The 57,671-nt window shown below is 73.8% G+C and carries 32 protein-coding genes and 1 tRNA gene (2 of these 33 cut by a window edge); 15 read left to right on the top strand and 18 right to left on the bottom strand.

Annotation, left to right across the window (positions count from 1 at the left end; translation table 11 throughout):
* Positions 1-2,014 carry the 5' portion of a M28 family peptidase gene (locus ABTY15_RS08130; RefSeq protein WP_502893450.1) on the bottom strand. It extends 1,196 nt beyond the left edge of the window, so 2,014 of the gene's 3,210 nt are visible here — the first part of the coding sequence; the start codon lies at positions 2,012-2,014; its stop codon lies off the left edge, out of view.
* A 308-nt stretch (positions 2,015-2,322) separates the two neighbouring features.
* Between ABTY15_RS08130 and ABTY15_RS08125 the strand changes: the two genes are divergently transcribed.
* From ABTY15_RS08125 to ABTY15_RS08100, 6 genes are all read left to right on the top strand, one after another.
* Positions 2,323-3,732: a helix-turn-helix domain-containing protein gene (locus ABTY15_RS08125; RefSeq protein WP_350577978.1), complete on the top strand. Its 1,410-nt coding sequence runs from the start codon at positions 2,323-2,325 to the stop codon at positions 3,730-3,732.
* 245 nt (positions 3,733-3,977) lie between these two features.
* Complete coding sequence (locus tag ABTY15_RS08120; protein ID WP_502893449.1) at positions 3,978-4,835, top strand: sterol desaturase family protein; 858 nt, start codon at positions 3,978-3,980, stop codon at positions 4,833-4,835.
* Between the two features lie 67 nt (positions 4,836-4,902).
* Positions 4,903-14,193 (top strand): non-ribosomal peptide synthetase/type I polyketide synthase, encoded by a 9,291-nt coding sequence (locus tag ABTY15_RS08115; RefSeq protein ID WP_350577974.1) that lies wholly within the window; start codon positions 4,903-4,905, stop codon positions 14,191-14,193.
* Complete coding sequence (locus ABTY15_RS08110) at positions 14,180-15,859, top strand: phytoene desaturase family protein (RefSeq protein WP_350577969.1); 1,680 nt, start codon at positions 14,180-14,182, stop codon at positions 15,857-15,859. Before ABTY15_RS08115 ends, ABTY15_RS08110 begins: the two co-directional genes overlap by 14 nt.
* 11 nt (positions 15,860-15,870) lie before the next feature.
* On the top strand, positions 15,871-17,535 hold the full coding sequence (locus ABTY15_RS08105) for a phytoene desaturase family protein (RefSeq protein ID WP_350578217.1): 1,665 nt from the start codon (positions 15,871-15,873) through the stop codon (positions 17,533-17,535).
* 11 nt (positions 17,536-17,546) lie between these two features.
* Positions 17,547-18,602: an MDR family NADP-dependent oxidoreductase gene (locus ABTY15_RS08100; RefSeq protein ID WP_350577967.1), complete on the top strand. Its 1,056-nt coding sequence runs from the start codon at positions 17,547-17,549 to the stop codon at positions 18,600-18,602.
* On the opposite strand, the gene ABTY15_RS08095 is transcribed toward ABTY15_RS08100, so the two are convergent.
* From ABTY15_RS08095 to ABTY15_RS08080, 4 genes are all read right to left on the bottom strand, one after another.
* Complete coding sequence (locus ABTY15_RS08095; protein WP_350577965.1) at positions 18,603-24,071, bottom strand: hypothetical protein; 5,469 nt, start codon at positions 24,069-24,071, stop codon at positions 18,603-18,605. It lies immediately after the preceding gene.
* The gene (locus tag ABTY15_RS08090; protein ID WP_350577962.1) at positions 24,068-25,579 is read right to left on the bottom strand and encodes a PGAP1-like alpha/beta domain-containing protein; all 1,512 of its coding nucleotides are present in this window, start codon (positions 25,577-25,579) and stop codon (positions 24,068-24,070) included. The genes ABTY15_RS08095 and ABTY15_RS08090 overlap by 4 nt, the downstream gene beginning before the upstream one ends.
* Positions 25,580-25,712: 133 nt before the next feature.
* The gene (locus tag ABTY15_RS08085; protein WP_502893448.1) at positions 25,713-27,098 is read right to left on the bottom strand and encodes a hypothetical protein; all 1,386 of its coding nucleotides are present in this window, start codon (positions 27,096-27,098) and stop codon (positions 25,713-25,715) included.
* Between the two features lie 153 nt (positions 27,099-27,251).
* Positions 27,252-28,499, bottom strand: coding sequence for a threonine synthase (locus tag ABTY15_RS08080; protein ID WP_350577959.1), 1,248 nt, complete (start codon positions 28,497-28,499; stop codon positions 27,252-27,254).
* 106 nt (positions 28,500-28,605) lie between these two features.
* Here ABTY15_RS08080 and ABTY15_RS08075 point away from each other — a divergent pair, with 106 nt between their 5' ends.
* A complete protein-coding gene (locus tag ABTY15_RS08075) occupies positions 28,606-28,917 on the top strand; it encodes a hypothetical protein (RefSeq protein ID WP_350577956.1) in 312 nt (103 codons plus the stop codon).
* Between the two features lie 111 nt (positions 28,918-29,028).
* Here the strand turns inward: ABTY15_RS08075 and ABTY15_RS08070 are convergent, their stop codons facing one another.
* Positions 29,029-31,926 carry a penicillin acylase family protein gene (locus ABTY15_RS08070; protein ID WP_502893447.1) on the bottom strand — a complete coding sequence of 966 codons (2,898 nt, stop codon included), beginning with the start codon at positions 31,924-31,926 and terminating at the stop codon, positions 29,029-29,031.
* A gap of 244 nt (positions 31,927-32,170) precedes the next feature.
* Here ABTY15_RS08070 and ABTY15_RS08065 point away from each other — a divergent pair, with 244 nt between their 5' ends.
* Entirely contained in the window at positions 32,171-33,424 is a 1,254-nt protein-coding gene (locus ABTY15_RS08065; RefSeq protein WP_350577953.1) for an SUKH-4 family immunity protein, read from the top strand.
* A 97-nt stretch (positions 33,425-33,521) separates the two neighbouring features.
* Here the strand turns inward: ABTY15_RS08065 and ABTY15_RS08060 are convergent, their stop codons facing one another.
* Positions 33,522-35,243 carry an ADP-ribosyltransferase domain-containing protein gene (locus ABTY15_RS08060; RefSeq protein WP_350577950.1) on the bottom strand — a complete coding sequence of 574 codons (1,722 nt, stop codon included), beginning with the start codon at positions 35,241-35,243 and terminating at the stop codon, positions 33,522-33,524.
* A gap of 166 nt (positions 35,244-35,409) precedes the next feature.
* Between ABTY15_RS08060 and ABTY15_RS08055 the strand changes: the two genes are divergently transcribed.
* Positions 35,410-36,087: a macro domain-containing protein gene (locus tag ABTY15_RS08055; RefSeq protein WP_350577947.1), complete on the top strand. Its 678-nt coding sequence runs from the start codon at positions 35,410-35,412 to the stop codon at positions 36,085-36,087.
* A 38-nt stretch (positions 36,088-36,125) separates the two neighbouring features.
* Here ABTY15_RS08055 and ABTY15_RS08050 read toward each other — a convergent pair whose 3' ends face one another.
* Positions 36,126-36,896, bottom strand: a complete 771-nt coding sequence (locus tag ABTY15_RS08050) for a VOC family protein (protein WP_350577944.1) — start codon at positions 36,894-36,896, stop codon at positions 36,126-36,128.
* 375 nt (positions 36,897-37,271) lie between these two features.
* Here ABTY15_RS08050 and ABTY15_RS08045 point away from each other — a divergent pair.
* Positions 37,272-37,345: transfer RNA gene (locus ABTY15_RS08045), tRNA-Met, on the top strand.
* A gap of 161 nt (positions 37,346-37,506) precedes the next feature.
* Here ABTY15_RS08045 and ABTY15_RS08040 read toward each other — a convergent pair.
* On the bottom strand, positions 37,507-38,244 hold the full coding sequence (locus ABTY15_RS08040; RefSeq protein ID WP_350577941.1) for an SDR family oxidoreductase: 738 nt from the start codon (positions 38,242-38,244) through the stop codon (positions 37,507-37,509).
* A gap of 109 nt (positions 38,245-38,353) precedes the next feature.
* On the opposite strand from ABTY15_RS08040, the gene ABTY15_RS08035 reads away from it, so the two are divergent.
* Positions 38,354-38,917: a TetR/AcrR family transcriptional regulator gene (locus ABTY15_RS08035; RefSeq protein WP_350577939.1), complete on the top strand. Its 564-nt coding sequence runs from the start codon at positions 38,354-38,356 to the stop codon at positions 38,915-38,917.
* Positions 38,918-38,981: 64 nt separating this feature from the next.
* On the opposite strand, the gene ABTY15_RS08030 is transcribed toward ABTY15_RS08035, so the two are convergent.
* From ABTY15_RS08030 to ABTY15_RS08015, 4 genes are all read right to left on the bottom strand, one after another.
* Positions 38,982-39,494: a nuclear transport factor 2 family protein gene (locus ABTY15_RS08030; protein ID WP_350577936.1), complete on the bottom strand. Its 513-nt coding sequence runs from the start codon at positions 39,492-39,494 to the stop codon at positions 38,982-38,984.
* 55 nt (positions 39,495-39,549) lie between these two features.
* Complete coding sequence (locus tag ABTY15_RS08025; protein WP_350577933.1) at positions 39,550-40,914, bottom strand: carotenoid oxygenase family protein; 1,365 nt, start codon at positions 40,912-40,914, stop codon at positions 39,550-39,552.
* A gap of 48 nt (positions 40,915-40,962) precedes the next feature.
* Positions 40,963-42,498, bottom strand: coding sequence for an MFS transporter (locus tag ABTY15_RS08020; protein ID WP_350577931.1), 1,536 nt, complete (start codon positions 42,496-42,498; stop codon positions 40,963-40,965).
* Between the two features lie 124 nt (positions 42,499-42,622).
* Positions 42,623-44,623, bottom strand: a complete 2,001-nt coding sequence (locus ABTY15_RS08015; RefSeq protein WP_350577929.1) for an ATP-binding protein — start codon at positions 44,621-44,623, stop codon at positions 42,623-42,625.
* A gap of 247 nt (positions 44,624-44,870) precedes the next feature.
* Here ABTY15_RS08015 and ABTY15_RS08010 point away from each other — a divergent pair, with 247 nt between their 5' ends.
* Positions 44,871-46,100 carry an alpha/beta hydrolase family protein gene (locus ABTY15_RS08010; protein WP_350577926.1) on the top strand — a complete coding sequence of 410 codons (1,230 nt, stop codon included), beginning with the start codon at positions 44,871-44,873 and terminating at the stop codon, positions 46,098-46,100.
* Positions 46,101-46,210: 110 nt separating this feature from the next.
* Here the strand turns inward: ABTY15_RS08010 and ABTY15_RS08005 are convergent, their stop codons facing one another.
* From ABTY15_RS08005 to ABTY15_RS07990, 4 genes are all read right to left on the bottom strand, one after another.
* A complete protein-coding gene (locus tag ABTY15_RS08005; protein ID WP_350577920.1) occupies positions 46,211-47,017 on the bottom strand; it encodes a DeoR/GlpR family DNA-binding transcription regulator in 807 nt (268 codons plus the stop codon).
* A 259-nt stretch (positions 47,018-47,276) separates the two neighbouring features.
* Entirely contained in the window at positions 47,277-48,308 is a 1,032-nt protein-coding gene (locus tag ABTY15_RS08000; RefSeq protein WP_350577918.1) for an ABC transporter permease, read from the bottom strand.
* Positions 48,305-49,879 carry a sugar ABC transporter ATP-binding protein gene (locus tag ABTY15_RS07995; RefSeq protein ID WP_350577916.1) on the bottom strand — a complete coding sequence of 525 codons (1,575 nt, stop codon included), beginning with the start codon at positions 49,877-49,879 and terminating at the stop codon, positions 48,305-48,307. Before ABTY15_RS07995 ends, ABTY15_RS08000 begins: the two co-directional genes overlap by 4 nt.
* A gap of 147 nt (positions 49,880-50,026) precedes the next feature.
* Entirely contained in the window at positions 50,027-51,076 is a 1,050-nt protein-coding gene (locus tag ABTY15_RS07990) for a substrate-binding domain-containing protein (protein WP_350577913.1), read from the bottom strand.
* A gap of 399 nt (positions 51,077-51,475) precedes the next feature.
* Here ABTY15_RS07990 and ABTY15_RS07985 point away from each other — a divergent pair, with 399 nt between their 5' ends.
* The 3 genes from ABTY15_RS07985 (at position 51,476) to ABTY15_RS07975 (ending at position 56,964) form a co-directional block, all read left to right on the top strand.
* Positions 51,476-53,935, top strand: a complete 2,460-nt coding sequence (locus tag ABTY15_RS07985; RefSeq protein WP_350577910.1) for an RICIN domain-containing protein — start codon at positions 51,476-51,478, stop codon at positions 53,933-53,935.
* Positions 53,936-54,044: 109 nt separating this feature from the next.
* A complete protein-coding gene (locus ABTY15_RS07980; protein WP_350577907.1) occupies positions 54,045-56,474 on the top strand; it encodes a ricin-type beta-trefoil lectin domain protein in 2,430 nt (809 codons plus the stop codon).
* A gap of 220 nt (positions 56,475-56,694) precedes the next feature.
* Entirely contained in the window at positions 56,695-56,964 is a 270-nt protein-coding gene (locus tag ABTY15_RS07975; protein WP_350577905.1) for an Lrp/AsnC family transcriptional regulator, read from the top strand.
* 204 nt (positions 56,965-57,168) lie between these two features.
* Here the strand turns inward: ABTY15_RS07975 and ABTY15_RS07970 are convergent, their stop codons facing one another.
* On the bottom strand, positions 57,169-57,671 hold the 3' portion of the coding sequence (locus ABTY15_RS07970) for a DUF6544 family protein (protein ID WP_350577903.1). 298 nt of this gene lie beyond the right edge of the window; the window shows 503 of its 801 coding nt (coding positions 299-801); its start codon lies beyond the right edge, outside the window; the stop codon is at positions 57,169-57,171.

Raw genomic sequence — 57,671 nt, 5'->3', positions numbered from 1 at the left:
ACTGGCTGTGCCCGGCGGTGCCGGCCCGGCGGTTGCCGCCGTTCTGGTTGGCGATGCTGTTCAGCTGGCTGAGGTGGGCCTGCACCTTGGCGACGTCGATGTCGGGTGCGGGTCCGCCGGGGTTGCCGCCGCCACCGACGGTCAGGGTGTACGGGGCGGTGTGGGTGGCCGCGCCGGCGGTGCCGGTCACGGTGATCACGTAGGTGCCCGCGGCCGCCGAGGAGGAGGCCGAGAGGGTCAGCGTGGCGGAGGAACCGGCCTGCACCGACGAGGGGGTGATCGTCGCGGTGACCCCGGCCGGGGCGCCGGTGGCGGTCAGGTTGACGGTCTGCGCGGTGCCGGAGGTGACGGCGGTGCCGATCGTCGAGGTGGTCGAGGAGCCGGGCTGGACGGAGCCGGCGGCCGGGCCGAGGTTGAGCGAGAAGTCGTTGGTACCGGACGGCGTGCAGGTGGGGTCGCCGCTCTGCGCGCCCACGCTGACCGCGTCCCAGGCGGCCTTGGCCCGGGTGAAGAAGGCGCAGGAGGGGTCGAGGTTCTTGGCGGCGGTCAGAGTGGTGGTGCGGTAGCGCTTGTAGGTCATGCCGCTGGTCTTGAGCAGCATGCCGCCGTAGAAGACCCGCCCGGCGTCCTTGATCCCGATGCCAGTGACGGTGGAGTTGTTGCAGGTGGGGCTGGTGGGCTTGCCGCCGCCCGGGTTGGAGCCCTCGGCGAGCAGGTAGAACCAGTGGTTGAGCGGACCGGCGGCCGCGTGCACCTCGGTGCTGGGGATGGACGAGGAGTAGCAGTTGGGGTTGTTACCGACCAGCGAGGGGTTGTACATGTTCCGGATCGGCCCGTTGCCGACCAGGTTGATCATCTCGCCGACGGTGTAGTCCGGGTTGTCGTACGGCGAGGGCTCGTTGGCGTAGGCCTCGGTGAGCGCGCCGAAGATGTCGCCGGTGCCTTCGCCGAGCCCGTTCTCGTTGTCGGCGCCGCCCGGGGTGTACTGGTCGATGCCGTGGCCGAACTCGTGCCCGACGACGTCCATCGCGGCGATCCACTCGTTGGCCTGGCTGTGGCCGATCGATATGGAGCTGCCGTCCCAGTAGGCGTTCACGTCGTTCAGGCCGACCTTGACCGGCCAGCTGCCGCCGTTGCCGTCGTGCCCGTTGCGACCGAGCCAGTCGCGGAGCATGTCCCATTCCTTCTGGGCCGCGAACATGGCGTCGCCGCAGCCGGTCTCCTTGCTGGTGGGGCTGCCGTTGCCCCAGGAGTCGGAGGACTTGCTGAACACCTGGCCGGAGCTGTAGTCGGAGCAGCTCAGGCCGGGCCGGTTCGGGTCGCGCAGCGAGTAGGAGCCGCCCGAGCCGGTGGTGCTGATGGTGACCGGGGCGGGGCCGTTCCACTTGCTGTTGACGGTGCCGGCCTCGACCTCGTCGTGGCTGTCGACGACCTCGCCGGTCGCGGCGTCCACGAAGACGTGCAGCTTGCTGGGCGCGCTCTCGGTGCGGCCGGTCAGCACGGTCTCCCAGGCGAGCCGGCCGACGCCGCCCTTGACCCGGACCACCAGGCGGCGGGCGTCGACCGACTGCACGGAGGCGAGCTTCGCCCGGGCGGTCTTCTCGGCCTTGGCCGCGCTGATCTGGGGGGTGATGGAGCCACCGATCGGGCCGGGGGCGGCCGCCTGGAGGCCGCGGACCTTGCCCTGGCCGTCGGCGAGCACCACCGCGTCGCCGCCGACCACCGGCAGGCCGCGGTAACTGCGTTCGTACGAAACGGAGTAGAGGCCGCCGATCCAGGGCGTGACGGCCCGGCGCTCGTAGCTCTCGCCGGGGCCCTTGGCGAGGGCGTCCAGGCCGGCGGCCGCGGCCGCGTCGGCGGCGTTCACGGCGGCGGCCAGGGCGCTCGGCGGTGCGGGGGTGGGGCTGGGCGGTGCGGCGGTGGCCGGCCCGGCGGTGGCGGCGAGCATGCCCGCCAGCACGGTCAGGGTGGTGGCCACGGTCAGCAACCGCCCCGTGGACAGTCTGCGTTGCATCGAGGCTCCTCGGATGTGGGGGTCCTCGACCGCGGACGGCAGGGCTGGTGGCGCTCCGCAGGGCCGTGTCAGGGGGACGGCCGTGCGGGCCGTCCGCGCTCGGGTGCCGGAACCCTCACATGGCGTCATGCCCGGGTCAATGGCTGGTGCAGGCGGAGTATGGGGTTGGCAAATTCCGTCAAGCTGGGCGTTCACCACATTGGTTGAGACCACGTCATGTACGGATCGGGTGCCATCGAGTACCGTCCTGCTCGTCGGAGGGTCTCGGAGGGCCCGCGAGGAGCGGGGCCGAACCGCGGGAGGCAGCCGTGCAGACGACCACGGCCCACGAGCCCGGCCACTGGCGCGAGTTCGGCGCCCGGCTGCGGCACTGGCGGCGCCGGGCCGGCCTCACCCAGGCCCAACTCGGCGCCGGCATCGGCTACGACCACACCGCGGTCAGCAAGATCGAACACGGCACCCGCCGGGTCACCCCGCGGATCGCCGACCGGCTGGACGAACTCCTCGGCGCCGGCGGGGACCTACGCACCGCCTGCCACCGCGCCGAGACCGCCGAGCTGCCCGCCCTGGCGCCGTTCACCCCCGGCCTCACCCGCCCCCCGCTGCCCGGCGGACCGCCCGCCGGCCCAGCCTGGACGGCCCCGGCCCGCCCGCCCCTGCTGCTGCCCGACTACGGCCTGCTCTGCCCGCTGCACGGGGCCGCGGGCTGCGCCGTCCCCGAACCCCTCGAACTCGCCGCCCTGCACGCCCAGTTCTGCGCGGACGAACCGGCCGGGGCGCCACCCCTGGACGCCGCCACCGCGCACGCCCTGACCGGGCTGCTCGCCGCCCACCTGCGCTCCGGCGAGACCGGCAGCCACCCCGCCCTGGCCGCCGCCGTCGAACGCACCCTGCACGCCGTGCTCGCCCGGCTGGCCACCGCCACCGCCGCGCAACGCCGCCCGCTCGCCCGGCTCGCCGCCGAACACGCCCACGCCGCCGGGGTGTTGCGGATGCAGGGCGGGCGCAACGCCACCGCGATGGCCTGCTTCGACCGCGCGCTCACCTGGGCCGAACTCGCCGGCGACCAGGCCACCCAGGTCGCCGCGCTCAGCGACATGAGCACCCTGGCCCGGCTCGACGGGGACCCGGTCGCCGCGCTCGGCTACGCCCGGGAGACCGGCCGGGCCGCCCCCGGGCGGCACTGGTCCGGCGCGATGGGCCAGATCGGCCGGGCCCGGGCGTACGCGCTCACCGGTGAGGTCCGGGCGACCGTCCGGCACATCGGCCGGGCCCGGCTGCACCTGGACCACATCGGGGCCGGGGACGAGGCCGACGCGCCGTGGCTGTCCATCGCCTCGATGCGGCTGCGGGTGGAGTCCGGCGCGGCCGCCGCCCTGCGCGACCTCGCCGCCGCCGTCGACGACCCCCGGCTGGCCCGGCGCGCCCTGACCGCCGCCGAGACCGCGCTGCACCTGCTCGGACCGGCCCAACTACCCACCGCCCGGCTGCTGTTCACCGTCCGGGTGGCGGACTGCCACGCCTGCGCGCACGACCCGCAGACCGCCGTCGAGCTGCTCGGGCCCGCACTGGAGGCCTCCCCGGCCGAGGCCCTGCCGGCGCTGGTGGGGTACGAGCTGCGCGGCCTGCGCGAACGCCTGGCGGCGCACCGGCCGGAGGTCTCCCGGCGCCTGGTGGAGCTCGCGGAGTACTCCTCGCTCGCCTCCGGGCGCTCCTGACCGGCGCCGACGCCCGCCCTCCTGCCCACCCTCCGGCACTCGCTGCGCCGGGGCGGGATTCGTCGACCGTGGTGGGGGCAGCAGCTTCGACGGGGCGGGTGCGATCGATCCGACGAGACGTCAAGTAAGTGCCGCCATCGTCCGCCGTTCGGGTTATCGGCACGTCGAATGGACTTCGTAGCGGGTGCCTCGGGCTAGCATCACTGACGTTTCCGTTCGTTAGTCCTCGAATAACCAAGGAGCGCGTGCTGTCTGCCATCGCACGTCGGGTCGGTTATCCGCTGTTGCTCCTGGGAGTGCTGTCGACGGTCGTGGCGACGCTGCGTTTCCGCTGGGACCTCGATCGGGTCAGCGGGCTGACGCTGATCGGTACCATCGGGTACCTGGCGGTGCTGGAGCGGCTGATCCCGTACCGGGTGGACTGGTGGCCGACGCGGCGTGAACTCGGCTGGTACGCCGTGTACTTCGCGCTCAGCATGGTGGGCGGCGGGCTGGCCCAGACGCTGGTGACGGCGTTGGTCGGGCTGATCGCGCCGGCCCGGCCGGGCCTGCCGTTCGCGGTGCAGGTGCCGCTCGCCCTGCTGGTCGGTTCGCTCGGCGACCACCTCGTCCACCGGTGGTCGCACCACAACCGGTGGCTCTGGCGGTTGCACGGCGTCCACCACGTTCCGGCGAAGGTGAATGTCGCCAACAATGGCGTCAATCATTTCCTCGACGTTTTCCTGGCGCAGGCCGTCGTGCAGTGCGCGTTGGCGCTGATCGGATTTTCCAAGGAATCAGTGTTCGCGGTCGGAATATTTCTCATCGCCCAGGGATATTTCGTCCACGCCAACATCGACGTCAGTCTCGGCCGGCTGGGCCACGTCCTGGCCGGCCCGGAGCAGCACCGGCTGCACCACAGCACCGACCTGGCCGAGGCCGGCCACTACAGCTCCGACCTGTCGCTCTGGGACCACGTCTTCGGGAGCTTCACCTGGCGACCCGGCCGCACGCCGGCTGCCGTCGGCCTCGCCGACCCGGCCGCCTTCCCGGCCACCGGTGAGCTCGGCGCCACCCTGCTGCACCCCTGGCGCCGGGTGAAGGCCGCCGAACCGTCCGTCTGACCCGGCCCACGAGGCCGTCCCCTCCGCCCGTGTCCGCGTCGGCACGCCATCACCCTCGGATTGGATCATGACCACCTCGCCCACCGACGTGCCCTGCGACCGGATCGCGATCACCGGTATCGGCTGCCGCCTGCCCGGGCACGCCAACGACCACCGGAGCTACTGGCGCAATCTGATCGAGGGCCGCGACTGTCTCACCCCGACGCCCGCCGACCGGTACGACGTCGGCTCGCTGGGCAGCCGGGACCGGGCCAAGCCGGGGCGGCTGATCGGCGGCCGGGGCGGGTACATCGACGGCTTCGACACCTTCGACCCGGACTTCTTCGGCATCAGCCCGCGCGAGGCCGCGTACATGGACCCGCAGCAGCGCAAACTGCTGGAGGTCAGCTGGGAGGCGCTGGAGGACGGCGGCCACCGGCCGGCCGAACTCGCCGGCCGGGACGTCGGGGTGTACGTCGGCGCGTTCACGCTGGACTACAAGATCGTGCAGTTCGCCGACCTCGGCTTCGAGACGCTGGCGGCGCACACCGCGACCGGCACCATGATGACGATGGTGTCGAACCGGATCTCGCACGCCTTCGACTTCCGCGGCCCCAGCGTCTCGATCGACACCGCGTGCAGCTCCTCCCTGGTGGCGGTGCACCTCGCCTGCCAGAGCCTGCTCCGCGGCGAGACCGAACTCGCCCTGGCCGGCGGCACCTTGCTGCACATGGCGCCGCAGTACACGATCGGTGAGACCAAGGCCGGCTTCCTCTCCGCGGACGGCCGCTCGCGCGCCTTCGACGCCGCCGCCGACGGCTACGTCCGGGCCGAGGGCGTCGGCGTGGTGGTGCTCAAGCGCCTGACGGACGCGCTGCGCGACGGCGACCCGGTGCACGCCGTGATCATCGGCAGCGGCGTCAACCAGGACGGCCGCACCAACGGCATCACCGTGCCCAGCGCGGACGCCCAGGTCACCCTGATCGAACGGGTCTGCGCCGAGGCCGGGGTGCTGCCCGGCAGCCTGCAGTACGTCGAGGCGCACGGCACCTCGACCCCGATCGGCGACCCGATCGAGGCCGCCGCGCTCGGCCGGGTGCTGGGCATCGGCCGCCGCCGCGGCGAGCGCTGCTACGTCGGGTCGGTCAAGACCAACATCGGGCACACCGAGTCCGCGGCCGGTGTGGCCGGGCTGATCAAGACCGCCCTCGCCCTCGAACACCGCCGGATCCCGCCGCACCTCAACCTGGAGCGGCCGAACCCCGCGATCGACCTGGCCGCGCTGCCCTTCGAGATCCCGCGCACCGCGGTCGACTGGCCCGCGCACGACGGACCGGCCCGGGCGGGCGTCAACTCCTTCGGCTTCGGCGGCACCAATGCGCACGTCCTGCTGGAGGAGCCGCCGGGTCGCGCGCCCGCCGCGCCGGTGCCGCCGCCGGCCCGCACGGTGCTGCCGCTGAGCGCCCGGGACGCCGCCGGCCTGCCCGAACTCGCCGGCGGCATCCGGCGCGAACTCGCCGCCGGGGCCGACCTCGCGGACCTCGGCCACACCCTGGCCCACCGGCGCCAGCACCTGCCCGAGCGGCTCGCCGTGGTCTACTCCACCGGGCCGGAGCTGGACGAGGCACTGGCCGCGTACGAGCGCGGCGAGGCGCACCCCCGGGTGGTCCGGGGCCGCGCCCGGGAGCGCCGACTGCGCCGCCTCGCCTGGGTGTTCACCGGCATGGGCCCGCAGTGGTGGGCGATGGGGCGGGGCCTGTACGACACCGAACCGGTCTACCGGGCGGCCGTCGAGGCCTGCGACCGGGAGATCCGCGCGCAGGCCGGCTGGTCGCTGCTGGACGAGCTGCACCGGAGCGAGGCCGACTCCCGGATGGCCGGGACCTGGCTCGCCCAGCCCGCCAACTTCGCCCTCCAGGTGGGCCTTTCGGCGCTCTGGCGGAGCCACGGGGTGCGCCCCGACGCGGTGGTGGGGCACAGCACCGGCGAGGTCGCGGCCTTCCACGAGGCCGGGGTGTACGACCTGGCGGACGCCGTCCGGGTGGTGCTGGCCCGCAGCAGCCTGCAACAGCGCCTCACCGGCACCGGCGGCATGCTCGCCGTCGGCCTCCCGGAGGCCGAGGCCGAGCGGTGGATCCGCCCGTACCGCACCCGGGTGTCGCTCGCCGCCGTCAACAGCCCCGCCGCGGTGACCCTGGCCGGCGACACCGAGGCGCTGCGCGAACTGGCCGGGGAACTCGGCCGGCAGGACGTCTTCGCCCGCCTGCTGGACGTCCAAGTCCCCTACCACAGCGTGCGGATGGACCCGATCCGGAGCGAGCTGACCGACGCCCTCGCCGGGCTCAAGGCGAACGAGGCGCGGCTGCCGCTCTACCTGACCGCCCGCGAGGGCCGCGCCCGCGGACCCGAGCTGGACGGCGCGTACTGGTGGCACAACGTCCGCCACCCGGTCCGCTTCCGGTCCGCCGTCGAGCGGCTGGCCGAGGACGGGCACGGCCTCTTCCTGGAGCTCGGCCCGCACCCGGTGCTCGGCCACGCCGTCCGCGAGTGCGTCGACGGCGCGCACACCCTGGCCTCGCTGCGCCGGCACCAGGACGAGCCCGCGCACTTCGCCCGCACGCTCGCCGAACTGCACACCCTGGGCGTCGAGTTGAGCTGGGACGCGCTCCACCCGGCCGGGCGGCCGGTGCCGCTGCCCGGGTACCCCTGGCGCCGTGAGCGGTACTGGGTGGAGCCGAAGCCCGTCGAGCAGGTGCGGCTCGGACAGGTCGACCACCCGCTGCTCGGCCGGCGCACGGCCAGCGCCCAGCCCGGCTGGACCACCGCGCTCGACCCCGAGCGGCTGCCCTACCTGGCCGACCACCGGATCGAGGGCCAGGTGGTCTTCCCGGCCGCCGGGTACCTGGAGATGGCCGCGCAGGCCGTCCACGCCCTGACCGGCGGCACCGAGGTGGTGCTGGCCGAGGTCGAGCTGAACCGGGCGCTGTTCCTCTCCGCGGCCGAACCCACCCACGTCCAGTTCGGCTACGCGCCCGAGGACGCCCGCTTCACCGTCGCCTCCACCCCGAACGGCGGCGAGCCCGTGGTGCACGCCACCGGCCGGATCCGCACCGGCCAGCGGCGCACCCACGGGCCCGCGCCGGACCTCGCGGCGGTGCGCGCGGGGCACACCCGCTTCGACGGCCCCGACTGCTACCGGCGCCTGGCCGAACGCGGCTACCACTACGGGCCCGCCTTCCAGGCCATCGAGGAGGTCTGGGCCGGCCCCGGCGAGGCGCTGGCCAGGATCCGGCCGACCGGGCACCTCGGCCCCGAGGCGGCCGACCACCACCTGCACCCGGTGCTGCTCGACGCCTGCTTCCAGACCCTGCTCGCCACCCGGCTGCTCGCGGCCGAGGACGGCGGCATCCGGCTGCCGGTCTCGATCGAGGAGGTCCGGCTCGACCGGATCGGCGCCCGGCCGCTCTGGGCGCACGCCACCGTCACCCGGGAGAACGGCACCGAACTCGTCGGCGACCTCGCCCTCTTCGCCGAGGACGGCACCCCGCTCGGCCGGATCACCGGCTTCCGGGTGACCGACGTCGCCCAGGCCCCGGCCGCCGTCGGCCTCGCCACCATCGACGGCTGGCTCAGCGAACTCGCCTGGGTCGACGCCGCTCCGATGCGGGCCCCGGCCGAACCCGGCGACCTGCTGCTGTTCGCGGACGCGACCGGGCGCGCCGAGAAACTCGCCGAGCTGGCCGCGGCGCGCGGGGCCCGCTGCCACCTGGTCCGCCCCGGCGACACCTACCGGAGCACCGCCGAGGGCTCCACCGTCCGCCCCGACTCCGCCGAGGACCTCACCCGGCTCCTCGCCGAGCTCGACCCCTCCTTCCGCACCGTCGTCCACCTGTGGAACCTCGACCTGCCACGGCTCGACGACACCGGGCGGGACGGCCTCGACCGGGTCGCCACCCTGGGCGCCTACGCGCTGATCGCCCTGGCCCAGGTGTTGCCCGCGGCCCGGCCGGACGGGCGGCTGCACATCGTCACCCGCGGCACCCAGGCGGTCGACCCCGGCGACCGGGTGGAACCGCTCGGCGCCGCGGCCTGGGGCCTCGGCCGGGTCCTCTGGCAACAGGAACTCGCCGCCCAGCGCGGCACCCTGATCGACCTCGACGCCGGCGCCGACCTGCTGGACGACGTGGACGCGCTGCTGCGCGAGCTCGGTGCCGACGACGAGCAGGAGATCGCCCTGCGGGCCGGCGGTCGGCGCCTCACCAGTCGGCTGCGCCGGGCCGACGGCCTCACCCGCCCGCTGCCGATGAGCCTGCGGCCCGACGGCGGCTACCTGGTCACCGGCGCGTTCGGCGCGCTCGGCCGACTGCTCTGCCGCACCCTGGTCCGGCGCGGTGCCCGGCGGCTGGTCCTGCTCGGCCGCACCGCCGTGCCCGGGCGTGAGCAGTGGGCCCGCACCGACCCCGACAGCCCGGCCGGCCGGCGCATCGCCTTCCTGCGCGAACTGGAGGGGCTCGGCGCCGAGGCGCGGGTGGCCCCGGTGGACGTCACCGACGAGGCCACCCTGACGGCCTGGCTCGCCGACTACCGCCAGCGCCAACTCCCGCCGATCCGCGGGGTGTTCCACCTCGCCGGCCAGGTCAGGGACACCCTGCTGCCGCAGATGGACCGGGCCGCCTTCGACGCCGGGTACGCGCCGAAGGTGGTCGGCGGCTACCTGCTGCACCGGCTGCTGCGCGACGAACCGCTCGACCACTTCGTCCTGTTCGCCTCGGTCGCCTCGCTGCTGACCACCGCCGGCCAGACCAACTACGCGGCGGGCAACGCCTTCCTGGACGCGCTGGCGCACCACCGCCGGGCCGACGGCCTGCCCGCGCTCAGCCTGGACTGGGGCCCGTGGGCGACCGGCATGATCGAGGAGCTCGGGCTGGTCGCCCACTACCGGAACGCCCGCGGCATGAGCTCGCTCCCGCCCGAGGCCGGTACGGCCGTCCTGGAACGCGTGATCGGCCAGGACCGCGCCCAACTGCTGGTCGCCACCGTGGTCGACTGGCCGGTCTTCCTCTCCTGGTACCCCACGCCGCCGCCCCTGGTCGCCGACCTCGCCGCCACCGCCGCCGAGCCCGCCCCGATCGCGGCGGGCGGCTTCCTGGACGGCTACCGCGAGGCCGACGAGCAGACCCGCCGGGCCCTGGTGGCCGAACGCCTCGCCGCCGCCGTCGCGGCCGTGCTGCGGCTCGACGCCGACCGGGTGGACGAGCAGACCAGGCTCGGCGCGCACGGCCTGGACTCGCTGCTCGCCATGGAACTGCGCGCCCGCGTCCACGGCGAACTGGGCGTGGCCCTGCCGGTGGTGGCCCTGCTGGGCAACGGACCGGTGGGCGAGCTGGTCACCCTGCTCTGCGACGGGCTGGCCGAACTGGCGGCCGCCGACGGCCCGGCCCGGCCGGCGGCCGTCGAGCCGCACCAGGACGAGCGCTGCTACCCGCTCACCCACAACCAGGAGGCGCTCTGGTTCCTCAAGCACCTCCACCCGGACGGCTTCGCGTACAACATCGGCGGCGCCGTCGAGGTCCGCACGGCCATCGACCCGGAGCACTTCGCGGCGGCCTTCCGCACGCTGGTCGCCCGGCACCCCGCGCTGCGCGCCTCGTTCACCGCGGAGGAGGGCCGCCCGGTGCAGCGGATCCGGGACGAGGCGCTGGTCGACACCGCGCTGATCGACGTCGAGGGCCGGCCGTGGGAGGAGATCCGGGACCTCATCGTCGCGGAGTACCGCAAGCCGTACGACCTGACCAACGACCCGCTGGTCCGGCTGCGGATGTTCCGGCGCGGGCCGGAGCGATGGGTGCTGATGAAGGCCGTCCACCACATCGTGTCGGACGCGATCTCCACCTTCACCTTCATCGAGGAGCTGTTCGAGGTCTACGAGGCGCTGCGGCACGGGCGGACGCCGGACCTGCCCGCCGTACCGGCCCGCTACCTGGACTTCCTCAACCACCAGCGGCGCTTCCTGGCCGGCCCCGAGGCCCGCCGGATGCTCGACTACTGGCGCGGCCGGCTGCCGGCCGAGGTGCCCGTGCTCAGCCTGCCCACCGACCGGCCGCGGCCGGCCGTGCAGACCCACAACGGCGCCTCCGAGTTCTTCCAGCTGGACGCCGAACTCACCGCCCGTGTACACGAGTTGGCACGCGAACACAACGCCACCCCGTTCATGGTGCTGCTCGGCGCCTACTACCTGCTGCTGCACCGCTGGTCCGGGCAGCAGGACATCGTGGTCGGCAGCCCCGTCACCGGCCGCACCCAGGAGGAGTTCGCCGCCGTCTACGGCTACTTCGTCAACCCGCTGCCGCTGTACGTCAGCCTGGCCGGGGAGCCGACGGTGGCCGAACTGCTCGCCCGGGTCAGGGAGAGCGTGCTCGGCGGCCTGGACCACCAGGAGTACCCCTTCCCGCTGCTGGTCGAGCAGTTGGAGCTGCAACACGACCCGAGCCGCTCCGCGGTGTTCCAGGCGATGTTCATCCTGCTCACCCACAAGGTCGCCGTGGAGCGCTTCGGCTACCGCCTGGAGTACATCGAACTGCCCGAGGAGGAAGGACAGTTCGACCTCACGCTGTCCGCCTACGAGGACCGCTCGGACGGCAGCTTCCACTGCGTCCTCAAGTACAACTCCGACCTGTTCGAGCCCGCCACCGTCCAGCGGATGGCCGGGCACTACCGCAACCTGCTGGACGCGATGACCCGGGCCGCGGCGGACCGGCCGGTCGGCCGGCTGCCGATGCTCGACCGGGCCGAACGCCGGCGCATCCTCACCGGGTTCAGCGGCGCCGGCCGGCGGATCGAGCACGACGTGCCGGTGCCCGAGCTGATCGCCAAGGCCGCCGCCGAACACCCCGAGGCCGTCGCCGTCGTCGCCCCCGGGCCGGACGGCGTGCAGCGCCTCGGCTACGGCGAACTCGACCGCCGCGCCCAGCGGGCGGCCCTGCGGCTGCGTGAACTCGGCGTCGGCGAAGGGTCGGTGGTCGCGGTCTGCCTGGACAAGTCGCCCGAGCTGATCGTCACGCTGCTGGCCGTCTGGCGGGCCGGCGCCGCCTACCTGCCGCTCGACCCCGGACACCCGGCCGACCGGCTCGCCTTCCAGGTGGCCGACGCCGGGGCCGCCCTGGTCGTGGTCGACGAGCGGCGCCCGCTCCCGGCCGGGCTGCCCGCCGAGCCGGTCACCCTGGAGGAGCTCGACCGGCCCGCCGGCCCGGGCGGCCCGCTGCCCGCCGCGGACCCCGACCGGCCCGCCTACGTCATCCACACCTCCGGCTCCACCGGCCGCCCGAAGGCCGTCCGGGTCGACCATCGCAACCTCGCCGCCGTCACGGCCGGCTGGCGCGCGGAGTACCGGCTGGACACCGAGGCCAGGGTGCACCTCCAGATGGCCGGCACCGCCTTCGACGTGTTCTCCGGCGACCTCGCCCGGGCGCTCAGCACCGGCGGCACCCTCGTCCTGGTCGACCGCGAACTGCTCTTCGACACCGCCCGGTTGCACCGGGTGATGCGCGAAGAGGCCGTCGACTGCGGCGAGTTCGTGCCCGCCGTGGCCCGCGCCCTGCTGGCCCACTGCGAACGCGAAGGCCTGCGGCTGGACTTCCTGCGGTTGCTGATCGTCGGCTCCGACTCCTGGAAGGCCGCCGAGCACCGGCGGCTGCGCGCCCTCTGCGGCCCGCGGACCCGGCTGGTCAACTCCTACGGCCTGACCGAGGCCACCATCGACAGCAGCTACTACGAGGGCGACGCCCAGGAGCTGGAACCCGGCCGGATGGTGCCGATCGGCCGGCCGTTCCCGAACAGCGAGCTCTACATCCTCGACCACTACGGCGAGCCGGTGCCGGCCGGCGTGTCCGGCGAACTGTGGATCGGCGGCGCCGGCGTCGCGGCCGGCTACCCGGGCGACCCGGAACAGACCGCCCACCGCTTCACCACCCTGGAGCTCGACGGCGCCCCCGTCCGGCTGTACCGCACCGGGGACCTCGGCCACTGGGGCCCGGACGGCACCGCCCACCTGCTCGGGCGGATCGACGGCCAGGTCAAGATCCGCGGCCAGCGGATCGAACCCGGCGAGATCGAGGCCCACCTCACCGCCCGGCCGGACATCGCCCAGGCCTGTGTGACGGTCCGTCAGAATATGGTGGGGGAGAGCGTGCTGGCCGGATACGTGGTGCCCGCCGAGGGGGTCGAGCTGGACCGCCGCGAACTGCGCCGCCACCTCGCCGAGCACCTGCCCACCGTGATGATCCCCTCCTACCTCACCGAACTGCCCGCCCTGCCGCTCACCCCGAACGGCAAGGTCGACCTCGCCGCCCTGCCCGAGCCGAAGGCCGACACCGGCGGCGCCCGGCACGAACCGCCCGTCACCCTGTACGAGCACCGCGTCGCCGAGCACTGGAAGCGGCTGCTCGGCCTGGACGAGGTCGGCCTCCAGCACGACTTCTTCGAACTCGGCGGCAGCTCGATCCGGCTCATCGAGCTGATCCACCACCTCCGCACCGAGTTCAACATCGCCATCCCGGTCGGCCTGCTGTTCAAGGGCACCACCCTGCACGGCATGGCCCGCACCGTCGAGCAGATCATCACCGGCGAGCTGGCCGGCGGCGAACCGTACCTCTGGTTCAACGCCGAGGCGCCCCACGGCCGTCCGGTCTTCTGCTTCCCACCGGCCGGCGGCCACGGCCTGGTCTACCGGCAGCTCGCCGGCCACCTGCCCGGGCAGCGGATCGCCGCCTTCAACTACCTGACCGGGGAGGACAAGACGGCCCGCTACGCGGACCTGGTCGAGGAGCTGGACGAGAGCGGGCCGTACCTCCTGCTCGGCTACTCGCTCGGCGGCAACCTCGCCTTCGAGGTGGCCAAGGAGCTGGAACGCCGGGGCCGTACCGTCGGCCGCGTCCTGGTGGTGGACTCCCACCGGATCGCCGAGGCCTTCGAGCTCGGCGAGGAGCACCTGGCCGGCTTCGAGCGGGAGCTCCACGACCACCTCCACCGGCACACCGGCTCCCGGATCGTCGCCCAGGAGACCATCGAACAGGCCCGGGAGTACCTCACGTTCTGCAGCCGCACCCCCAACCGGGGCACGGTCGCGGCCCCGATCGGGGTGATCTGCGACCGGGACCACCTCCCGCTGCACGCCGGCGGTGAACCGGGCAGCTGGCACGGCGCCTCGACGGCCGGCACCACCGTGCACCGGGGCCACGGCACCCACGCGGAGATGCTGGACGCCGAGTACGCGGCCCGCAACGCCGAACTGGCCGGCGCCCTTCTGGTCGGCACGCTCCTGCCCGACACGCTGCCGGCCGACGCGGCTCAGGCCGGAGGGGGCGCCGATGGCCACGCCTGACCGCGGACCCGACTGGACCGCCCGGGACCGCCCCCCGGGCGGCCCGCCCCGGGTGATCGTCATCGGCGCCGGCATCGCCGGCCTGGCCACCGGCTGCTACGCGCAGATGAGCGGCCTGGAGACCCGCATCTTCGAGAAGCACGTGCTGCCCGGCGGCTGCTGCACCGCCTGGTCGCGGGAGGGCTACCTGTTCGACTACTGCATCGACTGGCTGATCGGCACCGCCCCCGGCGCCCCCGGCCACCAGGTGTGGCGCGAACTCGGCGCGCTCGACGGAAAGTCCGTCACCGGGTTCGAGGTCTTCAACCGGGTCGTCGACGAACACGGCCGGGCCGTGACGTTCTTCAACGACCCGGACCGGCTGGAGCGCCACCTGCTGGAGACCTCCCCGGCCGACGCGCCGCTGATCCGCCCGTTCTGCCGGGACCTGCGCCGCTTCGCCGCCCTCGACCTGCCCTGGGAGCTCACCCCGCCGCCACTGCGGACCGTCGCCGAGCGGCTCCGGACGGCGCGGGCCGTGCTCCCCGCGTTCCGGCTGTTCTGGCGCACCGCCACCACCCCGATGCGCGGCTTCGCCGACCGCTTCCAGGACCCGCTGCTGCGGCGGGCCCTGCCCAACCTGTTCCTCCAGGAGCCGGCCGGCTTCCCGCTGCTGCCGTACCTGTTCACGCTGGCCAGCGCCCACAACGGCAACGCCGGCTTCCCGCAGGGCGGTTCACTCGGCCTGGCCAGGTCGGTCGAGGAGCGCTACACCTCGCTGGGCGGGGTGATCGGCTACCGCTCCCGGGTCGAGCGGATCCTGGTCGAGGACGGCCGGGCGGTCGGGGTCCGGCTGCGCGACGGCAGCTCGCACTACGCCGACCACGTGGTCGCCGCCTGCGACGGCCCCACCACCGTGGACCGCCTGCTGGGCGGCCGCCACACCAGCCCGACCGCGGATCGGCTCTACCACGACCTCCTGGACCGCCCGGGCAACCTGTACCCGGCGGCGGTCTCGGTGTTCGTCGGCGTCGACGGTCCGCTCCCGCCCGGCGAGCCGCACAGCACCACCTACCTGCTCACCCCCGAGCAGGGCGCCCGGCTGCCCGGTGCGCTGCAGAACAGCCTGGTGGTGCAACTGCGTTCGCAGTACGCGGACGGCTTCGCGCCCCCGGGCAAGTCGGTGGTGCACTGCATGTACTTCAGCGACCACGCCTCCTGGAAGGCCCTGCGCGCCGCCGACCGCCGCGCCTACCGGGCCCGCAAGCAGGAGGCGGCCGCCTTCGTCCGCGGCTTCCTGGAGCGGACCCACCCGGGGCTCGCCGGCCGGATCGAGCTGGTCTCGGTGGCCTCACCCGTCACCACCGAGCGGTTCACCGGCAACACCTACGGCAGCATCCTCGCCTGGCAGGCCTTCTCCGAGGCCGAGGACGCCGCCAACCGGCTGGTGGGCCGGGACCGGATGCGGCTGCCCGGCCTGCGCGGCTTCTCGATGGCGGGCCAGTGGGTCGGCATGGGCGGGCTGATCCGGGCGGCGACCAGCGGCAGGTTCGCCGTGCAGTACCTCTGCCGGGAACTCGGCCTGGAGTTCCGGGCCTGGCCCAGCGACAACCAGGAGCCCTGGCACACCGGCAAGTGGGGCCGGGTACCGAGGCTCGACCGGCACGGCGTGGGAGCGATGGAGTGAACGAGCGCAGCATGGTGATCGTCGGCGGCGGGCTGAGCGGCCTGTCCACCGGCTGCTACGCGCAGATGAACGGGTACCGCACCAGGGTGTTGGAGATGCACGAGATCCCCGGCGGGTGCTGCACCGGCTGGGAGCGGGGCCGGTTCACCTTCGACCCCACCGTGAGCTGGCTGCTCGGCAGCGGCCCCGGCAACGAGATGCACCAGATCTGGCTGGAACTCGGCGCCCTCCAGGGCAAGCGGATGCGCAACTTCGACGCCTTCAACGTGGTGCGCGGGCGGGACGGCCGGGCCGTCTACTTCTACTCCGACCCGGACCGGCTGGAGGCGCACCTGATCGGCCTCTCGCCGCAGGACACCCGGCAGATTCGGCGGTTCTGCGCCGACCTGCGCAGGTTCCGCCGCTGCCTGACGCTCTACCCCTTCCTCACCCCGGTCGGGCTGATGGGCCGCTGGGAGCGCTGGCGGATGCTGGCCTCCTTCGTGCCGTACTTCAACCTGATCCGGCGCTCGCTGGGCGAACTGATGACCGACTACTCCACCCGGTTCCAGGACCCCCTGCTGCGCGAGGCGTTCAACTTCATCCTCTACGAGAAGCACCCGAACTTCCCGGTGCTGCCGTTCTACTTCCAACTCGCCGCGCACGAGGGCCTGTCGGCCGGGGTGCCCGAGGGCGGCTCGCTGGGCCTGGCCCGCTCGATCGAGCACCGGTACAAGCGGCTGGGCGGCGAACTCACCTGCAACGCCAAGGTGGTGGAGATCCTGGTGGAGGACGACCGGGCCCGCGGCGTGCGGCTCAGCGACGGGACGGAGATCGCGGCGGACGTCGTGGTGTCCGCCTGCGACGGCCGGAGCACGGTGATGGACCTGCTCAAGGGGCGCTACCTGAACGACACCTACCGCCGCCTCTACACCCAGTGCATCGACCAGCGCGACCAGGTTTTCCCCGGGTACGTCGCCGTCTTCCTCGGCCTGCGCGAGCCGTTCCCGACCGGCGACCCCTGCACCACCCACCTGCTCGACGACGAACTGGCCGCGCGCCTCACCGGCATCCGGCACCCCAGCATCAACATCCAGTTCCGCAGCCGGCACTACCCCGAACTGTCGCCGCGGGGGACCGGCGTCGTGTTCGCCAGCTACTTCAGCGACATCGCCCCCTGGCGCGCCCTGAGCACCGGCCCCGAACAGGCCGCCCGGATCCGCCGGGGTGAGGAACTGCACACCCTGCCGGTCGGCCGCGGCCGCGAGTACCAGCGGGAGAAGCGCCGGGTGCGGGACGCGGTCGTCGAACTCCTCGAACGGCACCACCCGGGAATCCGGGACGCCATCACGGTGAAGGACGTCTCCACCCCGCTCACCCAGCTGCGCTACACCGGCAACTACGACGGCTCGGTGCTCGGCTGGCAGCCCTTCGTGGAGAGCGGCGAGACCATGGAGGAGGAGATCAAGCGGAACGGCCCGGTGCTGCCGGGCCTGCGCAACTTCTACCTCTCCGGGGTCTGGGCCACCACCGGCGGGCTGATCCGGGCCGCCGCCTCCGGCCGGCACGTCATGCAGTTCATCTGTCACGACGAGGGCCGGCCTTTCACGGCCACCGTGGACGACACCGCCCCCCTGCCCACCCATGTGGTCGACCCCGTCGGCCAGTTCGGTCAGTTCGGTCAGTTCGTCCGATGAGGAGCCAGTCCGTGAAGATCGAGAAGTGGGTCGTCCGCGAGCACGTCGAGGGCGTCCCGGACGTCGACCGGATGTACCAGAAGGTGGTCGAGGACGTGGACGTCCGCCTCGCGCCGGACGAGATGCTGCTGCGGACGAAGTACCTCTCGCTCGACCCGTACCTCCAGGGCATCGCGCTGGACACGCCGATCGGCGACCACATGGGCGGGGACTCCGTCATGGAGGTCCTGGAGGCAGGCTCCGAGGCGCCGTTCGCGGTGGGCGACGTGGTGCACGGCTTCGGCGGCTGGCGCAGCCACGTCGTCAGCAACGGCGCGCCGTCGCCGTGGCAGACCGGGACGTTCCCGATGGTCTTCCCCGCCTACCGTCGGCTCGACCCCCGGGACTACGACGACGCGCTGCCGCTCTCGACCGTGCTCGGGATCATGGGCGGCTCGGGCATGACGGCCTGGGGGACGGTCACCAAGTTCCTGGACATCCGGCCCGGCCACACCCTGGTGGTCGCGGGCGCCTCCGGATCGGTCGGCTCGCTGGTCGGCCAGCTGGCCAAGCGGCGCGGCGCCCGGGTGATCGGCACCACCGCCTCACCCGGGAAAGCGGCCCGGCTGCGCGAGCTGGGCTTCGACGCCGTCGTGCCGTACCGCGACGGCGACGAACCCGAACGGCTGGGCGAGGCCCTGCGCGAGGCCGCGCCGGACGGCGTCGACCGGTACTTCGACAACCTCGGCGGCACCCTCACGGACGTCGTGTTCACCATGCTGAACGTGGACAGCAAGGTCGCGGTCTGCTGGCAGTGGGCCAGCCAGGTCGGTGGCGACTGGGTGGGGCCCCGGCTGCTGCCGATGATCATGTTCCCGCGCACCACGATCCGCGGCATCTTCGCCCCGGAGTGGTTCACCGAGGACAACTGGACGGCGCTGCGCGAGGAGTTGGGCCCCCTGGCGCGCGCCGGCGAGCTGAGCTACGAGCAGACGGTGCACCACGGCTTCGACGCCATCCCGGCCGCCTACCGCAGCCTGTACGTCGACCGGGCCGCCAGCCGGGGGAAGGTGCTCGTCGCGCTCTGATCAGTCGGTTGTCAGCAGCTCCGCGAAGCGTTCGAGCTGCGGCGCGTCCTGCGGCCGGTGCCGGGCCAGCGCCCGCAGCCGGGCGGCCCCGGCGGCGCGTTGGACCTCGGTGCCCTGCTCAGCGGCCGCGGTGAACAACCGCTCGGCCTCGGCCAGGTGCTCGGGTCCGTCGGCGGTGTGGAGGGTGTAGATCCCGCCCAGGTACGGCCCCCAGAACGGCGTGTCGAGGAGCTCGGGCACCGCCATGACCAGCGGGAGGACCGCGTCGGTGTGCCCCTGGTCGAGCAGGTCGGCGGCGGTCTCGACGGCGGTCGCGGGGTCGGTGATCGCCTCGTACACCTCGGCGGCCGGGAGATGGGGGAGGAGGTTGAGGATCCCCAGGTGCTGGCGGGCGTGGTCGTCCGTCACGTGGTCGAACAGGTACTGGCGGACGAGCGGGTCCGTGGTCAGCTCCGGGTGGGCCTGGAGGTGGTCGAGGGATTCCGCCCAGGTGAGGGTGGTCAGCCAGGAGGTGACCAGGGTGATGGCGGCCTGGGTGGCGTTCAGCCGGGCGAGGACCTGGTCGAGCCCGAGCTTGGCGGCCTCGGCCAGCACCGCTTCCAGCAGGGCGAGTTCCGGGTGCTCCGGGAAGAGGACGAGGGCTGCGGCCAGTGCGGCGCCGCCCTCGTCCCGCGCCAGGAGGGAGTGCCACTGCTGGAGGACGGCCGCGCGGCCGGACCAGTCCCGGGCTTCCACCCAGGCGCTGAGCGGGACGGAGTACGCGTCGGGGATGTCGGCGGTGGTCCAGGCCGGGAGGTCCGGGAGGATGCCGTCGAGCGCCGGCGCCGCGGCGGGGTCACGGCGGAGGGACGCGACCTGGAACTGCACCTGGCGTCGGGCCGGCCCGACGGCCGCGGGGTCGCCGGACGCGTCGGCCAGCCGCGCCGCCTCCCGGAGGTCCGCGATGCAGCCAGTGAGGTCGCCGCGCTCGTGGTGCCAGCGCGCGCGGGCCGCCAGCAATTCGGCGGCGGGCGCCGGATCGACGGTCGCGATCGCGCGCTCCCAGGCCGGTAGCGCCGATGCGGGCCGGCCGGCTGCCGTCTGGTGGGCCGAGAGCAGACGAAGACATGAGAGGAGGTCGGGGAGGGCGGCAGGCGGGGCCAGGTAGAGCTCGAACGCCTCGGCGGCGGTGGCCAGCGCGTCTTCGGTTCGGCCGGTCTCACCCTCCACCTCGGAGCGAAGGGTGAGGGCCAGGGCGAGCGATTGACGGTGGCCGGTGGGTTCCTTCCGCACCAGAGCGCGGAAGAGGTCCACGGCTTCGGTGAGCGTGGCCAGCGCCGCCCGGTGCTCGCCCGCGACCTTCTGCTGGGTGCCGAGACTGACCAGGCCGAGAGCGAGTTGGGGGCGGAAGGCTTCGGGGTGGTCCCGGGCGAGGAGCCGGCAGTGGGCGACGGCCTCGGTGGCGGTCTCCCGGGCCTTCTCGCGTTGCCCGGTCTCGGCCAGCCAGTAGGCCTGGTTGTGAAGGGTTTCGGCGAGGTAGGGAAGGAAGGCGTCGGGGTCGTCGTCGACGAGGCGGCGCTGGATCCCGACCGCCTCGGCGTAGGTCTCCAGGGCGGTGTCCGGATCGCCTGCGGCCGCCCGCAGGTTGGCGAGGTTGGTGAGAGCCGCAGCCAGTTCGGGGCGGAAGGCCTCAGGATGATCGTCCATCTGGGCGCGACGGATCTCGACGGCCTCGGCGACGGTGGCCAGCGCCTCCTCGACCCGGCCGCCCGCGAACTGCCGAATGGCGAGGTTGTGCAGGGCGATGGCAAGCTCCGAGCGGAAGGCGGTCGGGTCGTCCCGCGTCAGCAGACGGTAGACGGCGACGGCCTCGACCGCGTGCTCCGTAGCCGCGGCCGACTGGCCGAGTTGGGCCTGAAAGCGGACCGCGTTGCTCAGGACGTTGGCGAGGCCGGGCAGGTGGGCGTCGTCGTCCCGGACGAGGTCGCGGAAACGGTTGATGGCCTCGGTGACGGTGTCCAGTGCGGCCTGGTGACGGCCGGAGTCCGCGTACCGGGTGGCGAGGTTGTCCAGCGCGGCGGCGAATGAAGGAACGCGGGCGGTGGGGTCGTCCCGGAGGAGGTCGCGGTAGTGGTCGACGGCCTCGGTGGCGTTGTCCAAGGCCTCCCGCCGTTGGCCCGCTTCCGCCTGCTGCCGGGAGAGGTTGGTGAGGGAACCGGCGAGGATGGGCAGGAAGGCGTCCGGGTTGTCGCGCGCCAGGGCGCGGTAGTGGGTGACGGCTTCGGCGATGGTGTCCAGAGACCTCCGGCGATGGCCGCCGTGCGCCAGGTGTTGGGCGAGGTCGTTGAGCGAGCTGGCCAGCCCGGGGAGGAAGGCGGCCCAGTCCTCCCGCACGAGATCCCGGTAGAGCTCCACGCCTTCGAGGGCGGTTTCCAGCGCCTCGCCGTACCGGCCGTCGGTTGCCTGCTGCCTGGCCAGGATGACGAGGGACAGGGCGAGGTCGGGCCGGTTAGCGGCGGGCTCGGAACGCACGAGTGCGCGTTGGAGGTCGACCGCTTCGGAGCTGCTGGCCAGGGCATCCTGCCGACGGCCCACGGCCGCCTGAAGCTTGGCCAGGTTGGTGAGGGACCTGGCGAGGTGGGGCCGGTGGGCGGGCTCGGAATGTGCGAGGCGGCGGTCGATCCCCACGCCCTCTGTGGCGGTGTCCACCGCCGCCCGGATCTGCCCACAGTTCGACTGCCGGGCGGCGAGGTGGCCGAGCGCATTGGCGAGGCCGGGCAGGTGCGCGGCGGGGTTGGATGCGGCGAGGTCGCGGTAGTACGCGACGGCCTGGAGGATGGCGCGCAGCGCCTCCTGTGGGCGGCCCGCGTCGCCCTGGGCGCTGGCGAGTGCCCCGAGGGCCTTCGCGAATTCGGGCAGGTCGGCGGTCCGGTCACTCCGGGCGATCGTCCGGTGGATCTCCACGGCCCTGGTGGCGGTGGTCACGGCCGTGCGGGCGTCGCCGACCATCGCCTGCTGGACGGCGAGGTTGCTGAGCGCGATGGCGAGCAGTCGGAGGTGGGTAGCCGGATCCTCCTGGGCGAGGCTGTCCTGGATCCCGACCGCCTCGGTCGCGCTGGCCAGCGCTGCCCGGCCGTCGCCCGCCTCCGCTTGGTAGACGGCGAGGTTGCTGAGGGCCATGGCGAGGAGGGGCGAGAACCGGGCGGCGTCGTCGCGGGCCAGGATCCGGTAGTGAGCCACCGCCTCGGTGCTGCTGTCCAGCGCGGCCCGGTGCTGCCCGGCCCGGGCCTGCCGGGGGGCCGAGTTGTGGAGCCAGGTGGCCCAGTCGGCCCGGGCGGACTCGGAGGCCTCCGGGGACTCCGTCGGGCGGAGGCGCTCGACGGCGATCGACGCCAAGCGGCTGAGCGTGGTGTGGTCGGCGGGGACGGAGACGGCGATCCGATGGAGCGGGAGCGGCGTGGGTTCGGCGCGGGCCAGGTCCTCCAGGACCGGGACGAACGGTCCGCCCTGGGCGGAGGCGACCAGCAGCGCCTGCGGCCACAGTTCGGGCTCCGCCGTCATCGCCGCCGCCGCCAGACCGGGCCCGGCCTCGTGGTGCTGCGACCCGGCCACCCGGGTGATGCCCACGCAGGCGCTGAGCCGTTCCAGCTCGCTCGCCACGCCGAGGGAGGCCCCGAGCAGCTCGGGGGCGTCCCGGAGCACGGTGGCCGTCAGGTGCGTCCCCAGCGGGTCGGGACGGACGGCGACCGTGCCGTCCTCGGGGGCGGCCGGCAGCAGGTCCTCGAACAGGGCGGTGAACTGGTCCCGTCGGACGCCGTCGCGGGCCAGCTCGGGGACGGCGGTGAGCACGTGGTCGAGGCGGTCGGCGCGCGGGGCGAGCAGGCTGATGCAGGCCCCGGCCTCGCGCAGCACCTGCTTGGTGCGCCTGGACGGCGGGCCGATCTGGGCGGTGTACGCGCGCTCCCAGTAGCGCAGTTCGTGGGCGAGGATCTCCTCGTGCAGGTCGGCCTCGGCGGTGGGGCGCGCGCCGACGGGCCGGGCGCCGGTGTGGCGGGCGGCGAGCCAGGCGAGCATGACCAGGTCGAGAGTGGTCCAGGGGTCGCTGCCGGGGTCCTCGGGCGGCGCGGCGCCCAGGACGGTGGCGTCGGGGACGCCGAAGGAGCGCAGGGCCGCCCGGTAGACGCCGGTCTGGCGCGGGTGGCGGGCGGCGAGGGCGACCTTGCGCTCGTGGAACGGGTGGCCCTCGCGGCGCAGTTCGGTGGCGACGTCGTGCTCCCACCAGTCGCCGATCGAGCGGGCGGTGAGCAACAGACAGGTCGGCTGCTCGCGGCCGCGCAGCACGCGCAGCAGCAGGAGGAGGTCGTCGGTCCTACGGTCCTCCGCGTAGTCGACGACCACCAGCAGCGGGGAGGCGACCCGGGCCAGCCAGGCGCAGTCCTGCGGGTGCGGGGCGCGGGCCAGGAAACCGGTGTACCAGCCCTCGGCGGCCAGCCGGGTGGCGAGTTCGGCGGCCAGCCGGGTCTTTCCGGCGCCGCCGGTGCCGTGCAGCAGGGCGATCCGGGTGGCGGGGGTGGCGTTGCGGTCGGGGCCGGGGTCGCGGTCGCGGTCGGGGGAGCGGAACCAGTCGCGCAGGTAGTCGAGTTCGTCGCGCGGGTGGAAGCGCACGGTCTCGTGGCGGGCCCAGAGCAGGCGCAGCGGGCCGACCTCGTCCGGGTGGGCGGGCAGCGGCTGGTAGGGCGGGGCGAGGACGGCGCCGGCGGGCTGGTCGGGCAGCGGGTGGGGTGCCCGTTCCGGGTAGCCGAGGCCGATGTCGAGCGTGACGGCGAGTCGGCCCTCGGCAGCGGCCGCGCGCAGCAGCCGGGCGCCGTGGGCGACCGAGTCCTCCCAGGGCTGGACGGTACGCCGCCTGGGGTCGGCGGCGTCGGCGCGGGCGGCGGTGCCGGTGATGTCGACGGCCAGGTAGGCGCCGGGGGCGTCGGCGGTGTCGGCGAGCTGGTCCAGCAGGTCCGCGGGCAGGGTGCGCCAGTCGGGCGCGTCCTCCTCGGCGCGGTGGTCGCGGTCGGCGCGGTTGGCCCAGGTGCCGTCCAGCCGGACCGCGACCAGGGCGTGCGCGGGCTCGCCCGGTCGGCCCGCGAGGACGGCGAGCAGCGGGTGCAGGCCGGCGTCCAGGCAGGCGCCGGCGTAGGCGAGGGCGAGGTCGAGGCAGGTGGCGTGTCGAGGCGTCTCCAGCACCTCGTACGGCGGGCGGACGGTCTGCTGTCCGGGGTCGCTGCTCGGCGCCTCGTCGGCGTAGCTGATGCCGCGGGCGGCGAAGGCCTCGTACAGCGCCCGGGCGCGGCCCGCGGCGGGTCCGTCGCCCGGGGCGGGCAGGGCGCGGCCGAGCAGGTCGGCGGGCGCGCCGCGGACCGGTTCGTCGGGGCGGCGGCGCTGGACGTAGGCCAGCAGCTGGGCGGGTTCGTCGGTGGCCCAGCGGGGCCAGGCGGTGCTCACGCCTCGACCTCCAGGGTGCCGGGCGCCAGGGTCTCGTCCTCCAGTGCGTCGGCCTCCAGTGCGTCGGTGTCGAGGATGCCGAGGACGTCCCCGGTCGTGAGCCGGCCGGTCACCGGCACCTCGGTGGCGGCGACCTCCACCCGGTACGTCCCGGCGGGCAGGGGCCCCAGCTCGGTGTGCCAGGACGCCCCGCCGGTCGACCTGGCGGCCTCCCGCCACGGGGTGACGGACCCGCCGGCCGGGCGGAGCCGGACGCTGACCCGGGTCCGCTCGTCGGCGTCGGCGCCGTGCAGGGTGACGCCGAGCGGGACGGGCCGCCCGGCGGGGGCGGTGTCGTCCAGGTCGAGCCCGAGCCACGGGCGGTCGGGGGCGTCGCCGCGCACCGCGTGCAGGGGCTCGCCGGCGTGTTCGGCGAGCAGGTCGAGGACGAGCGGGGTGGCGGCCAGCGGGACGTGCCGTTCGACGGTCGGGCGGCGGGCGTTGAGGTCGGCGTCGAGCTCGATCGGGATCGCCGAGACGGCCGGGACGGTGCCGTCGCCGTGCCAGTCGGGGTTGGGCAGCCAGGGCGCCGGGGTCTTGCCGACCTCGATCCCGGCGGCGGTGCGCAGGGCCTGCTGCGGGGTGGCGTGGCCGCGGCTGAACACGGCGGTCAGCAGCGGGCGTTGCGGCGATCCGGCGAGCTCGTCCCAGGCGGTCTCGATGTCCCGGTGCAGGTCGTACGCGGCCCTGGCGCGGGCCGCGAAGCCGGGTGGCACGAAGCCGGGGTCCGCGAGGCCGGGGTCCGCGAGGCCGGGGTCGTGCGCCAACTGGTGGGGGTACAGGGGGGATTGGCCGTCGCCCGGGCCGATGGCCGGGTAGCGGGGCAGCAGCTCGTACACCGAGGGCCAGCCGCGCAGTACCCCGGTGAGGCCGGTGAGCCGCTTCGGCCCCACCCGCACGCCGTTGACCAGGACGTCCAGGGCCTTCGGCGCGCCGCGGTGCGGGGTGCCGAGGGTGATCAGGGCCGCGCAGTCGGGCGCGCCGCCGCCGGGGCCGAGCCAGTACCGGGCGACCAGCCCGCCCATCGAGTGCGCCACCACGATGACCCGCCGTCGGCGCGTGCCGGGGAGCTCGCCGCCGAGCCGGGCGGCGATCTCGGCGCCCAGCCGCCCGGCGGCGTGCTGGACGCTCTGCCGGAAGTCGTACGGGAACAGCAGCAGGTCCGCCCTGAGGTCGGGCGTGCGGCCCGGGCGTGCGACGTCGACCCGGACGTCGTCGAAGCGGGCGGTGATCCGCTGGACGAGGCGCTGGTAGCCGGGCAGCACGGTCGCGCCGAGCACGGTGACGTCGGGCAGCAGGTCGACCGGGACGAGCTCCGGGGTCTCGTCCAGGCCGAGCCGGTGCGGGCGGGTGCCGGCGGCCACCAGCGCGCGCTTGCGCTCGCTCCACCGGGCCGCGCCCCGCGGCGTGTGCAGCACGCTCCCGCCGATGCCCGGAACCACCACGACCAGATGCCTCAGCCGCGCCATCCGCGCCCCCAACCCTCGCCGTCCGCCGGTCCGTTCCCCCGGTCGGTAAGGACGGTAGCGCCGCGGGCGGTGGTTGCGGGGGCGATCGGGAAAGGCCCGTGCCGGGGCACGGGCCTTTCCCGATGGCGGAGCCTCAGCTGATGGTGAACCAGGTGGTCCGGGACTTCTTCCACTCCGGGTGGGTGAGGTCCTTGGCCGCGGTGCCGTCGCCGTAGAGGTCGGCGGAGCCGTCGTCGGTGATCAGCTGCGTGCGGGCGCCGGGGGCGTCCAGGTTCGGCACGTCCGGGACGGCCTCCCAGGCGCCGGCGTCGCTGGTCGGCAGGTCGAGCAGCTTGACCGGCCGCGAGGTCGGCCGGCCGTCCCAGCGGTACAGCGCGTACGGGTCGGAGTTGTCGTCGGCCGCCCAGGAGCCGGCCACGATCAGGTACTGGCCGAGGTCGTTGCGGCGAAGGTCGCGGACGGAGAGCCCGCCGAGGTCCAGCTCGATCGGGTCGCCGAAGGTCGCACTGGTGGCCGAACCGTCGAACAGCGACGGGAAGTTGGTCACCGGCACGAGCAGCGCGCGGCCGCCGGTGACGGCCGGGGTGAGCGGCGCGCGGAAGCCCACGTAGGCGGTGGTGGTGCTGCCGGGGGCGAACTCCAGGCCCTCGACGTTGAACCCGTCGATCTGCTTGGGCGCCTGACCGTCCGCCGCGCCCGCCGCGAAGCCGTAGCGGTCGCCGTTGGCGACGTCCCAGGCGATCAGGTCGTCGCGCAGCCCGGTGTACGAACCGGCCAGCGTCAGCTGGGTGGTGGCGCCGGAGCCGGTGACGGTGGTGGTGAACAGGGTGTGCCGGTCCGGCTTGACCACGCCGTCCTTGTTGTTGCCGAGCGAGCCGGTCCAGTAGATCGTGTTGCCGACCCGGGCGGCGGCCTCGATGTCGATCTCCTTGGAGACGCCGAGCGCGGCGCTGAAGTCCCAGGTGCGGACGGGCGCGCCGGAGGTGTTGCGGTCGTACAGGCGCAGCGTGTTGGACTCGTCGTCGCCGACCACGATGAAGCCGCCGCCCACGTCCACCGCGGCCGAGGCGTCGCTGGAGCCGGTCAGGTAGCGGCTGGTGGCGGCGAACTGGACGGCGGGGGAGGCGGCGTAGTGCAGGGTTCGGGTGGCGGTCTTGCCGCCGAGGCCGGTGACCTTGACGGTGAGGTCGGTGTAGCCGACGCCCTGCGCGGCGACGGCCAGGGTCCGGGTGCCGCCGGTGCCGGTCACGGTCACGTCGCCGGTGCGGGCGACGCTGCTGCGGGTGGTGGCCGAGGCGGCGACGGTCAGCGCCGAGGCCGAGGCGCCGCTCTGCGCCACCGTGACGGTCACCGTCGGGTCGCCGGTGGCGCCGACCGCGCCGGACAGGTAGCCGGCCGACAGGGTGATCGTCGGGGTGCCGTACGTCACCGCGGCGGCCTGGCCGGCCGGCAGGGCGAGCACGGGCAGCGCCGCGACGGCGACGGCCAGCGGCAGCAGACGGCGGGGGGAACGGGACACGGGGCAGCCCTTCGACACGGGGGCGGTACAGGTCGCGACCAGCCTGGCGCCGCCCGGCGAACGCCGCGCCTACGACAGCGGGCCGGGCGGCGAACAGCAGCGAGTGATTGAGCGCGCCCAGGTGAGCGCGCTCAGGGCTCGTCCGGCATGGCGTCAGCCGCGGATCCCGGCGGCGTGCAGCCGGCGCCGGACCTCCTCCCACTCCGGGGCGACCGGCGCGGTGGGGTGCGCGCCGACGCCCCGGTCCTTGAACCCGCTGGACGTCGAGATGCAGACCACCGGCCCGTCGATCCCCTCCGCCTCCGCCGCCCCGCCGAGGCTGCGCAGCCCCGCCAGCCCGGCCGCGGCGGACAGCTCCGTCCAGAGCCCGGCCCGGGCCAGTTCGGCCTGGGCATCCGCCAGTTGGCCGTCGTCCAGGGTCAGCGCCCGCCCGCCGTCGCGCAGCGCGACCACGCCCCGGTAGCCGCTCACCGGCGCGACGATCGCGTACGCCCCGGTCGGCCCCGGCGTGACGTGCGCGGCCGGCAGCCCCTCCCGGACGGCCCGGGCGAGCGGGGCGGCCGCGGCGGTCTCGCAGGAGTAGAGGCGCGGCATCCGGTCGGTCAGCCCGAGGCGGCGCAGCTCGGCGAAGCCCTTCCAGACGCCGAAGAGCAGCTCGCCGTAGCCGACCGGCAGGAACACCGCGCCCGGCACACCGATCTCCTGGAAGATCTCGTACGCCACGGTCTTGTACCCCTCGGGGCCGTACGCGTGGCCGGTGTGCGTGTTGGTCAGGTTGCTGACCGGGTGCAGGCCGAGCCGGTCGACGACCTGACGCAGCAGCGGCCAGCGCGCCTCCCAGGGCACCGGCAGCACCACCGCGCCGTAGGCGTTGAGGAACGCGTCGACGGCGGGCGGCAGGTCCGGGCCGGCGAACACGACGCAGCGCAGCCCGGCGCGGGCGGCGTAGGCGGCGGCCGAGGCCCCGTGGTTGCCGGAGGAGGCCACCGCGATCCCGGGCGCACCGGCGGCCACGGCGGCGGAGGTGGTGCAGCGGTTCAGCCGGTCCTTGTGGCTCCAGGTGGGGTTGCGGGACTCGTCCTTGACGTACACCCCGGGTTCGAGCTCGATCAACGGGGTGCCGCCCTCGCCCAGCCCCGGCGCGAGCAGCGGCGGCAGCAGCGGGGCCCAGCGGTCCAGGCCCGCGCGCCCGGCGGACGGGGCGAACAGGGCGGCCGCGTCCAGCTTCTCGTAGGCGTAGTCGACCTCGACGGGGTAGGCGACGTCCGCCGTGCCGGTGCGTGGGCAGCCGGCCGTCAGCGGCGGCTGGAGCGGGTAGTCGAGGCCGGGGTCACCGAGGGAACGCTGGCCGGTCGCGAGGGAGGTGTCTGTCGCGGTGTTCGTTGCCGTGTCTGTCGCCATGTCAGGAGCCTAACCGCGTTTCGGTCGTGCGGTACGGAGTGTGTGAATCCGGTTCGGTCGGGCACACTCACCCGGTCGGCGAACGGTGCAGTACCGGGAGGTCGGGATGGACAGCGGCGTGCGGGCGATGGTCGAGGCGGTCGGCGAGGCTCGGCGGCAATTGCGGGAGAACGCTCTGCCGAAGACCCGGGACGGCGGCCGGGACAAGGTGCCGCAGGCCGAGGAGGCCGCGCTGCTGGGCGCCCTCGCGGCACTGGTCGAGGCGGCGGGGGAGCTCGCCGACGGCCTGGTCGACCGAGTGACCACGCTGGACTCCCGCACGGTCTACCACAAGGCGGGCAAGCGGCTGCGCGAACAGGCCACGTACCTGCGGGCCGACCAGCTCAAGGTGACGGCACACACGGGACCGTCCGCGTAGCGGGACCGCCGACGGCCGCCGGCACCCGGGGCGGGTGCCGGCGGCCGTTTCGGTCGTGGTGGGTCGGTCAGCGGTGGGCCGGTCGTTGTGGGCCCGTCAGCGGTGGATCGGTCAGCGGTGGGCCGGGAACTGCACCACCTGCTGGTAGGTCGGCCGGTTCTGCCAGGTGGTCTTGGCGTCCGTCACCCCGCCCAGCGGGCGCTGGATGATCGTGTCGGCGCACCACTGGTCGCCCGCCGCGCAGTCCGCGTCGCCGGGGTAGACCTGGGCGGCGGTCTGGGCGGCCGCCCGCTTCAGGGTGTCGAGCAGGACGGCCCGGCAGGCCGCGAGGTCCCCGCCGCCGCAGTACGGGCGGGCCAGTGGCCCGGCCACCTGGTCGCCGAGGACGGCTCGCAGGTCCTTGTCCAGGTAGCTCCACCAGCCGTACTGGAAGGCCGAACCCTTGTGCGGGATGGCCTCGTTGGCGCTCACCGGCCCGCCGCCGGGGCCGCTCTGCCCGCCGGAGGGGGACTCGTTGACCTGCAGTGCGCCGGCCAGCGCGGTGAACAGCTGGTCGCCCAGCCCGGGCCGCATCACGCCCTCGGCCAGCAGCGGCCACCAGGCGTCCATCACCCGGATGGCGGCGGCGTCCGCGTACGTGTGGCTGCCCGCCGAGGTCTCCTTCCGCAGGCCGCCGTCGGCCAGCCAGGCCTCCAGCTGTTGCAGGGCGGTGGCGGTGGCCGGGTCGGTGACGGGCCCGCCGCGCAGCACCCGGATCAGGTCCGGCAGCACGTCCTCGGCCCGCAGGTCGGCCAGGGCGGCGCCCTCCATGGCCTGGGTGAGCGATACCCGGCTTGCCCGCCCGCCGTTGGCCAGCAGCGCCTTGACCCGGTCGTCCAGCAGGTTGCCGCGGTGCACCGAGCCGTTGCCGAACCCGGCGGCGGTGTAGGCGTCGGCCTGCTTGTTGTTCCAGGAGACGTAGTAGTCCTGGTTGACGGACTGCGGGTGCTCGGCCGGCGGGGTGTACCGGGCGGTGTTGCTGGCCGGGTCGAAGTCGGCCCACTCGTACGCGGGTTCGGCCTTCAGCGGGAGTCCGGCGTCGACGCCGGGGGCGCGTACCGGGTTGCTGCCGGAGTTGTAGTAGGCGATATCGCGGGAGTCCGCGTAGAACCAGTTGAAGGTGTAGTTGATGTCCTGCGCGGCCCGCTGGAAGCTCGCCGCGTCGTGCACCGCGCCGGGGTCGTTGAGCTCCTGGAAGCCGATGATCGAGTCGGCCTCGTGCCGGTAGGTGGAGCGCAGCGAGGTGAACGCGACCGGCGCGCCGCCGACCGTGCCGCGGGCGGTGACCAGGCCGTACCGGGAGCGGTACATCACCAGCGTGTAGGAGCCGGCCGGGGTGGAGTCGGCGGTGGTCGGGCTCCAGGCGTTCCTGCGTTCCAGCCGGTCGAAGGGCAGGCACTGGCCGTGCCAGAGGTAGGAGTCGGCGGCGGTGGTGACCGGGGAGCCGTCGGTGGTGCAGAGCGGCACGGCGTAGGTGTCGGTGATGTCCTGGCCGGCGGAGGTGGCGCTCCAGGCGTAGTCCTGGCCGCGGCCGAGCTGCACGTAGAAGCTCAGGCCGGCGAAGGCCGCGCCGCGCGCGCTGATGCCGGGGCCCTGGATCTCCTCCAGCATCAGCAGCTGCGGGGCGAAGTAGCCGGTCTGCGGGCCGAACACGGCGACCGGGTGGCCGTCGTCGGTGTGCGCGCCGGAGACCAGCAGGGCGTTGGACATGCCGTGCTTGGCGCTGAGCAGGTTGCCGGGCAGCACGCCGGGGGCGGCCTGCGCCGTGGCCGTCGCGGTGGCCGCCGTCGTGGCCTTCACCCCGGCCGAGCCGGTGGCGTCGTAGACCATCCGCTCGGGCACCACCGAGCCCGGGTCGGGCAGGGCCGCGCCCTGCGGGGTGTCCGGCACCGGGGCGTACGGGAAGCGCTGCCCGTCGTGCAGGGTCTGGACGGCCTCGGGGTCGTCGGCCTCGCGCAGCGACTTCCAGACCGCGTCGCCCGCCTCCTTGCCGTACCGGGCCTCGGCGGCCGACCTGACCTGGGCGGAGTTGAGCTCACCGCCGCCGCCGGAGCCGAACAGCGCGCCGACCACGGAGGCGAGGGCGACCAGGTCGGTCAGCTTGAACGGCTCGATCGACCCGGCGTTGGTGATCGGGTCGACGTGCCCGGTGAGGTCGTACTCGCCGGGGAAGTAGCGGCCGTTGTAGGACTCCTTGACGTACTGGTTGATTCCGTCCAGGTAGGCGGTGGCGTCGGCGAGCGCCTGGGTGGCCCGGCCGCCACGGGCGGCGATCGCGTCGATCTGCTGCTGGAGCTCCGCCTCGGTGTACGGGGCGGCCTGCCAGAAGGACTGCTCCAGCTGGCGGTTGGCGGCGGCCCCGCCGGCGAAGCCGGACAGCTGGCCGCGGCCGACGTGCCGGAACAGGTCCATCACCCAGAGCCGGTCCTGGGCGGCGGCGTACCCGGCGCCGAACTCGGTGCCGTACCGGGTGGTGCCGGTGATGTGCGGGACGCCGGTGGCCTTGTCGCGGACGATGGTCACGTCGCTGCGCGGGTTGCTGGTGCTGGCCACCTGGTCGGCGGGGACGCCGAAGGAGGCGTCGTTGAAGAAGTTGCGCAGGGTTGCCCCGGTGAGGCCGGGGTAGCCGGAGGCGAGCGCGGCGTAGGGGCCGAGCTGGTCGTCGGTGTGGGCGGGGCGGCTGCCGAACATCCGGTTGAGCAGGATCTCGGCGAGGGTGGCGTTGCCGTTCTCACCGGGCGGCAGGATGTCCGCGCAGTGCCCGCCGCAGTAGTCGCCGGCCACGGTGACGGCGGGGGCGGCGGGGGCGGCTGAGGTGGGGGTGGCGGGGGCGGCCGAGGTGGGGGTGGTGGTCAGGGCGGCGGTGACGAGCAGGGCCGACGCGACGGCGGCGGCCGGGAGTCGGAGTCGGAGGCGGTGGGGGTGGGGGTGGGGGTGGGGGTGGGGGTGGGGGTGGGGGTGTGAGGGCAAGACGAGCTCCTCCGTCGAAGCCACGGGGAGTCGACGGTAGGGGTGCTACTGGCCGGTTGGCTAGGGGCGTGCATGTCATTTCCACTGGGGTGCCGCGGAGTTGACGGGCCGTGAGGGCGACGGCCGGGCGGCGTGCCAGCGGTGTGTCAGCGGTGTCGGTGGCGTCGGCTAGGGTTCGGGCGCGGCGATGTGGAGATCATCGCGAGGGTCGTCCGCCGGAAGGCGGGGGAGGAGGCGAACGGCCATGGAGACCAGCGTGCACGGCGAGGAGGCCCGGCGACTGCCGGCCGGGCTCACCCACGCCCCGAGCCGGGCGCGGCTCGCCGCCGGCGGGCTGCCCCGGTCCTACGCCTACCTGGACTTGACGGCATCGCACGAGCCGCTGCACACCGCGGCCTCCTGGTACGACGACCTGTCGGCGGCCGAGGCCGCGGCCGCCGAGGGCCTGATCGTGCTCGGTGAGGCGCAGTACCACCCCGAGCTGGCCGACGAGCCCGCCACCGTGCTGCTCGACGGCGCGACCGGCGAGGTGTACCTGGCCTTCGTGGACGACGGCGGCACCCTCCGGCGGGACTTGCTCGCCAGCAGCCTGGACACCCTGACGGCCCTGATGATCGAGGTCGAGGCCGTCACGGCGGGCGCGGCCGAGGCCTTCGGGCCGGACGAGGAATCCGACGAGGAACTCGATGAGGAGGAACCCGACGAGGAGGACGGACCGCGCGGACCGGCGACGGTCGCCGAGGCCGCCGCGATATCCCGCGGGCGGATGCGCGCCGCCGACCCGGAGCTGTTCGAGCGCACGGCGGACCACCCCGCGCACTGGGAGACGGCGATGCTGGTCCGCTCCCTCGCCTGGGCCGCCCTGCCCGGCGAGCCGGACGGCCTCACGTACGCCCTCGTGCCGGCCCTGGTCGAGGAACTGGCCGAGCTCACCGACGCCACCGTCCGCCGCTTCGCGGACGCCGAACTGCCGCCGGAGCTCACCCATGCCCCGACCCGCCGCCTGCTGACCGAGCTCGGCCTGCCGCAGTCCGGCCGGGGCATGCTCCAGGTGGATCCGGAGAGCCCGCTGTCCCCGCTGACCGAGGACGACGCGGAGGACGACGACGCCGACGTCGAGGACGACACCGAGCCCGAAGACCGCCCGTACCTGGCCCTCGCCGACTGGACGTACGACCTCGTCATCGCCCTCGACGGCACCACCGGCCGCCTCGAACTGCCCGGCTGGCAGGAGGAGGGCGAGCCCGCCGCCTACCTCCACCACGACGTCTCCGTCCTCCTCCTCGTGCTCTGGACGCACGAGCGCCTGCGCGCCGAGCGCCACCGCTGGCACAGCGAGGACGCCCGCGCCGCCTGGTCCGTCTTCGACCCGCGCGAACTCCTCGACGCCGCAGCCGAATCCGCGCTGCGCGCCGTCGACCCGGAGGCCTTCGCCACCGAGGAGCACTTCTGGCCGATGCTGGCCGAGGACGGCCACATGGGAAGCCTGCTGGAGTGACCCCGGCCACGTCCTCAGCCGGCGGCCCGGGCCTGCGCCTCCCCGGCCGGGGCCCGGGCTACGGTGGGCGGCCGGTCGGGCGGCCGGTGCTGGATGGTCAGGAGACCAGGGGCGGCTCCGGCAGCTCGGTCAGGGTCACCGTGCAGAGGCCGCCGCGCTCGGCGCGGACGTCCGTGACCTCCAGCTGGGTGCCGGGGAGGAGGATGAACTCCTCCTCGCCGGTGAAGGCGGAGAACTGGCGGATGCCGGCGGCGCGGAGCGGGCGCACCTCGAAGAGCGTCCGCTTGCCGCGGCTGCCGAGGAAGGCCCTCGCCACACCGGGGTCGGAGGTGCAGGAGGACACGCCCCACCAGGTCACCGTCTTGCCGAGTGGGTACTGCCCGCGCAGGTCCAGCGGCACCCCGCGCCACAGCGGCCCGGTGCGGGCGGGGAGCTGGGAGACGGCCGCGAACAGCAGCCGCAGGTACGGCAGGTAGGGGACGAGCCGGGTGCGGTCCGGGGAGCGCAGGACGGCGTTGATCTCCCGGTAGAACGCCGACTCGCAGGTGTAGAGGTAGAGGGCGGCGATGGCGTCGGCCGACAGGCCGTCGGTGGACAGTCCCCCGGTGGACCGGCCGTCGGCCGCCGGAACGGTGGTCGCCTCCGCCCGCCGGCCGCCGAACTCGTACGACCGCGCGACGTGCCGGTCCAGCCCGGACAGCAGCTCCGCGACCGGGCCGACGGCCGTGCGGAAGTCCATCAGCGGGGTGTCGAACACCCCGGTGATCGCGGGCAGGGCGAGCCCCTCGTCCTTCACGCCGGCGAGCCGCTCCAGGTACAGCTGGTGCAGCTCCATGGTGGAGGCGATGAACGCGCCCATCCGCTCGGCGACCTCGCCGCCCGCCCCGCCCGCCGCGCCGGCCCCCGCCGTCGTGTTCCACCCCGTGCTCGGCAGCCAGTCGATCTCCTCGGCGCCCAGCGAGGCGAGCGCCGCGTTCACCGTCCCGAAGTGGTCGTCGTCGCAGAAGACGTCGCCCTGCGCGGCCGGGTTGGGGTGGTCGATGTGCCGGACCTCGACCCCGGGGTACTTCTTCTGGAGCCGGAGCACGACGCTCTTCAGGCTGCGCGCGTGCGCACCCCACCAGGCGAAGACCACACCGCGGTCCTCCTCCTCGGGCGCCTCCTGCTTGGCCCGCAGGATCTCCTCGACGATCCGCTCGGCGACCGGCCGCCAGAACGCGGTGTGCCGGTCCGGCCCCAGCGCGCCGTCGCTGCTCGCGGTGAGCGCCGCGTTCAGCAGCAGCACCCCCTGGGTCAGCATCGCCTGGAACCACTCCGGCGGCTGGACGGCGTCCTTCTCCCGCAGCAGCGCGCGGATGTCGGCGATCGGGGTCTTCTTGGGGATCCCGTACTTCCACATCGCCGCGGCCTTGATGATGCAGCGGATGCTGACCACCCGGCCGAACTGGCTGTCCTTCCAGTCGTGGAAGGTGTTGTCGAACATCGCTATGCCGGTGGCGCTCTCCGGCCGTGGGTAGGGGTTCTGGCCGAAGACGACCACCTTCCACCGGTGCGGCGCGTGCGGCTTGAGCGCCTGGAAGGTCAGCTCCCGGACCGGGACGACCTCCGGGGACCGGCCCGGGCCGATGAAGGAGGCCGCGTCGGGCTGCGCCTCGATGACCGGCTTCAGCAGCGGGAGCCACGGCTCGCCGCCGCCCTTGAACAGCTCCGCGAGGGCCAGCGGGTCGTTCGGGTCGCTCGGGTTGTTCAGGTCGGTCGGGTTGGCCGGGTTGGCCGGGTCGTTCGGACCGGGCTGGGCGGGGGTGTGCGCACTGGTCATGGCGGAGGGCTCCGAACTGCTCGCAGGCGGGTGAGGTGCCGTCAGGCCCTCGGTGGTTCAGCACAGTCCTACCGCCCGGGTCCGACAACGCCCGGACCAGGCGTTGTCAGTGGTGTCCGCTAGCGTCGTGGCCAGTTGAGAGACCCCGGCTCGAACGGAGCGAAGCATGAGCATGGACCAGGTGCGGCCGCCGCTCAGGGTGGTGCTGACCGACCTCAACGCCACCGTGGTGGAGGCGTGGCGGGCGGCGTTCGCCGACACCCCCGGCATCGAGATCCGCCAGGGCTCGATCCTCGACGAGGACGTCGACGCGTGGGTCACCCCCACCAACTCCCGTGGCCGGATGGACGGCGGGGTCGACGCGGTGATCAAGCGCCACCTCGGTGCCGGCATCCAGCTGCGCGTCCAGCGCGCGATCCGCGACGGGTTCGGCGGCGTGCTCCCGGTGGGCGCGGCCGTCTGCGTCCCCTCCGGGGCGAGCACGCCCCGGTTCCTGATATCGGCGCCCACCATGGCGAGTTCGGCGCAGAACGTGAGCGAGACGCTGAACGTCGCCCTCGCCTGCGCCGCCGCGTTCCAGGCCGTCCACCAGCAGAACCGGCGCGCTCCCGGCAGCATCACCTCGGTCGCCCTGGTCGGCATGGGCGCCCAGACCGGCCGCGTCCCGGCCCGGGTCTGCGCCAACCTGATGTGGACGGGCCACACCCTCTTCCACGACCACGACTTCGACGACTACGCCGACCTGCGCGCCACCGTCCTCGCCCAACTCGATGACCTCGAAGCCGCCCCGGCGACCCACCGGGTCCGCCTCACCCCGCCCACCCGTACGACCGGCCGGCGCTGATCACCGGCCGCGAGGCCGGCCGACACCCTGACGCCCGTTCACCCCGTGGCGCCGTTGACCGCCCAGACGCTGAACGCCGCGCCCTGCGGGTCGCGCAGGGCGGCCAGCGGGCCCACCGGGGTGTCGACCGGTCCGTGTACGACGGTGGCGCCGAGCTCGGCGGCGCGGGCGGTGACGGCGGCGACGTCCGTCACGGCGAAGTAGACGATCCAGCGGCTCTCCACCCCCTCGCGTGGGGGCGGGATGATCCCGCCGATCATGTCGTCACCGGCCACCAGACCGGTGAACGGGGTGCCGGCCAGGTCCACGGTCCTGGTGGTGAGGCCGAAGACGTCCTGGTAGAACCGCAGGGCGGCGTCCCGGTCGGCGGTCATCAGCTCGCTCCAGGTGTACGCGCCCGGCTCGTTGACGACGGTGGCGCCGGCCTCCGGCCCGGCCTGCCACAGCCCGACCGTCACGCCGCTGGCATCCGTGGCGAGGGCCGCCCGCCCGGCCCCGTCCGCCCCGGTCACCGTGCTCGCGGCGCCCGGCGGCGGTGCGAGCAGCGCGCCACCCGCCGCCCCCACCCGGGCGGCCGCGGCGTCGAGGTCGTCGACGGCGAGGTACGTCCGCCACGCGGAGGCCCCGTCCGGCGCCACCGTGATTCCGGCGACGACCCCGTCCTGCCCCAGCGCCACCGACCCGCCGGGCCGGTCCTCGAACTCCCAACCGAACAACCGTCCGTAGAAGGACACGGCGGCCACCCGGTCGGCGGTCCACAGCTCGACCCGGCTCGGGGTCCCTTCACGACAGGACGTGCGAAGCGGCACTTCGGATCTCCTCAGTTCATCGGGGGCGGCACGGCCACGCTCTCCGGCCTGCGCACCGAACGCAGCCGCCCCCTGCTCGGCGAACCGAACAGGGGGCGGACACGTTCTCTGACGTCATTTCAGTCTAGGCGCACCGCCCCCACCGGCGCGACCCCCGCCGGCGCGACCCCCGCCGGCGCGATCCCCACCGCCCCGCGACGCCTGCCCCCACCTGCGCGACGCCCGCCGTCCCCGCGACGCCGAACGGCGGGGCGCCTGGGCGCCGGGCGGCCGGTTGGTCGGAGATCGTTGTGGATCGTCCAACCGAGCGGCCGCACCCGCCGGGTAAACCGATTTCGTGTTTGGCCGGTGCGTCGCATAGAGTGGTCTCACCGACGCGGGGTGGAGCAGCTCGGTAGCTCGCTGGGCTCATAACCCAGAGGTCGCAGGTTCAAATCCTGTCCCCGCTACTACCGGAAGCCGGGGTCGATGCGTGATCGCATCGGCCCCGGCTTCGTCGTTCGGTGGGCCACTCATCAGTGAGCCGCCGTTGATCCCCCTTGAGGCAATTAATTCGCGTCAAGGGGGACGCACGAGTGCCGGAGCCGAAGCGCGCCCCGGTGGCCGGCCGTCAGCCCTGCGCGGTCGGCCGGACGACGAGGTCGTTGACGTCGACCGCGGCCGGCTGGGCGATCGCGAAGGCGATCGTCTCGCCCACCGCCTCCGGCGGGATCGCGAACTCCTCCTTGGCCGCGGTGAGTTCCGCGCGCACCTGCTGGTCCGGGACGGAGTCGACGAAGTCGGTCCGGACGAATCCGGGCGATACGACGGTGACCCGCAGACCGGCTCCGGCCTCCTGCCGCAGGCCCTCGGAGAGCGTGCGCACGGCGTTCTTGGTCGCGGCGTAGACGGCCTGGTTGGGCACGATCCGCAGGCCCGCGGTGGAGACGACGTTGACGAAGTGGCCGCTGCCCTGCGCCCGGAAGACCGGCAGGGCGGCGGCGATGCCGTACAGCACACCCTTGAGGTTGACGTCGACCATCGCCTCCCAGTCCTCGACGCGCAGGTCGTCGAGCGGGGACACCGGCCCGATGCCGGCGTTGCCGACGAGCACGTCCAGGCGGCCGAACCGCTCGCGTGCGAGCGCCACCAGGGTGGCGAGGTCGGCGCGGCGGGTGACGTCGACGGCGGTCCAGGCGGCCTGACCGCCGTTCGCCGTGATGCGGTCCGCGAGGTCCCGCAGGCGCTCGGTGCGCCGGGCGCCGAGGACGACCTTGGCTCCGCGCTCGGCGAGCAACAGGGCGGTGGCCTCGCCGATCCCGCTGCTGGCGCCGGTGATGGCGACGACCTTCCCGTCGACTCCGGACACGTCGAACCTCCTCTACACTCGAACCGGACACGTGTCCGGTACTGGTCCGGACAGGCTACCGGACACGTGTCCGCTTTGCTGTCGAGGACGACGATCGGGAAGGCCCGGAATGACCCAGGAGCCCCACGCGGCACGGCGAACCGACGCCGAACGGAACCGCACGCTCATCCTTGAGGTCGCGCGTGACGCGCTCGCGCGCTCCGGCGAGGTCACCATGAAGTCGATCGCGCAGCAGGCGGGCGTCGGGCAGGGCACGCTCTACCGCCATTTCCCGACCCGCGAAGCCCTCGTGCTGGCGGTCTACCGGCACGACGTGGGCGAACTGGTCGACGCGGCGAAGGACCTGCTCGCCGAGCACGAGCCCGCGGAGGCGCTGCGGCTCTGGTTCGACCGGTTGGCGGCCTTCGGGCGGGTCAAACACGGCCTCGCCGGTGTCCTGCACGCGGCCACCCGACGGGACCTGTCCGCCACGTACTACCAGCCGGTGGTCGACGCGATCGACCGCCTCCTGCACGCCGGCCGGCAGGCCGGCCAGGTGCGCGCCGACGTGGACGCGGCGGACGTCCTGCTGCTGGTGAGCTTCCTCTGGCGCGCCGACCAGGACGAGGACTGGGACCGGCGCGCCCGGCACCTGCTGCGGATCGCCCTCGACGGGCTGGTCACCACCCGCTGAGCCCGCAACGCTCGCGCCCGGCGGCAGAACCTGCTGCCGCCGGGCGCGAGTCGCCGGGTGCCGGTCAGTGGGCGGGCGGGGTCCAGTCGGCGGGCAGGCCGGACCGGGTGAGGATCTCGGCGAGGCTGTAGTGGTCCTGGTCGGAGGCGATCAGGCCGTGGTCGTCGAGGTCGAGCAGGGTGGTCATCGGCACGGCGAAGGCCGTGCGCGCGCCCTTGAGGTGGCCGGCGTAGACGGTCTCGACGGTGATCCGACCGCCGTCGCGGTTCGCGGCGCGCACGGTGACGTGGATGTCGTCGATGACGCGGTCCGCGCGGGCCTTCCAGCCGGAGATCTCCCGGCGGCCGTGGAAGGCGACACCCACACCCAGGTCGGTGTAGACGCCGTCGGCGGTGAACAGGGCGCCGAGCTCCTCGGGGTCGGTGCCGTTCCAGGCGCAGGCCCAGGCGGTGACGATCCTCGGCGGGCGCCGACCGGCGTCCGGCGCGTCCGTCGCGGCGGACGCGGAGGTGACGGGCGCGGCGGACAGGGCTGCGGCGGCGATCAGCGTGGTCGCGGCTCGGGGCAGTCGGGACATTCGTGGGCTCCTTTCAACGGGTGCTTCGGGCGGTGGCGCGTCGGGTGCGCGTACGTCAGCCCCGGTCGGCGTCCGGGTCGCCGTCGGGGATCCAGGAGCCGTGGATGCCGGCGGTCACCCGGTGGGGCAGGTGGACGGTGGCGACCCGGTCGAGACCGGCGGCGTCGAGGACCAGCAGCTGCGAGGCGTCCTGCTTGAGGTCGGAGACGACGGTGAGCAGGTAGCCCTCGTCCTCTCCGGTCGCGCCGGCGGCGGGGACGAAGACGGCCTCACTGGGCAGCCGGGCGTCGCCGATCTGGCGGATCCGGCGGGCGCCGGTGATGCGGTCGTACTTCACGACGCCGTAGCCGCCGAAGCCCTGGTCGTCGGGGAAGGAAACGGCGTACTGGTACCGGTTCTCGGTGCCCAGGTAGGCCTCGTTGAGGGTCGGGAACTCCACCGGCAGGTCGTCGACGATCTGCTCGTCGACGCTGCCGGCCGCCAGGTCGATCACCCAACGGCGGGTGTAGGAACGGGAGTTCGGCTCGCTGCTGCGCCCCGGGGCGCCGATCCACCAGTTCCAGGAGAGCCGGAACCCCTCCCGGTCCACGGTGGGGCCCTCCAGGACGATGCGACCCCGGCCGTCCTCGTAGGCGTTGGCGACGTGCAGCATGTTGCCCGGTTCGATGGAGAACCAGCGGATCTGCCGGGCGCCGTCGCTCCCGCGCGGCATGATGCCGATCCGGGCGGGCTGCTGGTCGCTCCAGCCGTACGGGATGCCGGACCGGTCGGTGGGGTCGAAGGTCACGTTGCCCTCGATGAAGACCACGTGGTGACGGGTGATCGCGAAGTCGTGCTTGAGCGAGGCGGTCGCCCCCGGCACCTCGACGCTGTGGACGATCTCGCCCTTGGCGTCGGCGACGTGGTACGTCAGGAACGGCGGGACGGGCGAGGACCCGAAGAAGTGGAGCTCACCCGTCACCGGGTCCTCCTTGGGGTGGGCGGTCATCGCGGTGCGCAGCCTGCCGTTGAAGTCGAAGGCGCCGACGGTGTCCAGCTCCGGCGTGAGCTCGAAGGGCAGGTTGGCCTCGCAGAGGGCGAGCAGCCGTCCGCCGTGCTCGATGACGTGGGTGCCGGCCACGCTGGCGGTGAGGTCGGGTCCGTTCTCGGTCATGTAGGGTGCGCCGTCCAGGGCGGGGGTGTGCACCCAGCGGTTGCGGTACCACTCGGCGCGGCCGTCGCGCAGCCGGATGCCGTGGACCATGCCGCTGCCCTTGAACCAGTGGGTGGGCGTGACGCCGGGCTTGGGGTTGTGGCTGTTGCGCAGCAGTCGGCCGGTCAGCTCGGGGGGCAGGGTGCCCTCGACGGTGAGGTCGGTGGCGGTGACCTCCTCGGTGAGGGGGGTGTAGTGGCCGGTCAGGTACGGCTTGCGGGTGGTCATGGCGGAACCCTTCGGTGGATGTGTGACGGTTGGTCGGATGGTGGATGGTCAGGCGGACTGTCTGGCCGGGGCCTTGCGGCGGCCGGGCGAACCCGGAGGGGGAGCGGCGTGCGTGGTCGCGGTCGTCCGGCCGGTGCCACGGGTGAGGAACGGGGTGAGCAGCGCGGTGGCGGCCAGGACCGCGGCGGAGACCGCGAAGGCGGTGCGGTAGCCGGCGGTGAGGGCCTCCAGCCGCGGCTGGTGGGTGGCCGCGCGGGTGGTGACGGATCCGGCGAGGGTGGTCAGGACGGCGAGGCCGATCGCGCCGCCGACCTGGCGGGTGGTGTTGACCAGCCCGCCGGCCAGCCCGGCGTCCCGGGGCGGGACGCCGTCCACGGCGAGCGCGGTGAGTTGGACGAACGCGATGCCGAGCCCCAGACCGATCAGGAGGCTGGGGCCGAGGACGTCGGCGAGGTAGCTGCCGTCGGCGCTGATCCGTGACAGCCAGAGCAGGCCGGCGGCCTCGGTGAGCAGGGCGGCGATCACGGTCGTGGTCGCGCCGATGCGCCGGGAGATGCGCGGCGCCAGGGCGGCGCCGACCATGTTGGCGCCGGCGAGCGGGAGTTGGCCCGCTCCGGTGGCCAGCGGCCCCGATCCGAGGACCTGTTGCTGGTAGAGCGGGAGGAAGAAGAACAGCGCGATCCATCCGGACCCGAGCAGCGCCATCAGCAGGTTGCCGGTGGCCACCCGGCCGGTGGCGAGCAGCCGCGGTGGGATCAGCGCGTTCGGCCGGCGGAGCTCGATCACGCCGAAGGCAGCGAGCAGGGGGGCGGCGGCGCCCAGGGCAGCGACGACCCGGTCGTCGCCCCAGCCGGCGCCGCGTGCGGTGGTCAGGCCCCAGACCAGGCAGGTCAGGGCGAGGGTGACGGTGGCGGTGCCCAGCAGGTCGAACCGCCCGGCCGCCCGCCCGGCCGCCGCCGGCACGAGGGCCGCCACGGCCGCCAGCACCAGCGCCGACCCGAGCGCGACCGCGTGGAAGATCCACGGCCAGCCCCAGGCCTGGGTGAGCACACCGCCCAGCAGGACGCCGCCCGCCCCGCCCGCGCCGGAAACCGCGCCCCACACCGCCAGGACCCTGCCCCGCCCGGGCCCGGAGGGGAGCTGCTCCATCGCCAGGGCGAGCGCGGCCGGGGCGATCGCCGCCGCGGCGAGGCCCTGGACGGCCCGGGCGGTGATCAGCACGCCCGAGGCGGTGGCCAGTCCCGCGGCCAGCGAGGCCGCCGCGAACAGCGCGAGCCCGCCGGTCAGCACCCGGCGGCGGCCGAGCAGGTCGGCCGCCCGTCCGCCGGCCAGCAGCAGCGCCCCGAACGCCAGGCCGTAGGCGTTGACCACCCAGGTGACGGCGCCGTCCGAGAGGCCGACCCCGGCGCGGACCTGCGGCAGCGCCACGTTCACGATCGAGGTGGCGAGCATGACGGTGAACTGGGCCGCGGCGAGCGCCGCGAGGGCCGCCCCCGGACGGCCGGACCGGCTGGGCGCCGGCCCGATCTGCGGGCCGGCCGGTCCGACCGCCGCCGACCCTGTCTGCGTGCGTGCAACGTTCATGCCGCACAGGCTCGGGCCGGGCGCTGTCCACTTGCCAGGCCAGATCCGGGGCGAGGACTGTCCACCGCTGTCCGCACCTGTCCGGGCAGGCCACCCCGCTCCGGGGGCTGACTCCGAACGGCGCTCAGCGAGGCCCGTGCAGCTCCTGCTGCCACAGCGCCTCGCAGAGCAGGTCCAGGCCCTGCCGCAGGTGCCGCCGGTACGTGCCGTAGGGCAGGCTCAGCCGGCGGGCGGCGGCCTCCTGGGTGGGCGCACCGGAGAAGTAACCCGCCGTCAGGGCCTCGCGGGCGCGGGCACCGCGCGGGTCGCGGGCGAGGTCGTCCACGGTTTGCCGCAGCAGGGCGCGCAGCTCCCTGACGGGTTCGCCGAGGTCGGCCGCCAGCCGGGTGCGCAGCAGCGCGCAGGCGGCGAAGGCGCCCGCGTCCCGCCAGTGCGCCAGGGCCTCGCGGACGGCCTGGTCGAACGCGGTGCGCGAGACGCCCGGCAGCCCGGCCTGGGTGGGTACGGCCGTGGCCGCTATGAAGTGGCGGAGCCAGGTTTCGACGGGCACCTGGCGCCAGTCGACGCCGAACACGCCGTAGGTGTGCGCGCCGACCCGCGGTCGGGCACCGGTGTCGGCGAGGCTGCCCTTGACCCGCTCGGCCCAGGTCTCGGCGTCCCGCCAGACGGCGAAGCCGTAGGCGCGACCGCGGGCGCGGGCGGACTCCGCCTGGGCGCGGGAACTGCTCAGGTCGATGACGCGCGAGGGGACCTGGTACCGCTCGGGGTAGACCGTGAAGCGGCTGATGCCGATGTGCTCGCCGGGGCGCACCGGCGCGGTGGCGTCGGTGTACTCCCATGCGGCGGCGACCACGGGATCGGTGGCCAGGTCCTCGGGGTCGGCGGGGGCGGGCAGGGCGAGGCGGGCTGTGAACGCCACGATCCGGCCCGTGCTCACCAGTCGGTAGACACTGAAGGCCTGCGGCTGGCGTTCGGCCCAGTAGCGGACCAGCTCGGCGGACTCCTGGCCCTCGGTCTGCGCGGCCATCCGCAGCACGACGTCGAGGTCGTCCGGGTGCAGCGGCCGGTCGTGCACCTCGTCCTCACGGGACCAGGTGCGCAGCCGGGCCACGATCTCCCCGTCCCGGAAGAGGTGGAAGAGCTCGTCGGTGACGGTCCAGACCCGCTCCTCGGGGGCCTCGCGCAGCAGCCGCAGGTACTCCTCGGCCAGCCGTTCGCGCATCGCCACGAAGGCGTTCGGGGCCCGCCAGCGCAGGTCGGCGGCCAGCGTCTCGCGTGCGGCGTCGTGCGGGTGGAGCCCCCGGTGGGTGGACTCCATGAAGGGCAGGTCCCGGAGCCAGCCGAACAGCAGGTGGGCGTCCTCGTCGGGCAGCACCGAGGTGAGCAGTTCCTCGGAGGTCGAGTAGGCCTGCGCCGCCACCTCCAGGGCGCGGCGGTGGGCCGCGGTCGGCACCTCGCCGATCAGGCCGGACAGCAGGGTGCGCAGGACGTCGGCCGAGGGCGTCCAGACGTCCTCCCGGCTCCAGTCCGCCACCCGGGCGGCGGCCGCGAGCGACAGGGCCAGCGGGTTGCCTCCGGCGAACCGCAGGACCCGCTCCCGCAGTTGGGGCAGGACCTGGGCCGTGGCCAGCAGGGCCCGGGCCTGCTGCTCGGAGAACGGTTGCAGTTCACGGACGCACAGCAGCCCGGCCCAGGCGGGATCGGTGGTCCACTGCGGCTGCGGTGCGAGCCGGCCGGCCAGGACCACCAGGGTGTCGTCGGCGGCGCGGGGCAGGAAACGCTGCCACAGCCAGCTCTCCAGCCACTGGCAGTGCTCGAAGGAGTCGACGAACAGGACCGTCCCGGGGACGTCCAGGAAGGGCGCGGCGACCCGCTCGACGTCCGCCGGGTCCCGGCTCAGGAACCGGCCGTCCAGCTCCAGCAGCGACCGTCCGGCCGCGCGGGCGTGGTCCGCCAGGCGGCGGAGCAGCGTCGACTTACCGATGCCGCCCGGTCCGACCAGGTAGAACGCGAACGGCGCCCGCGGATCGCCGGCCAACGCCTGTGCGAAGCAGGCGAGTTCCTCGTCCCGGCCGATGAAGGCCTGGACCCGTGCGCTGCTCAGTCGATCGTTGACGGACGCCATGACGGCTCCTCTCCCCAGATGTCGGCACCGGACCGTGCCGTCCGGAACTCCCGTGCGCTGCCCCTTCGACGACTGAACGAAGCAGCCCCAAGAGTTCAACGCCTTCGGGGCGCCGGTGGTTGGAACCGCCCCGCCGGACGCGGGTGGACAGCAGTGGACATCCACCGCCCCCACCAGGCCTGGATAGTGGACACCGCCCCGGACCAGGGTGTGCGTCATCGAACATCCCGTGCACCGAGGAGCACTGATGAAGCCTCTTCTGTTCCCCGACGACGCGCAGTTCTGGTACGAGACCCTGCGCTCGTTCGGCCACATCGCCTACGGCGGGGCCGACTTCGGCGAGGTCGTCTCGACGGCCGGACGCATCGTGGAGGGCGACTACGACAGTTGGCACGACGAGTGGCTGGCCACCGCCGACCGGGTGGCCGGCGAAGCCCGGAAGACGCTGGAGGCGGGCCACCTGGTGAGCGCCCGGGACGGATTCCTGCGGGCGTCGAACTACTACCGCTCGGCGGAGTTCTTCCTGCACGGCAATCCCTGCGACCCCCGCCACGACCACGCCTACGACCGCAGCGTGCAGTGCTTCCAGGCCGCGGCGGCCCTGTTCACCCCGCGGATCGAACCGGTCCGCATCCCCTACGAGGGCACCACCCTGCCCGGCTACCTCTACCGGGTCGACACCTCCGGAACCCCCCGGCCGACCCTGATCCTGCACAACGGCTTCGACGGCACGGCGGAGGAGATGCACTTCGGCGGGGCGATGGCGGGCGTGGAGCGCGGCTACACCGTCCTCGCCTTCGACGGACCGGGGCAACCGGGGCCGCGTCACCGCGACGGACTGGTCTTCCGCCCCGACTGGGAGAACGTGGTGGGCCCGGTGCTCGACTTCGCGCTGACCCTGCCGGAGGTCGACGCCGAGCGGGTCGCGCTGCTCGGCAACAGCATGGGCGGCCTGCTCGCCCCCAGGGCGGCCGCGTTCGAACGCCGGCTGGCCGCGGTGGTCGCCCTCGACGGCGTCTACGACCTCGGCCGGGCGGTCACCCCGTTCGTGCCCGCCGGCGGCGCCCCGGCCGAGGAGCGGCTGCGCGCGGCCTTCGATCCCGAACTCGACGCCCGACTCGACCAGTTGAGCGCCGGCAACCCGGTGCTGCGGTGGGCGCTGAACCACGGCATGTACGTGATGGGAGCCGACACCCCCCGCGCCTTCGGTGCCGCCTACCTCGACTACCACCTCCGCGACGGCATCGCCGAGCGGATCGAATGCCCCGCCCTGATCTGCGAGGCCGCCGAGGACCTGTTCTTCGCCGGACAGGCCCGGGAGCTCTACGACCACCTGACCTGCCCGAAGACCCTGATCGAGTTCACCGCGGAGGAGGGCGCCGACGCCCATTGCCAGGCCGGAGCCCAGCGACTCGCCCTGGCCCGGATCTACGACTGGCTGGACGACACCCTGGGTCACCGGCCCACGGCCGGCTGAGCCAACTGGCCCCGGTGTCCGGTGAACCGCACACCGGGGCCACCCTTGGGTCTCTACCGCGGTGCCCTCGGCGGGGGCGCGGCAGGTGGCCTGACCGGGGCGCCGCCCGGTCAGCCGGTGGCCGGTACCACGACGAGCTCGCCGACCGCGTCGGCGAGCGCGCTGCGGGCCGCCGCCGGGAGGGCGTCGTCGGTGATGAAGCAGTCGACCTCCGCCAGGGAAGCGAAGCTGCTCAGGCCGACGACGCCCCACTTGGTGTGGTCGGCGACGACGACGGTACGGCGGGCGGAGGCGATCAGGGCCCGATTGGTCTGTGCCTCGGCCAGGTTGGGCGTGGTGAGTCCGGCCTGCTCGCTGACGCCGTGCACGCCGAGGACGAGCAGGTCCACGTGGAGCGTGCGGATGGTCTGATCGGCCAGGGCTCCCACCAGGGCCGCGGAGCGGGTCGGCGTCCCTCCGGTCAGCAGGAGCGACGGCACGCTCTCCCGTCCTTCGCTCTCCGCCGCCCACAGCAGGTCGGCGATCCGCAGGGAGTTGGTGACGACCGTCAGCTGCGGGATCTCCAGCAGCCGGGAGGCGACCGCGTAGGTGGTGGTTCCGGCGGACAGCGCCACCACGCTGCCCGGCTCGACGCGTCGCGCGGCCGCGTCCGCCAGCGCGGCCTTGGTGCTCTCCTCCAGCCCGGACTTGACCTCGAAGCCGGGTTCGTCCGTGCTCGCGGCCCCCATCGCGATGGCCCCGCCGTGGACCTTCTGGACGGCTCCCTGACGGGCCAGTGCGTCCAGGTCGCGGCGGATCGTCATGTCCGACACGCCGAACTGTTCGACCAGCTCGGCGACGCGCACCGCGCCGGCCCGGCGGGTGGCCTCCAGTATCAGCGCCTGGCGCTGCGGGGCGAGCAAACTCTGGTCAGCCACGGAGGCCCTTTCGATCGAACGTGCGCGGCTCCGCGGAGGGCCGGGCGGGGCGGCCGGCGCGGCCGCGTCGGTGACCGGGAGCCGTCGGCGGCGACATGATCCAGTATCCCAGGACGTCGGCGCGCCCCTTCCCGGTCGGTCGGTCGGCCCGGACGGCGGGGGCACTGCCGCACCGGACCGCAGGCACGGCCCTGCCGGTGCCACCGGCAGGGCTGGCACCGGCAGTTCCGGGCGGGGCGGGGCGGGGCGGGGCGGGCGGTCAGGCGGGCAGGCCGACCGCCCGTTCGCGGTTGCGGCGCTGCTGGATGACCACGGCGGCGACCAGCAGGGTGCCCTGGGCGACGTTCTGCCAGAAGGCGTTGATGCCCTGGACGGTGAGGCCGTTCTGCAGTGCGCCGAGCAGCGCGACGGCGAGCAGGGTGCCGCCGATGCTGCCCTTGCCGCCCTTGAGGGCGCAGCCGCCGAGCGCAGCGGCGGTGATCGACTGGAGCTCCAGGCCCTCGCTGCCGGAGACCGGCTGGCCGCTGCCGGTGCGGGCGGTCAGCAGCACGCCGGCCAGGGCCGCGACGGTGCCGGAGAGCGCGTAGGCGGCGATCAGGTACTTGTTGAGGTTGATGCCGGCCAGGCGGGCGGCGGTGTCGTTGCCGCCGATCGCGTAGATGTTGCGGCCGATGTCGGTGTAGGTGAGCAGGGCGTGCACGGCGGCGGCGGTGAGGATCAGCAGCCAGACCATGGTGGGCAGGCCGGCGATCTTGCCCCGGCTGAGGAAGACGAAGACCGGGTCGTTGCGCACGTAGCCCTGGGCGCGGCCGTCCGAGACCAGCTGGGCCACGCCCTTGTAGGCGGCGAGGCCGGCGAGGGTGGCGATGGTCGGGTTGACCCGGCCGTAGATGATGACGACGCCGTTGAACAGGCCGATGCCGGCGCCGATGGCGAGTGCGGCCCCGATGCCGAGGTACGGGTTGGCGCCGGTGGAGGTGAAGACCATGGCGCTGGTCACGGAGGCCAGGCCGGCCTGGGAGCCGACCGAGATGTCGAGGCCGCCGCAGATGATCACGACGGTCTGGACGACGGCCAGCAGGCCGGAGATGGTGGCGGCCTCGGCGATGACCTGGATGTTGTCCCAGCCGACGAAGTTGGAGTTGAGCGAGCCGAACAGGGCGACGACGGCGACGAGGGCGCCGATCAGGCTGAGGTTCTGACCGCCGATCGCGGCGAGCAGGGCGCGCGGGCCGCCGGACCGGACGGGCAGGGCCCCGGCGTCCGGCGCCGGGGGAGTGGCAGTGGTCATCGGACTTCTCCGGTCTGGGCGGGGGTGGTGGCGGCGAGGTCGTCGGCCATGGCGAGGGCGAGGATCGCCTCTTCCGTCGCCTGGTCACGGGTCAGTTCGCCGGTCGTGCGGCCGTTCTCCATCACCACGACCCGGTCGGCGAGGCCGAGGACTTCGGGCAGTTCGGAGGAGATGACCAGGATGGCGGTGCCCTCGCGGGCGAGGTCGGCGATGATCTGGTAGATCTCGGCCTTGGCGCCGATGTCGACGCCCCGGGTGGGTTCGTCGAGGATCAGCAGGTCGGGCTTGCGGGCGAGCCAGCGGGCGAGGACGACCTTCTGCTGGTTGCCGCCGGAGAGGGTGCGGACCTGCGCCTCGATGGAGGGGGCGCGCACGCGCAGCCGGTCGGCGTACTCCTGGGCGAGGGCCCGCTCCTGGCGCTGCTTCACGAACCGCCAGCGGCTGAGCCGGCGCAGGCTGACCAGCGAGGTGTTGTCGCGGATCGTGCGCTGGAGGAACAGCGCCTGGGCCTTGCGCTCCTCGGGGGCCAGGCCGATCCCGGCGGCGATGGCGGCGCGCGGGTCCTTCAGCCGCAGGATCTCGCCGTTGAGGGCCACCGTGCCGGAGCGGATCGGGGCGTCGCCGGCCAGGGCGAGGGCGAGTTCGGAGCGCCCGGCGCCGATCAGGCCGGCCAGGGCGACGACCTCGCCGGCCCGGACCGCCAGGCTGACCCCGTGCACGTCGTCGGTGGTGAGGCCCCGGACGTCCAGCACGACGCGGTCGGTGGCGACCTGCTGGCGGACGAACAGCGAGGAGAGGTCCCGGCCGACCATCAGCCGGACGAGCTCGCTCTCGTCGGTGGCGGCGGCCTCGACCACCCCGGCGACCCGGCCGTCGCGCAGTACGGCGATGCGGTCGGCGAGTCGGAAGATCTCCTTCATCCGGTGGGAGACGTAGATGACGGCGATGCCCTCGTCGCGCAGCCGTCGGATGAGGGCGAACAGGGCCTCGACCTCGTGTTCGGAGAGCGAGGAGGTGGGCTCGTCGAAGGCGATCGCACGTGGCGGCACGGCGCCGGTCAGCGCCCGCATGATCTCGACCAACTGGCGCTGGGCAGCGGTGAGTTCGGAGCCGAGCAGATCCGGGTCGAGGACCTGGTCGAAGCCGAGGCGGGCCAGGTCGGCGGTGATCCGGCGGCGCAGCTCGGCGCGGTCCAGGCGGCGCAGTCCGGTGCGCGGCAGCGAGCCGGCGTAGACGTTCTCGGCGACGGGGACGTGCGGGATGATCTCGGGTTCCTGCGGGATGATCCGGATCCCGGCGCGGCGGGCGTCCTGCGGGGAGTGCAGGTCGACGGGCCCGCCGTCGAGCAGGACGCGCCCCCCGGTGGGGCGGTGGTCGCCGGTGAGGATGCGCAGCAGGGTGGACTTGCCGGCGCCGTTCTCGCCCATCAGGGCGGTGACCCGGCCGGGCGGGAAGGCGAGGGTGACGTCGCTCAGCGCCTGGACGGAGCCGAAGCGCTTGGACACGCCCTCGGCGCTCAGGCCGGCGGAGCTGCTCGGCGGAGGGAGGGGGGACGGTGCGGGTGTGGTCATCGGGGCCTCGCTGGCAGTGCGGTGCGTACGGTCTGGGGGAGCCGCGGGTACGGTCGGCGGCTCCGGTGGTCGCGGGTACGGTCGCCGGGAGTGGTGCCGGTGCGGCGGGTCGGTGCCCGCCCGCCGCACCGGCGGCTCGACGCGGCGTCAGCTACAGGACACGCCCGCGGACTGCCAGGTGGCGGCGTCCACCATCTTGGTCGGGGCGAAGGCCTCCTTCGGGAAGTCCTTGCCGTTCTTGAGCTTGTCGTACATGGTCTGCACCGAGAGGGCGCCGACGTCCTTGCCGTTGATGAACAGGGCGGCCTTCATGCCGGAGGGCTTGCCGGAGGCCCAGTCCTTGCACGCCAGGTAGGCGCCCAGGCCGACGCCGTCGATGTCGGCGGGGCTCACCCCGGAGTTCTCCAGGGCGGTGACGGCGCCCTGGACGTTCTCGTCGTTGCAGCCCCAGGTCACCCAGTGCTTGATGCCGGGGTTGGCGGTGATGGTGGCGGCGACCTTGTCCTGCGCGCCGGTCGGGGTGTTGTCGGTGGCGACCTCGATGGTCTGCACGCCCGGTGCGGCCTGGTCGAACGCCGCCTTGGCGGCCTTCACCCGGTCACCGCAGACGGTGACGTCCTGCTTCCAGGCGGCGATGATCCGGGTGTCGGCCGGGTTCCAGCCGGCCTTCTTGAACTCCTCGGCGGCGCGCTGGCCGACCTGCTGGCCCATCTGCTGGCCGGAGAAGCCGATCCGGGGCACCAGGTCGGTCGCCGCGCACTGCGCCGGGGCCGGTCCGCTCGCGCAGACCTGGTCGTCGGAGGTGAGCAGTGCGGCCTTCGCGTCCCGGGCGGTCTGGACCACCTGCGGCCCGACCGCCGGGTCCGGCACCACGATGATCAGGCCGTTGCTCTTCTGCGCGATCGCGGCCTGCACCTCGCCGACCGTCTTGTTCGCGTCGTTGCCGAGGTTCACCACCTTCAGGTCGGCCCCCAGTTCGGCCGCCTTGGCCTTCGCCCCCGCGGCCTCGTCCACGAAGTACTGCTGGTCGCCCTGCTTCTGCAGGTAGGTGATCGAGACCTTGCCGGACACCGGCGCGACCGGGGCGTCCGCACTGTTCGAGGACGTCTGCCCGGTGGAGCAGGCGGTCAGGCCGAGGAGGGTGACCAGGCTCAATGCGGCGGCCGGGGCCAGGTGGGCACGAGGGGAGAGGCGCATGGGGGCTCCTGAGGGTGGGGGAGTGATCGGCCAGAATCAAACACGGCCGATCAGAAAGCCTCGCAATCAAACGTGGCTGCAAGGAAGCGCCCGGACAGCTTCGGGCAAAGCTGAGTCAGCGTCAATAGTGCAGGCAAGGAGTGCTGGAGTGACGGGAGAGGCATCGAATCCCCGCTCGGAGGATGCCTGATCACAGCTGCCGGCGCGCGGAAGGTGCGACCGGTGGCGTTGAATTTGATGCCAACTTGTTGATTGCTGTTGGAAATTGGGTCTACTCTCCTGCCCGGCGTTCCGACATGCACCCGCCAGGGCCCGCCGTCCCGACGTGCCGTCCGTGCCCCGAGCCCTGTCGACCCCCCACCCGCGCATGCCGCCAGAGCCGCAGGACAGGAGTAGCCGATGAGCGAACCACCCCGCCCGTTGCGCCGGAGGATCGCCGCACTGGCGGCCCTCGCGCTGGGCGTCGCGACCGCGGTGGCGGTCGTACCGACGGCCGCCGCCGCACCCACAACTGCGGTCCGGTCGGTGATACTTGACGGATCATCAGCAGGCCGCGCCTTCGACGGCCTCGGGGCGATCAGCGGCGGCGGAGCCACCTCACGGCTGCTGATGGACTACCCGGAACCCCAACGCAGCCAGGTGCTGGACTACCTCTTCAAGCCCGGCTACGGCGCCTCGCTGCAACTGCTGAAGGTGGAGATCGGCGGTGACGCCAACACCACCGACGGCCCCGAGCCGTCCCACATGCGCACCCCCACCGAGGTCGACTGCAACCGCGGCTACGAGTGGTGGCTGATGGAACAGGCCAAGGCCCGCAACCCCGGGATCACCTTCTACGGCCTGGAATGGTCCGCACCGGGCTGGCTCAACGGCGGCATCTGGTCCCAGGACAACATCACCTACCTGGAGTCCTGGCTCGGGTGCGCCCAGCAGCACGGCTTGAACGTCGGCTACCTCGGTGGCTGGAACGAGCGCGGCTACGACAAGGCCTGGTTCGAGAAGCTGCGCGCCGACCTGGACGGCCACGGCCGCCAGGGCGTCACCCTGGTCGCGTCCGACAACGACGACGAGCACTGGTCGGTCGCCGACGATCTGGCCGGCGACCCCGCCTTCGCCAAGGCCGTCGGCGTCGTCGGCGTGCACGGCACCTGCTGGCACTCCGTCCCCGTCTACACCGCCTGCCCGGGCAGCAGCACGGCGACCGGGCTGGGCAAACGGCTGTGGGCCGTCGAGGACGACAACGACAGCGCCGGCGCCGACCCGGCGGCCCTGGCCCGCAACGTCAACCGCGAGTACATCGACGCCAGGATCACCGCCGACATCAAGTGGGCGCTGGTCGGCTCCTGGCCCGCGAACCTGCCGTACGCGGGCGCCGGCCTGATGGCCGCCGACCAGCCCTGGTCCGGTAACTACACGGTCGGCCGGGACATCTGGGTGATGGCGCACACCGCCCAGTTCGCCAAGCCGGGCTGGCAGTACCTGGACGGCTCCAGCGGCTACCTGTCCGGGGCGGGCGCCAACGGCGACCCGCACAGCGGGAGTTACGTCACGCTCAGGTCCGGCCAGGACTACAGCACGGTCATCGAGTCCACCGACGCCACCACCGCGCAGACCCTGAGCCTCAAGGTCGCCGGGGGCCTGTCCACCGGCCCGGTGCACGTCTGGGCCACCGACCTGCGCTCCACCGACCCGTCGCGGTGGTTCGTCCACACCCAGGACGTGACACCGCGCGGCGGTTCGTACTCCCTGACCGTGCAGCCCGGTTACCTGTACACCGTGACCACCACCACCGGCCAGGGCAAGGGCGCCGCCGTGCCGCCCGCCGCCGCCGGAATGCCGCTGCCGTACCAGGCCGACCTCAGCGGCTACGCCGCGGGAGCCACCGCCCGCTACTTCCACGACTGGGCCGGCGCCTTCGAGACCGCGCCCTGCCCGGCCGGGGCGACCACCCCGGTGTGCCTGCGCCAGGTCATCACCCGGGCCCCCATCCCCTGGCACGACGACATGAACTACACCCCGCTCACGCTCATGGGCGATCCGGGCTGGACCCACTACCGGGCGAGCACCGATGTCTCGCTCGAACAGGCCGGCAGCTCCGCCGAACTGCTCGGCCGCATCGACCACGTCGACCACGACCGCTCCGGCTACCACCTGAAGATCGACGACACCGGCGCCTGGAGCCTGTTCAGCGAGGACCGTTCCGGCACCGACACCGTGCTGGCGAGCGGCAGTTACCCCGGCGCCGGTGCCGGCACCTGGCACAACCTCACGCTGGCCGTCCAGGGGCAGACCATCACCGCGTCGATCGACCACAGCCAGGTCGCCTCGGTCGCCGACGCGGGCCACGGCATCGGTCAGATCGGCCTCGGCGTCGGCGGCTTCCAGCAGGCCTCCTTCGCCAACACCACCGTCGCGCCGCTGGCCGCACCGGCCACCCACACGGTGACCAGTGTCAACAGCGGCAAGTGCCTGGACGTCACCGGGGCCTCCACCGCCGACGGCGCCCAGGCCGTCCAGTGGACCTGCGGGGCCGGCCAGGCCGGCCAGCAGTGGTCCCTGGTCCCGGTCGCCGGAACCGGCACCGTCCAACTGGTCTCGGCCAACAGCGGCAAGTGCCTGGACGTCACCGGGGCCTCCACCGCCGACGGCGCCCAGGTCATCCAGTGGACCTGCGGGGCCGGCAAGGCCAACCAGCAGTGGACCCTCGTCCCGACCCTCGGTGCCCGCGTCCAGCTGGTGTCGGCCAACAGCGGCAAGTGCCTGGACGTGACGGCTGCTTCGACCGCCGACGGCGCCCAGGTCATCCAGTGGACCTGCGGCGGCGCCGGGCGGGCCAACCAGGAGTGGACCGTCTCGTAACGGGCCTGCGAAATCCCCTGCCCTCCCACGCCGTGCCGGGCGACCCCATCCGGGCGTCCGGCGCGGGACCCCCCACCCCCTCCACCCCCTCCCCACCTCGGAGACGCCCATGGGCCGTCAACACCCCACCTCGACCTGGCGCACCGCGCTGAGTGCGACACTCGCCCTCGCCGGCGCGCTGAGCGGTCTGGCCGCCCCGGCGGCAACCGCCGCGAGCGCAACCGCTCCGAAGACCGCCACCTCCACCAGCGTCGTCATCGACGGCACCAAGCCGGGCCTCACCTTCGACGGGGTCGGCGCGATCTCCGGCGGCGGCGGCAACTCGCGCCTGCTGGCGGACTACCCGGAGCCCCAGCGCAGCCAGCTGCTGGACTACCTCTTCAAGCCCGGCTACGGCGCCTCGCTCCAGGTGCTGAAGCTGGAGATCGGCGGCGACACCAACTCCACCGACGGCGCCGAGCCCAGCATCGAGCACACCCGGGGCACCGTCGACTGCAACCAGGGCTACGAGTGGTGGCTGGCCGAACAGGCCAAGGCCCGCAACCCCGACATCACGTTCTACGGCCTGTCCTGGGGTGCCCCCGGCTGGATCGGCAACACCGGCAGCGGCGGTAAGTTCTGGTCCCAGGACACCGTCGACTACCTGATGTCGTGGATGGGCTGCGCCGCCCAGCACCACCTGAACATCTCCTACCTCGGCGGCTGGAACGAGCGCAGCTTCGACAAGGCCTGGTACGAGAACCTCAAGAGCACGCTCGTCGCCCGCGGTTACGGCGCCACCAAGGTCGTCGCCGCCGACGACAACTGGACGGTGGCCGACGCCATGACCACCGACCCGGCGTTCAGGAACGCCGTCGACATCGTCGGTGTGCACTACCCCTGCGGGTACATGAGCTCCTTCACCGACTGCCCCAGTACGGCGAAGGCCCAGGCGCTCGGCAAGCCGCTGTGGGCGAGCGAGAACGGCTCCGAGGACGCCGACGGCGGCGCCCCGGCGGTGGCGCGCGGGATCAACCGCGGCTACCTCGACGGGAAGATGACTTCGTTCCTCAACTGGCCGGTGATCGCCGCGCTCTACCCCGACCTGTTCTTCTCCACCGACGGCATGTCGATCGCCGACCAGCCCTGGTCCGGCAACTACCACATCGGCAGGACCACCTGGGTCACCGCGCACACCACCCAGTTCACCCGGCCCGGCTGGCGGTACATCGACTCCGCCAGCGGCTACCTCGGCGGCGCGCGCGCCAACGGCAGCTACGTCACGCTGCGGAGCGCGAACGGCACGGCCACCGGCGACTACAGCACCGTGGTCGAGACCCTGGACGCCACCGCCGCCCAGACCGCGAGCTTCACCGTCACCGGCGGCCTGTCCACCGGCAAGGTCCACGTCTGGTCCACCGACCTCAACTCCACCAACCCGGCCGACTGGTTCGTCCAGCAGCCGGACGTCACCCCGGCGGGCGGCCGCTACACCCTCACCCTCCAGCCCGGCCGGGTCTACACCGTGACCACGACCACGGGCCAGGGCAAGGGCACCGTCACCCCGCCGGCCGCCGCGCCGATGACGCTGCCCTACGCGGACGGCTTCGACACCCCGGCCGCGACCACCTCGCCGAAGTACTTCGCGGACATGAACGGCGCCTTCCAGACCGTCGCCTGCGGCGGCGGCCGCACCGGCACCTGCCTGCGCCAGATGGCCCCGACCTCGCCGATCCGCTGGACCGACGAGCGCTACAACGCCCCGTACACGATGATGGGCGACGGCAGCTGGTCCAACTACACCGTCACCGCCGACACCCTGTTCGAGCAGTCGAGCACCGTCGAACTCCTCGGCCGGGTCAACCAGCAGGGCCGCAACAACAACGGCCTGAACGCCTACCACCTGCGGGTGAGCGACACCGGCGCCTGGTCCATCGACAAGAGCGACACCAGCTGGAACTTCACCACCCTCGCGAGCGGCACCACCACGGCCCTCGGCACCGGCCGCTGGCACACCGTCGCGCTCACCCTGGAGGGCACCGCCCTCACCGCGAGCATCGACGGAACCGCCGTGGGCAGCGCGACCGACGCGAGCTTCACCAACGGCCGGGCCGGCCTCGGCGTGACCGGCTACCAGACCGACCAGTTCGACGACTTCGCCCTCACCCCCGGCACGCCCACCACCCACACCGGCCCGATCACCTCGGCCCTGCCCGGCAGGTGCGCCCGCCCCACCGGCGGCACCAGCGGCGCCGCCGTGCAGCTCTGGGCCTGCGACGGCAGCGCCGAGCAGGTGTGGACCCGGTCCAACGGCACCCTCACCCACAACGGCAAGTGCCTCGACGTGACCGGCGGCGCCACCGCCAACGGCTCCCCGGTCGAACTCTGGGACTGCAACGGCGGCGCCAACCAGCAGTGGACGCCCCAGCCGGACGGCACCCTGAAGGGCGCCCAGTCCAACCGCTGCCTCGACGACCCGGGCTTCGCCACCACCAACGGCACCCCGCTGGAGATCTGGGACTGCAACGGCGGCACCAACCAGCGCTGGACCCTCCCGTAACCTCCCGCCCGGCCCATGAGAAGGGGGCTCCTGTCGCACTGGCGCCGGAGTCGATCTTCGCGGGGACAGAGCTCGAGCGGATCAGGGCCCGGGTGGCCGACACGCACAGCACCTCCGTCGTGACCCCGTGCCTGGACCTCGGCACCGAACAGCAACAGCACCCCATGTCGTACGGCGGCCCGGGCACCCCGACGGTACCCGGGCCGTCCCGGACGTGCCCGTGAGCCGTCCGCCCGCGACCGCCGCCAGCGCCGACACCACCGCGGGCAGCAGCGCCGCCGTTCCCGCCGCGGTCAGCGAGAAGCCGCGGTCCTCGCTGAGGTACGTCGGCCCCCAGGTGTCCGGCAACGCCTTCTCCGAACTCGACCTCGCCCTGATCGGTGCCCTCCAGGCCGACCCCCGCGCCCCCTGGACCCGGATCGGCCCCGCCCTCGGCGTGAGGGACCGGTGGCCCCACCGACGAGCAGACCGATGGAGCAGATCCGATTGACCGCCAGAGGGCCACCAGGAAGTCCTCGTCGACGAACGCCGACGCCTCGCCATCCTCCCCCAGCGCCGGGTTGCGTCCAAGGAGTTGGTGTGCGGCTTCCACCCGTTCCGGGGTCTCGCACGAGAACGCGGTGTGGTCGAAGTCGGTTCCCCTGCTGTCCGGTGCCGTCTCGCGCACAGTTGGTCGGGGGTCAGGTCGAACGGTTCATCGCGGGGTTACGAGGCGGTCGACGGTCTGGCTGATGAACGGTGGCTCAGTCGCGTAGCCGGCCACGACGGCGGCGGGCAGAAGCACACCCGCGTGCCGGATCTCCTGGCGCACCTCGACCACGAATTCGTGCAGTCGGTACGGTCCTCGGCCCAGGCGCGTCCATCGCGGTGTGGTGACCCGGAGCAGCCGGCCGTCCTGGGCGACGGTGAGCGACACCGGGTGGGCGCAGCCGGCGACCGGCACCAGCATGGTCACGCTGTCCGGGCCGTCCTGCTGCCAGTCGATCGCCCGGTCGAGGGCGGCCGGCGGCCACAACACCGTCTCGGCGGCCAGCCGACCGGCCGCGCTGCGGGTCAGGTCGGGACCGGCGGCGTGTACGAGGGGGAGGCAGCCGAGCAGGGTGTGCCGCATTTCTCCCGCGGAGTCGGTCAGCCGGTCGTAACCGCTGACCGGCAGGCCGCACAAGCGGGTCCGTTCGGCCCACAGGTAGCCGTGCG

The organism is Kitasatospora sp. NPDC097643 (assembly GCF_040302625.1).
Lineage (GTDB): Bacteria > Actinomycetota > Actinomycetes > Streptomycetales > Streptomycetaceae > Kitasatospora.
This window is presented reverse-complemented; position numbering and strand designations above follow the sequence as displayed.

Bases quoted from the DNA above. Each gene is read 5' to 3' on its own strand.
- ABTY15_RS07980 (WP_350577907.1), top strand. From the start codon at position 54,045: ATGGGCCGTCAACACCCCACCTCGACCTGGCGCACCGCGCTGAGTGCG.
- ABTY15_RS08010 (WP_350577926.1), top strand. From the start codon at position 44,871: ATGAAGCCTCTTCTGTTCCCCGACGACGCGCAGTTCTGGTACGAGACC.
- ABTY15_RS07985 (WP_350577910.1), top strand. From the start codon at position 51,476: ATGAGCGAACCACCCCGCCCGTTGCGCCGGAGGATCGCCGCACTGGCG.
- ABTY15_RS08110 (WP_350577969.1), top strand. From the start codon at position 14,180: ATGGCCACGCCTGACCGCGGACCCGACTGGACCGCCCGGGACCGCCCC.
- ABTY15_RS08000 (WP_350577918.1), bottom strand. From the start codon at position 48,308: ATGACCACTGCCACTCCCCCGGCGCCGGACGCCGGGGCCCTGCCCGTC.
- ABTY15_RS08090 (WP_350577962.1), bottom strand. From the start codon at position 25,579: ATGGCGCGGCTGAGGCATCTGGTCGTGGTGGTTCCGGGCATCGGCGGG.
- ABTY15_RS08075 (WP_350577956.1), top strand. From the start codon at position 28,606: ATGGACAGCGGCGTGCGGGCGATGGTCGAGGCGGTCGGCGAGGCTCGG.
- ABTY15_RS08065 (WP_350577953.1), top strand. From the start codon at position 32,171: ATGGAGACCAGCGTGCACGGCGAGGAGGCCCGGCGACTGCCGGCCGGG.
- ABTY15_RS08105 (WP_350578217.1), top strand. From the start codon at position 15,871: ATGGTGATCGTCGGCGGCGGGCTGAGCGGCCTGTCCACCGGCTGCTAC.
- ABTY15_RS08020 (WP_350577931.1), bottom strand. From the start codon at position 42,498: ATGAACGTTGCACGCACGCAGACAGGGTCGGCGGCGGTCGGACCGGCC.
- ABTY15_RS08080 (WP_350577959.1), bottom strand. From the start codon at position 28,499: ATGGCGACAGACACGGCAACGAACACCGCGACAGACACCTCCCTCGCG.
- ABTY15_RS08030 (WP_350577936.1), bottom strand. From the start codon at position 39,494: ATGTCCCGACTGCCCCGAGCCGCGACCACGCTGATCGCCGCCGCAGCC.
- ABTY15_RS08115 (WP_350577974.1), top strand. From the start codon at position 4,903: ATGACCACCTCGCCCACCGACGTGCCCTGCGACCGGATCGCGATCACC.
- ABTY15_RS08060 (WP_350577950.1), bottom strand. From the start codon at position 35,243: ATGACCAGTGCGCACACCCCCGCCCAGCCCGGTCCGAACGACCCGGCC.
- ABTY15_RS08015 (WP_350577929.1), bottom strand. From the start codon at position 44,623: ATGGCGTCCGTCAACGATCGACTGAGCAGCGCACGGGTCCAGGCCTTC.
- ABTY15_RS07995 (WP_350577916.1), bottom strand. From the start codon at position 49,879: ATGACCACACCCGCACCGTCCCCCCTCCCTCCGCCGAGCAGCTCCGCC.
- ABTY15_RS07990 (WP_350577913.1), bottom strand. From the start codon at position 51,076: ATGCGCCTCTCCCCTCGTGCCCACCTGGCCCCGGCCGCCGCATTGAGC.
- ABTY15_RS08055 (WP_350577947.1), top strand. From the start codon at position 35,410: ATGAGCATGGACCAGGTGCGGCCGCCGCTCAGGGTGGTGCTGACCGAC.
- ABTY15_RS08025 (WP_350577933.1), bottom strand. From the start codon at position 40,914: ATGACCACCCGCAAGCCGTACCTGACCGGCCACTACACCCCCCTCACC.
- ABTY15_RS08035 (WP_350577939.1), top strand. From the start codon at position 38,354: ATGACCCAGGAGCCCCACGCGGCACGGCGAACCGACGCCGAACGGAAC.